The organism is Streptomyces sp. NPDC050619 (genome assembly GCF_040654815.1).
Classification (GTDB): domain Bacteria; phylum Actinomycetota; class Actinomycetes; order Streptomycetales; family Streptomycetaceae; genus Streptomyces.
In genome coordinates this window covers 110,814-159,859 of record NZ_JBFAIR010000027.1, presented here as the reverse complement: position 1 = coordinate 159,859, position 49,046 = coordinate 110,814, and the positions used below count along the sequence as shown (strand labels likewise).

General features: G+C 71.4%; 45 protein-coding genes and 5 pseudogenes (1 of these 50 only partly in view). 23 read left to right on the top strand and 27 right to left on the bottom strand.

Annotation, left to right across the window (positions count from 1 at the left end; all coding sequences use genetic code 11):
* Positions 1 to 209: 209 nt before the first annotated feature.
* From AB0I77_RS36080 to AB0I77_RS36055, 6 genes and pseudogenes are all read right to left on the bottom strand, one after another.
* On the bottom strand, positions 210 to 1,469 hold the full coding sequence (locus tag AB0I77_RS36080; RefSeq protein ID WP_363287001.1) for a GNAT family N-acetyltransferase: 1,260 nt from the start codon (positions 1,467 to 1,469) through the stop codon (positions 210 to 212).
* Positions 1,470 to 1,643: 174 nt separating this feature from the next.
* Positions 1,644 to 1,832: pseudogene (locus tag AB0I77_RS36075) on the bottom strand (SAM-dependent methyltransferase); the annotation flags it as partial.
* Positions 1,833 to 1,845: 13 nt separating this feature from the next.
* Entirely contained in the window at positions 1,846 to 3,357 is a 1,512-nt protein-coding gene (gene tnpB / locus AB0I77_RS36070; protein ID WP_363287000.1) for an IS607 family element RNA-guided endonuclease TnpB, read from the bottom strand.
* Entirely contained in the window at positions 3,354 to 3,932 is a 579-nt protein-coding gene (locus AB0I77_RS36065; RefSeq protein ID WP_363286999.1) for an IS607 family transposase, read from the bottom strand. Before AB0I77_RS36065 ends, tnpB begins: the two co-directional genes overlap by 4 nt.
* 61 nt (positions 3,933 to 3,993) lie before the next feature.
* Positions 3,994 to 4,464: pseudogene (locus tag AB0I77_RS36060) on the bottom strand (class I SAM-dependent methyltransferase); the annotation flags it as partial.
* Positions 4,465 to 4,535: 71 nt separating this feature from the next.
* Positions 4,536 to 4,766, bottom strand: a pseudogene (locus AB0I77_RS36055) (hypothetical protein); the annotation flags it as partial.
* Between the two features lie 5 nt (positions 4,767 to 4,771).
* On the opposite strand from AB0I77_RS36055, the pseudogene AB0I77_RS36050 reads away from it, so the two are divergent.
* A pseudogene (locus tag AB0I77_RS36050) lies at positions 4,772 to 5,410 on the top strand (DUF5753 domain-containing protein); the annotation flags it as partial.
* Positions 5,411 to 5,561: 151 nt separating this feature from the next.
* Complete coding sequence (locus AB0I77_RS36045) at positions 5,562 to 6,050, top strand: hypothetical protein (protein WP_363286998.1); 489 nt, start codon at positions 5,562 to 5,564, stop codon at positions 6,048 to 6,050.
* Positions 6,051 to 6,168: 118 nt separating this feature from the next.
* Here the strand turns inward: AB0I77_RS36045 and AB0I77_RS36040 are convergent, their stop codons facing one another.
* From AB0I77_RS36040 to AB0I77_RS36030, 3 genes are all read right to left on the bottom strand, one after another.
* Positions 6,169 to 7,677, bottom strand: a complete 1,509-nt coding sequence (locus tag AB0I77_RS36040; protein ID WP_363286997.1) for a cellulase family glycosylhydrolase — start codon at positions 7,675 to 7,677, stop codon at positions 6,169 to 6,171.
* 130 nt (positions 7,678 to 7,807) lie between these two features.
* A complete protein-coding gene (locus AB0I77_RS36035) occupies positions 7,808 to 8,674 on the bottom strand; it encodes an ABC transporter permease (RefSeq protein ID WP_363286996.1) in 867 nt (288 codons plus the stop codon).
* Positions 8,671 to 9,660, bottom strand: a complete 990-nt coding sequence (locus AB0I77_RS36030) for an ATP-binding cassette domain-containing protein (protein WP_363286995.1) — start codon at positions 9,658 to 9,660, stop codon at positions 8,671 to 8,673. Before AB0I77_RS36030 ends, AB0I77_RS36035 begins: the two co-directional genes overlap by 4 nt.
* A gap of 92 nt (positions 9,661 to 9,752) precedes the next feature.
* Between AB0I77_RS36030 and AB0I77_RS36025 the strand changes: the two genes are divergently transcribed.
* Positions 9,753 to 10,568 carry a TetR/AcrR family transcriptional regulator gene (locus AB0I77_RS36025; RefSeq protein ID WP_363286994.1) on the top strand — a complete coding sequence of 272 codons (816 nt, stop codon included), beginning with the start codon at positions 9,753 to 9,755 and terminating at the stop codon, positions 10,566 to 10,568.
* Here AB0I77_RS36025 and AB0I77_RS36020 read toward each other — a convergent pair.
* Both AB0I77_RS36020 and AB0I77_RS36015 read right to left on the bottom strand, forming a co-directional pair.
* Positions 10,551 to 11,531 carry a WD40 repeat domain-containing protein gene (locus AB0I77_RS36020; RefSeq protein ID WP_363286993.1) on the bottom strand — a complete coding sequence of 327 codons (981 nt, stop codon included), beginning with the start codon at positions 11,529 to 11,531 and terminating at the stop codon, positions 10,551 to 10,553. The two genes, AB0I77_RS36025 and AB0I77_RS36020, sit on opposite strands and share 18 nt — an antisense overlap.
* 77 nt (positions 11,532 to 11,608) lie before the next feature.
* Positions 11,609 to 12,358, bottom strand: a complete 750-nt coding sequence (locus AB0I77_RS36015; RefSeq protein WP_363286992.1) for an aminoglycoside adenylyltransferase family protein — start codon at positions 12,356 to 12,358, stop codon at positions 11,609 to 11,611.
* An 88-nt stretch (positions 12,359 to 12,446) separates the two neighbouring features.
* Between AB0I77_RS36015 and AB0I77_RS36010 the strand changes: the two genes are divergently transcribed.
* Both AB0I77_RS36010 and AB0I77_RS36005 read left to right on the top strand, forming a co-directional pair.
* Entirely contained in the window at positions 12,447 to 13,031 is a 585-nt protein-coding gene (locus tag AB0I77_RS36010; protein ID WP_363286991.1) for a Uma2 family endonuclease, read from the top strand.
* Positions 13,032 to 13,079: 48 nt separating this feature from the next.
* Positions 13,080 to 14,072, top strand: a complete 993-nt coding sequence (locus AB0I77_RS36005; protein ID WP_363286990.1) for an aldo/keto reductase — start codon at positions 13,080 to 13,082, stop codon at positions 14,070 to 14,072.
* Between the two features lie 173 nt (positions 14,073 to 14,245).
* Here the strand turns inward: AB0I77_RS36005 and thpR are convergent, their stop codons facing one another.
* Positions 14,246 to 14,818: an RNA 2',3'-cyclic phosphodiesterase gene (gene thpR / locus AB0I77_RS36000; protein WP_363286989.1), complete on the bottom strand. Its 573-nt coding sequence runs from the start codon at positions 14,816 to 14,818 to the stop codon at positions 14,246 to 14,248.
* 26 nt (positions 14,819 to 14,844) lie between these two features.
* Here thpR and AB0I77_RS35995 point away from each other — a divergent pair, with 26 nt between their 5' ends.
* Positions 14,845 to 15,369 carry a GNAT family N-acetyltransferase gene (locus AB0I77_RS35995; protein ID WP_363286988.1) on the top strand — a complete coding sequence of 175 codons (525 nt, stop codon included), beginning with the start codon at positions 14,845 to 14,847 and terminating at the stop codon, positions 15,367 to 15,369.
* A gap of 33 nt (positions 15,370 to 15,402) precedes the next feature.
* On the opposite strand, the gene AB0I77_RS35990 is transcribed toward AB0I77_RS35995, so the two are convergent.
* Both AB0I77_RS35990 and AB0I77_RS35985 read right to left on the bottom strand, forming a co-directional pair.
* The gene (locus tag AB0I77_RS35990) at positions 15,403 to 16,797 is read right to left on the bottom strand and encodes an MFS transporter (protein ID WP_363286987.1); all 1,395 of its coding nucleotides are present in this window, start codon (positions 16,795 to 16,797) and stop codon (positions 15,403 to 15,405) included.
* Positions 16,798 to 16,823: 26 nt separating this feature from the next.
* Entirely contained in the window at positions 16,824 to 17,261 is a 438-nt protein-coding gene (locus AB0I77_RS35985; protein WP_363286986.1) for a MarR family transcriptional regulator, read from the bottom strand.
* 150 nt (positions 17,262 to 17,411) lie between these two features.
* On the opposite strand from AB0I77_RS35985, the gene AB0I77_RS35980 reads away from it, so the two are divergent.
* The 3 genes from AB0I77_RS35980 to AB0I77_RS35970 all read left to right on the top strand — a co-directional run bounded on the left by AB0I77_RS35980 (position 17,412) and on the right by AB0I77_RS35970 (position 20,441).
* The gene (locus tag AB0I77_RS35980; protein ID WP_189949620.1) at positions 17,412 to 17,594 is read left to right on the top strand and encodes a ribbon-helix-helix protein, CopG family; all 183 of its coding nucleotides are present in this window, start codon (positions 17,412 to 17,414) and stop codon (positions 17,592 to 17,594) included.
* A 58-nt stretch (positions 17,595 to 17,652) separates the two neighbouring features.
* Positions 17,653 to 17,934 (top strand): DUF2530 domain-containing protein, encoded by a 282-nt coding sequence (locus AB0I77_RS35975; RefSeq protein WP_363286985.1) that lies wholly within the window; start codon positions 17,653 to 17,655, stop codon positions 17,932 to 17,934.
* A 113-nt stretch (positions 17,935 to 18,047) separates the two neighbouring features.
* On the top strand, positions 18,048 to 20,441 hold the full coding sequence (locus AB0I77_RS35970) for a cation-translocating P-type ATPase (RefSeq protein WP_363286984.1): 2,394 nt from the start codon (positions 18,048 to 18,050) through the stop codon (positions 20,439 to 20,441).
* A 32-nt stretch (positions 20,442 to 20,473) separates the two neighbouring features.
* Here the strand turns inward: AB0I77_RS35970 and AB0I77_RS35965 are convergent, their stop codons facing one another.
* The 4 genes from AB0I77_RS35965 to AB0I77_RS35950 all read right to left on the bottom strand — a co-directional run bounded on the left by AB0I77_RS35965 (position 20,474) and on the right by AB0I77_RS35950 (position 28,224).
* Positions 20,474 to 21,370, bottom strand: a complete 897-nt coding sequence (locus AB0I77_RS35965; RefSeq protein WP_363286983.1) for a hypothetical protein — start codon at positions 21,368 to 21,370, stop codon at positions 20,474 to 20,476.
* Between the two features lie 188 nt (positions 21,371 to 21,558).
* Entirely contained in the window at positions 21,559 to 22,428 is an 870-nt protein-coding gene (locus AB0I77_RS35960; protein ID WP_363286982.1) for a calcium-binding protein, read from the bottom strand.
* A gap of 111 nt (positions 22,429 to 22,539) precedes the next feature.
* A complete protein-coding gene (locus AB0I77_RS35955) occupies positions 22,540 to 25,692 on the bottom strand; it encodes a molecular chaperone Hsp90 (protein WP_363286981.1) in 3,153 nt (1,050 codons plus the stop codon).
* Between the two features lie 1,605 nt (positions 25,693 to 27,297).
* Positions 27,298 to 28,224, bottom strand: coding sequence for a DUF3027 domain-containing protein (locus AB0I77_RS35950; protein WP_363286980.1), 927 nt, complete (start codon positions 28,222 to 28,224; stop codon positions 27,298 to 27,300).
* A 266-nt stretch (positions 28,225 to 28,490) separates the two neighbouring features.
* Here AB0I77_RS35950 and AB0I77_RS35945 point away from each other — a divergent pair, with 266 nt between their 5' ends.
* From AB0I77_RS35945 to AB0I77_RS35930, 4 genes are all read left to right on the top strand, one after another.
* Complete coding sequence (locus tag AB0I77_RS35945; RefSeq protein ID WP_363286979.1) at positions 28,491 to 29,963, top strand: MFS transporter; 1,473 nt, start codon at positions 28,491 to 28,493, stop codon at positions 29,961 to 29,963.
* A 362-nt stretch (positions 29,964 to 30,325) separates the two neighbouring features.
* Positions 30,326 to 30,820 carry a hypothetical protein gene (locus tag AB0I77_RS35940; protein ID WP_363286978.1) on the top strand — a complete coding sequence of 165 codons (495 nt, stop codon included), beginning with the start codon at positions 30,326 to 30,328 and terminating at the stop codon, positions 30,818 to 30,820.
* A gap of 19 nt (positions 30,821 to 30,839) precedes the next feature.
* A complete protein-coding gene (locus tag AB0I77_RS35935) occupies positions 30,840 to 31,547 on the top strand; it encodes a futalosine hydrolase (RefSeq protein WP_363286977.1) in 708 nt (235 codons plus the stop codon).
* Positions 31,537 to 32,382: a 1,4-dihydroxy-6-naphthoate synthase gene (locus tag AB0I77_RS35930; RefSeq protein ID WP_363286976.1), complete on the top strand. Its 846-nt coding sequence runs from the start codon at positions 31,537 to 31,539 to the stop codon at positions 32,380 to 32,382. The genes AB0I77_RS35935 and AB0I77_RS35930 overlap by 11 nt, the downstream gene beginning before the upstream one ends.
* Before the next feature lie 18 nt (positions 32,383 to 32,400).
* Here the strand turns inward: AB0I77_RS35930 and AB0I77_RS35925 are convergent, their stop codons facing one another.
* Positions 32,401 to 32,784 carry a cold-shock protein gene (locus AB0I77_RS35925; protein WP_363286975.1) on the bottom strand — a complete coding sequence of 128 codons (384 nt, stop codon included), beginning with the start codon at positions 32,782 to 32,784 and terminating at the stop codon, positions 32,401 to 32,403.
* Positions 32,785 to 32,947: 163 nt separating this feature from the next.
* Between AB0I77_RS35925 and AB0I77_RS35920 the strand changes: the two genes are divergently transcribed.
* Positions 32,948 to 33,196 (top strand): hypothetical protein, encoded by a 249-nt coding sequence (locus AB0I77_RS35920; RefSeq protein WP_363286974.1) that lies wholly within the window; start codon positions 32,948 to 32,950, stop codon positions 33,194 to 33,196.
* On the opposite strand, the gene AB0I77_RS35915 is transcribed toward AB0I77_RS35920, so the two are convergent.
* Together AB0I77_RS35915 and AB0I77_RS35910 are read right to left on the bottom strand one after the other, a co-directional pair.
* Entirely contained in the window at positions 33,175 to 33,819 is a 645-nt protein-coding gene (locus AB0I77_RS35915) for a haloacid dehalogenase-like hydrolase (protein ID WP_363286973.1), read from the bottom strand. The genes AB0I77_RS35920 and AB0I77_RS35915 overlap by 22 nt on opposite strands.
* 71 nt (positions 33,820 to 33,890) lie before the next feature.
* Positions 33,891 to 34,967, bottom strand: coding sequence for a hypothetical protein (locus tag AB0I77_RS35910; protein WP_363286972.1), 1,077 nt, complete (start codon positions 34,965 to 34,967; stop codon positions 33,891 to 33,893).
* A gap of 187 nt (positions 34,968 to 35,154) precedes the next feature.
* Here AB0I77_RS35910 and AB0I77_RS35905 point away from each other — a divergent pair, with 187 nt between their 5' ends.
* The 3 genes from AB0I77_RS35905 (at position 35,155) to AB0I77_RS35895 (ending at position 38,363) form a co-directional block, all read left to right on the top strand.
* Positions 35,155 to 37,683 (top strand): helicase-associated domain-containing protein, encoded by a 2,529-nt coding sequence (locus AB0I77_RS35905; RefSeq protein ID WP_363286971.1) that lies wholly within the window; start codon positions 35,155 to 35,157, stop codon positions 37,681 to 37,683.
* Positions 37,684 to 37,864: 181 nt separating this feature from the next.
* Positions 37,865 to 37,993, top strand: a complete 129-nt coding sequence (locus tag AB0I77_RS35900; RefSeq protein ID WP_363286970.1) for a hypothetical protein — start codon at positions 37,865 to 37,867, stop codon at positions 37,991 to 37,993.
* Between the two features lie 145 nt (positions 37,994 to 38,138).
* The gene (locus AB0I77_RS35895; protein ID WP_363286969.1) at positions 38,139 to 38,363 is read left to right on the top strand and encodes a hypothetical protein; all 225 of its coding nucleotides are present in this window, start codon (positions 38,139 to 38,141) and stop codon (positions 38,361 to 38,363) included.
* On the opposite strand, the gene istB is transcribed toward AB0I77_RS35895, so the two are convergent.
* Positions 38,341 to 39,618, bottom strand: coding sequence for an IS21-like element helper ATPase IstB (istB, locus tag AB0I77_RS35890; protein ID WP_363286968.1), 1,278 nt, complete (start codon positions 39,616 to 39,618; stop codon positions 38,341 to 38,343). The genes AB0I77_RS35895 and istB overlap by 23 nt on opposite strands.
* A gap of 157 nt (positions 39,619 to 39,775) precedes the next feature.
* Between istB and AB0I77_RS35885 the strand changes: the two genes are divergently transcribed.
* Positions 39,776 to 41,419 carry a DNA repair helicase XPB gene (locus AB0I77_RS35885; protein ID WP_363286967.1) on the top strand — a complete coding sequence of 548 codons (1,644 nt, stop codon included), beginning with the start codon at positions 39,776 to 39,778 and terminating at the stop codon, positions 41,417 to 41,419.
* 51 nt (positions 41,420 to 41,470) lie between these two features.
* Here the strand turns inward: AB0I77_RS35885 and AB0I77_RS35880 are convergent, their stop codons facing one another.
* Positions 41,471 to 41,611, bottom strand: coding sequence for a hypothetical protein (locus tag AB0I77_RS35880; protein ID WP_363286966.1), 141 nt, complete (start codon positions 41,609 to 41,611; stop codon positions 41,471 to 41,473).
* 363 nt (positions 41,612 to 41,974) lie between these two features.
* On the opposite strand from AB0I77_RS35880, the gene AB0I77_RS35875 reads away from it, so the two are divergent.
* The gene (locus tag AB0I77_RS35875; RefSeq protein WP_363286965.1) at positions 41,975 to 44,047 is read left to right on the top strand and encodes a UvrD-helicase domain-containing protein; all 2,073 of its coding nucleotides are present in this window, start codon (positions 41,975 to 41,977) and stop codon (positions 44,045 to 44,047) included.
* Here the strand turns inward: AB0I77_RS35875 and AB0I77_RS35870 are convergent.
* A complete protein-coding gene (locus tag AB0I77_RS35870; RefSeq protein WP_363286964.1) occupies positions 44,044 to 44,745 on the bottom strand; it encodes a copper homeostasis protein CutC in 702 nt (233 codons plus the stop codon). The two genes, AB0I77_RS35875 and AB0I77_RS35870, sit on opposite strands and share 4 nt — an antisense overlap.
* Positions 44,746 to 44,848: 103 nt before the next feature.
* On the bottom strand, positions 44,849 to 45,517 hold the full coding sequence (locus AB0I77_RS35865) for a maleylpyruvate isomerase family mycothiol-dependent enzyme (protein WP_363286963.1): 669 nt from the start codon (positions 45,515 to 45,517) through the stop codon (positions 44,849 to 44,851).
* A 62-nt stretch (positions 45,518 to 45,579) separates the two neighbouring features.
* Here AB0I77_RS35865 and AB0I77_RS35860 point away from each other — a divergent pair, with 62 nt between their 5' ends.
* Positions 45,580 to 46,245, top strand: a complete 666-nt coding sequence (locus AB0I77_RS35860; RefSeq protein WP_363286962.1) for a hypothetical protein — start codon at positions 45,580 to 45,582, stop codon at positions 46,243 to 46,245.
* Positions 46,246 to 46,331: 86 nt separating this feature from the next.
* Positions 46,332 to 46,814: pseudogene (locus AB0I77_RS35855) on the top strand (GNAT family N-acetyltransferase); the annotation flags it as partial.
* Here AB0I77_RS35855 and AB0I77_RS35850 read toward each other — a convergent pair.
* Both AB0I77_RS35850 and AB0I77_RS35845 read right to left on the bottom strand, forming a co-directional pair.
* The gene (locus AB0I77_RS35850) at positions 46,796 to 47,074 is read right to left on the bottom strand and encodes a DUF4031 domain-containing protein (protein WP_363286961.1); all 279 of its coding nucleotides are present in this window, start codon (positions 47,072 to 47,074) and stop codon (positions 46,796 to 46,798) included. The pseudogene AB0I77_RS35855 and the gene AB0I77_RS35850 overlap by 19 nt on opposite strands.
* On the bottom strand, positions 47,071 to 47,454 hold the full coding sequence (locus AB0I77_RS35845; RefSeq protein WP_363286960.1) for a hypothetical protein: 384 nt from the start codon (positions 47,452 to 47,454) through the stop codon (positions 47,071 to 47,073). Before AB0I77_RS35845 ends, AB0I77_RS35850 begins: the two co-directional genes overlap by 4 nt.
* A gap of 55 nt (positions 47,455 to 47,509) precedes the next feature.
* Between AB0I77_RS35845 and AB0I77_RS35840 the strand changes: the two genes are divergently transcribed.
* Together AB0I77_RS35840 and murQ are read left to right on the top strand one after the other, a co-directional pair.
* Positions 47,510 to 48,397, top strand: coding sequence for a MurR/RpiR family transcriptional regulator (locus AB0I77_RS35840; RefSeq protein ID WP_363286959.1), 888 nt, complete (start codon positions 47,510 to 47,512; stop codon positions 48,395 to 48,397).
* Between the two features lie 54 nt (positions 48,398 to 48,451).
* Positions 48,452 to 49,046, top strand: the 5' portion of a protein-coding gene (murQ, locus tag AB0I77_RS35835) for an N-acetylmuramic acid 6-phosphate etherase (RefSeq protein WP_363286957.1). 341 nt of this gene lie beyond the right edge of the window; 595 of the gene's 936 nt are visible here — the first part of the coding sequence; it begins with the start codon at positions 48,452 to 48,454; its stop codon lies beyond the right edge, outside the window.

Here is a 49,046-nt window from a genome sequence, read left to right as displayed (position 1 = left end):
CGGCGGCGGCGGCGGCGGCGGCGGCGGCGGCGGCGGCGGCGGCGGCGGCGGCGGCGAAACGCTCGTTGAACTTCAGGGTCTCGGCGAGGCAGTCCTCGTCTGTGATCGTCACGCTGCCGACAGTCGCAGCCGTCCGCGACAACGTACTGTCACCCTTTCCTGGTGAGCTGTGTCACAGGTGAAGGCGAATTCTTCGGCAAAGCGCCCGGTCAGAACCAGTGCAGGCAGTGCGGAGGGCGCTCGGCGCGGAAGAGGGCGTCAGCGAGGGTGGCCGCGCCCGGGTGGTGGGCCCGGATGTGTCCGGCACGCACGAGCGTGCTCGGGGCGGTGCCGCCGAGGTAGACCGAGCCCAGGTCGCTCACGTCCAGGGACAGGTCGGGCTCCCGGTCCGTCGGGACGCAGTCGGCCTTGCCGTCCCGGACGGTCAGCAGGTAGCGGCCGTGCTCGCCGAGGAACGGATCGTCGACGTCGAGGACGAGCTCGCCGTCCATGAACCAGCCGCGCGCGGTCAGCGCACTCGGGATGTCCAGCAGCCGCACCCAGAGCCAGTCCATGTCGTCGCCCACCTGGCCGGCGCGGAAGTCCGCGAACTGCCAGCGCAGCGGGTGCTCGGGCGGGAAGTGCTTGAACACGACCTCACTGACCAGGTCGTGTCCGAGCACGAACCGGGCCAGGGCCGTGAAGACGGCGTCGTCGGTGGCGATGGTCTCATCGACCGTCAAGGTGTTGGACTCGCCCAACGAATAGCTGGCGTACCCGTCCGGGACGCCGTCGGTGTCACGGTGGACGGCGACGTAGCGCGGCGCCGGCGAGATCGGAGGCTGCCCCGCGCGCAAGGCCCACCAGCGGTGCGGCCGGGACAGCGCGCCGGGCTGTGCGCGGCGGTAGCGGTCGTAGACCTCTTCCAGGATCTCGCCGCACTCGGCACGCCGCAGCACCTCGACCGAGCCGGTGTCAGAGCCAGTATCCGAGCCAGTATCCGAGACGGTCGCCGGGGCGGCGCCCGCTGCTCGCGCCCGGGGGAGGGCGAGGGCGGCCCGGTGGCGCGGCACGGTCAGCCGCCGCGTGTAGGTCGCCGGTCCGTAGCCGAACCTGCGGTAGATCACGGCCTCGGAGGCCAGCAGCACGGAGAGGAACTCCCCGCGGGCCCGCAGCTCGGCGAGCTGATGCCGCATCATCGCGCTGAGCACGCCCTGGCGCCGGTGCGAGGGCAGGACACCGACGGCGGTCACCCCGCTGGCCGGGACGAGGATCTCACCGGGCAGGGTGAGCTCGAAGGAGTGCGCGGCGGCGGTGCCGACGGACCGCCCGTCCGCCGTCCTGGCGAGCAGGCAGCGGTCCGTTTCGAGCGCCGACCACCAAAGCCCACCGCCGCCCTCGGTCGGGGTTTCCGGGAAGCGCCCGAACGCGGCATGGACTGTGTCGACGAAGACGTCGAAGTCCTGCTCGGTCGTGGGACGGATCTCCATCACTGCCGCTGCCTCCCCGGGCTACCGGCACCACGACTCGGGGTGCCCCGCCACAGTGCAGCGTTGCCGCGTGGCGAGGTCAAGCGGATTACGGCCGGGCCCGGGGCCGGTCACCGCACAGGCCGGTCTCGCGGACTGAGCCCATGGACGCCGTCCTCGACGCGCTGCGCTCAGTCAGCCGGCACCCGCAACGTCCGCGCGGACGATCAGCGTGCCGATGTGACCGGGCATCGGAGCATCGAGCACGCGCGCTTCGGCCGAGGCGAAGCCGGCCCGGATCAGCAGGCGTTCCCAGACGGCGGGGCGGTAGCTGTAGCGGTAGGTGTACATGGCCTTGCCCGCGAAGCCGCCCTTGTACATGCCGTTGCTTTGATCATCAAGTGATCTCAGCAATCCCGGCCTTTCTGCCGGAATGGTCCGTAACGGTGTCACCAGAGCGCGAGTTGCGCCTGGTGGCCTGTTGACGGTCTCCCGTTTCCTTCCCGGCCCAGCGGCTGGGGATTGTGCCACCTGCCCGCCCCGCCTGGGCCTTGCGGCGCGGGCGGGTGGTGCGGGTCTTGCGGTCGGCTCCACGGGGCTTCGACTCCGCCTTTACGACGGGGTCCAGGTCTCCGGCCACTCCGGTACCTGTCGTGCGGGCCGCGAGGGCCACCAGGTTATGTCCCGCGTTCGCGTCCCGGTCAAGGACGAGGCCGCAGTTGTCGCACTCAAAGACACGCACGCTGAGGGGCAGTTTGGCTTTCACCACACCGCAGCGCGAGCAGGTCTTCGAGGAGGGGAACCAGCGGTCGGCGACGACGAGGCGTGTGCCGTGCCGACGTGTTTTGTAGGTGAGCTGGCGTCGGATCTCGCCGAACGCGGCATCCGCGATCCGGCGGGACAGGCGCTGGTTGCGGCCCATTCCGGCGACGTTGAGGTCTTCGACGACGACCGTGCCGTACTCGGAGGCGAGGCGCGTCGTGATCTTGTGGAGGGTGTCCTCGCGGAGGTTCGCGACCCGGTGATGGATCTTGTTCCGCGCCTGGTTGGCCTTCTCCCAGCGGCGGGAGGGCTGCTGACCGGTGCACCGGTCGGGGCCGCGGCGGCGGGAGACGACCCGGCTGGCGCCGCGCAGCTGTTTCTGGGCGCGGTCGAGGTGGCGTGGGCTGGGTTCCTCGCCAAGGACACCGTCGCTGTCCGCGAGGACCGCGAGGGTCTTGATGCCGAGGTCGATACCGACCGCCGCATCCGGGCGGGCCACTTTCACCAGCTGGTGCTTCTGCTCGACCTGGAGGGACACGAACCAGCGGCCCCGGTTAAGGCATGCGGTCGCGGACAGGATCCGCATGTTCCCCGCGTCGATGAGGGCTCGCAGGTCAGCTCGGTTCTCGTGGAGGCGGACGGTGCCGATCCTGGGCAGGGTGATGTGCCTGCCGTCAGGTTCGATGCGGATCGTGCCGGTGGTGAACCGGCAGGTCAGGCGCGCTTTCCGTTTCGGCCTGAAGCGGGGAATGCCCATCCTTGGGCCCTTGCGCTTGCCGCTCTTGGACTTCGCGTAGTTGTCGAACGCCGCCGACGCGCCTGCCAGTCCGGTGTTGTACGCCTCCTTGGAGTTCTCCTCCCACCAGCCGGCGAAACGCGCGTTGGTGCGCTTGTCCTCGTTGAACGCCTTCCGCAGCGAGGGCAACGACCACGACCGCCACTCGGTGAGCTGTTCCTCGGGGATGCCGTACGACTGCTCGGCCTTCCGCTGCCACCACACGGCGGTGATGTACGCGATCGCCCAGTTGTACGCGGCCCGCGCGGCACCCGCGTGCGAGTGCAGGCGGCGGCTGGTCGTGGCGTTCGGGTCCAGCGCGACCTTGTGCGCGAGGACGGTGAAGCCCGGCCGCGGCTTGAACTTCTTCATCCGGCCGCCTCCGGGCCAGTGGCGACGGCAACGGCCCGGGCGGCGCGATTCTGCGCGGATCGACGGCCGTACAGACGGGCGCACATCGAGGTCAGGACCTCGGTGATGTCCCGTACGAGGTCATCGGCGGTCTCTGCCGGGCCGAGGACAACCAGACGCCGTCCCGTGGCAGAGAGAGCGGCTTCCAGGTGCTCGACGCCGAACCGGGCGAGGCGGTCTCGGTGCTCGACCACGATCGTCCCCACCCCCGGATCGGCGAGCAGCCGGTGCAGCTTGCGGCGGCGCCCGTTCAAGCCGGAGCCGACCTCCGTCACCACGTCAGCAACCGCAAGCCCCCGGTCCGTTGCACCCCGCACGGTACGGGCAACCTGCCGTTCCAGGTCCGCTTTCTGGACACCGGACGAGACACGGCAGTACGCCACGACCCGCCCGGCGGCCTGCGGGGCGGACTGGGTCACCAGCCACGTACCGGACGGCGTCTGGACGACCGGGACCGGCACACGGCCCTCTTTCGCCCAAGTCCATGCGGTCTGGTAGTGCACGCCGTTGCGTGCTGCCCACTCGGAAAGCTTCACAACGTCAGGTTATTCACTGAGAATATTGGATATCCACTGAAAGAAATGGGAACTGTTGTTCACCCTGCGGGCCGTACGCGCCGGGGATGGCGGGCGGCTGGGAGAACACGAACACACCGCCCGGGTTGAGCCGCGCCCGCACGAGCGGGAAGAGGCGGCCCGGGTCGGAGAACCAGGCGGCACCGAAGACCGAGCAGACGGCGTCGTACGTCTCGCCGGAGGCTGCCAGCCACTCCAGAACCTCCGCGCAAGCGAAGACCGCGCCGGTGTCGGCCCACCGCTCGCTGGTCTTCTTCACCATGACCGGGGAGAGGTCGACCCCGTGCGCGGTGATGCCGCGCTGGGCGAGGGCACGGCCGGTGCCGCAGCCGATCTCCAGCACGGAGGCCGGGTTACCGAGCAGTTCTGGGCCGGGGCCGTGCCCGGCGTACTGCGTCCAGCAGAACATCGGCTCGGCGTCGTCCTTGAAGGCGGAGGCGGCGAAGGTGTCCCACAGTTCGGTCTCGGCGGCGATGTCATGTTGTGCGGGCAAGGCGGTTCCTCGTTGCAGGGGGCTGACGTCTGCCCTCCGAAGGATCGAGGGCAGGCGCCAGGGTTGGGCGGTCAGTGGCTGTCGGGGACCTTGTTGTCGCACGGCGAGCAGTCGGTGCCGTCGAGGGCCCACAGCTCCTCGTCGATGTCGAACCCGATGGACTTCAGGAAGTCCGCAGTGCACAGGCACAGGCCGTCGCGGCGACGCTCGATGAACGGGGCGTGGTGTTTGTATCGGCCCTCGTTGTAGGCGTCGCAGAGGGCCCACCACACGGGTGTGTCGAGGATGAGCTGATGAACACCGCACGTACCCCGAACTCGCCGCCCGCCTCACCGGATTCGAGTCTCAGATCAGGTCATGGCGCCGTGCCCTGGCAAACGGTTTCAAGCCCCTCCACGAAAGTCTCAGCAGGGAGATCGAGCGCTCCTCGGAGATATGGGTACGGGAAGAGGCAGTGGTCGCCGGTCTGATGCAGACACCGGAGTACGCACGCCACGTCATCCGGCGCTATTCGGAACTGCTGGGTCCGGCCCGCGACATCGAGGACGCCGTGCGCGCCCGGGTGCAGCGCCAGGAGTGGTTGTCCAAGCCCGGCCGCAAGCTCCACGTGCTGATGTGGGAGGCCGCCCTACATTCGCTGATCTGCCCGCCCTCGGTACTCGCCGCGCAACTCGACCGGCTGACCGGCATGATCGGGATGGACACGTTCGAGTTGGGCATCATCCCCTTCACTTCCCCCGTGAAGATCGTGCCCGCCAACGGCTTCTGGGTCCTCGATGACCGCCTGGTCGTCGCGGAGGACTGGCACGCGGAACTCTGGCTGGACGACGCCGACAATGTCGCCTTGTACGGGAAGGTCTGGAGGACGCTCCGGGAGTCCGCGGCGTACGGCGCCGACGCCCACAACGTGATCAGCGCCGCGCAGCGTGCACTGAAATCGCGCTGAGCGCCGGCCGACGCGTCTACTCCTCGCCCTGGCCACCCTCAATGGTCGAACAGGATGGTCTCAATCACCTTGGGAGCACCCCGGATGACGTGCCCACCGCAGGCTGGAAAACCAGGTGCGGGCGCCGGGCACGCCGCCTACCGTCCCGGGCATGCGCGTCGTTTTCACCAAGGGCCCGGGGACGAGTTACGACATCGCCGTGCACCGCGAGACCGGTGCCGCGCTCGCCCCGCGCAACGGGCCCGGCGGGCATCCTTATCTCCCGCACGACCTGGTGCACTTCCTCGTCGAGGTGGAAGCGGGCATCAACCTCGGGGTCTACGGGCGGCTGGCCGCCGGTGACAACGGACTGTTCTGGCCCGCCGATCCCACGGAGCGTGCCAAGGCCGCCCGGCGCCGCAAGTCGAAACGAGTGCCGTCGTCCCCCGAGGCGGGGGCCGACATGGCCAGGTCGGAGGAGCTGGCGGGCATCGCCGTACCCGTGTGGGAGGTGCGGCACGGCCATGCGCAGGAGCTGCCGGCGTATGTGACGGCGAGGGAGATCCCCCCGGTGGTCGACCGGATCGTTTCCCGGTTCGACGACTACGCCGACCGCTGGCACACGCTGCCGGTCGGAGGTTCACTGACCTTGACGTGGTGACGCCGGCTCAGTCCGCCAGGGCCTGTCCGGCGCCACTAGGTGCGGCGCGCGCCTGAGCCGAACCCGCATACATGGGGCGCCCGGCGAGAGCACCGAGCGCCCCGTCCTCACGCGGCCGTCAGGTCGCCGTACAGCTCACACTCGGCACACCCCCGCCCCCAGGCGCACCCCCGAACCCGAAGCTCGCCGAACCGCCCGCCGCGACCGACCCGTTGTGGCTGGCGTTCGACGCGGTGACCGTCGACCCGGACTGCGTGTACGACGCGTTCCACATGCTGGTGACCTTCTGTGATCCGGGCCAGGTCCAGCTCACCTTCCAGGACTTGAGTGCCGTCGTGCCCGAATTGGTCACCTTCACCTCGGCGTTGAAGCCGCCGCCCCAGTCGCTGCTGACGGTGTACGCGGCGGTGCAGGCGGCCGTGCTGCCCCCTGGACCGCCAGGTCCGGGACCGCCCCCGCCGGCCGGAAACCCGGGTGCCTTGATGCTCGCCAGGTACCCGTCCTTCACCGTGTCCACAGTCGACCAGTCGTCCTTCAGAATGCCGCCCGTGTCACCGGAGTTCGGGTTCCAGGACCAGAAGGTCCAGTGGAAGGAATCGGCACCGTACGTCGACGTCGGCCGCAGGTACGCCACCAGTGCGGCCAGCCACTTCTGGTCCACCGTCGACTGGAGCGTCGTACCGAACTCGCCGACCCACACCGGCGCGATGTTCTGCTTGAAGATGTAGCCCCAGTACTTGTCCCAGATCCCGGGCATGTTGTCGGGGAACGAGGGATCGCTGAACCAGCTCTGCTGGGCCACGCTCGTGGCGTAGTCGTGGGCGGAGTACACGACCCGGTTGGGGACATCCAAGCGCACGGGGTGGTCGGCGACGCCCATCAGGTTGCCGCCCCACCAGCCCGAGACGCCGTTGTACGTCTGCACGCCCTCCACGAAGATCAGCAGGTCTGGGTTGACAGAGAGCACCGCGTTCCCGGCCCGCTGGGCCGCCAGGCGCCAGTCTCTCGCCGTGTCGCCGCAGCCCCAGCAGGCGGGGTCGTGGGGCTCGTTGTGCAGGTCTATGCCGATCACCGTGGGGTTGCCGGCGTAACGCGTCGCCAGCGCCTTCAGGTTCGCGATCCATGTCGACTCCGGCACCGCCGCCGTGTACCAGAGCGCCGACTGGCCGGCCGCGTCCGGGCGGTGCCGGTCGAGGATGACCTTGAGGCCGTCCTGACCGGCGTACGCCACGATCTTGTCGAGGACCTGCAAGGACGTCAGCCCTTGCAGGTCGGCGTTCTTGCCGTCGGCGAAGTTGATGCTGTCCGGCATGGTGCCGGGTTTGAGGATGTCGTCGCTGAAGGGCATGCGGAGGGTGTTGTAGCCCAGCGACTTCATCTGGTCGATCATGCTCTTGTAGTCGCGGGACCACAGGCCGTGGACGACGTGGTTGCCCGTCTCGAAGCCGAACCAGTTGATCCCGGCGACACGGACCGGCTGCCCGGCCGCGTCCAGGATCTGACGGCCGCTGGTGTGCCAGTAGCCGGCGCCCGGCTCCGCCGCCTGGGCCGTCTGCGCACCGGCCCCCAGCGGTAACAGGAGCGCGGCGGCCATCGCGCACAGCGCTCTTCGCAAGCTGCGGAACATCTCGCTGCTTCCTCTCGGGGAGGCGCGGGCCCGGAACCGATGGGAGCGCTCCCACCGCACCACGCACCCCCCATGGAAGCCATCACCCATGAACACGTCAAGGCAACGGACACACCTCAGGTTCCGAACGTCACCGGCTCAGTTTCTGGAACCTCCGTACCGCCAGCGGTACGAAGATCACCGTCAACACCACGGGCCACACCCCGGCCATCAACAGCGCATGCCGCTCCACCCACGAGTCGCCGCTGCCCACCGGGCTGCCGAACAGCTCGCGGGTCGCCGCAGCCGTCGACGAGATCGGGTTCCAGGCCGCGACGGCACCCAGCCAGTCCGGCATCAGCTGCGGCGCGACGAAGATGCTGGAGATCATGGTCAGCGGGAAGGCGACCGCGAACAGGCCGCCCGCCGCCTCCGGGTTGGGCACGAACAGGCCGAGCCACACCCCGAGCCAGATCAGCGCGAACCGCAGCCACAGCAGCAGCCCGAAGGCGGCCAGGAAGCCGAAGCCGCCGTCGGGCCGCCAGCCCATGGCGAACGCGGTGAGCATCAGGATCGTCAACTCGGCGCAGGCCACGATGAGATCGGTGAGTCCGCGCCCGGCGACGACGGCGGACGGCGCCATCGGCATGGAGCGGAACCGGTCGATGACGCCCTTCGTGGAGTCGTACACGACGAGCGTCGCGGTGTTGATGAACCCGAAGGCCATCGTCATCACGAACATGCCGGGCATGAGGAAGTCCTTGTAGTCCCCGCCGCCGGGCACCTTCATGGCACTGCCGAAGACGTACCCGTACAGCAACACGGACAGGATCGGGAACCCGAGCTGCCAGGCGATGTTGATGGGCTGTCGCTGGTAGTGGGTGAGCCCGCGCCGGACGACGTTCCAGCAGTCGGCGAGCAGCCAGTACGCGCGGCCGTGCTCGGTAGGGCCGTGCTCGGTAGGGCCGTGCTCGGTAGGGCCGTGCTCGGTAGGGCCGGTCAGGTCGACGGTGCTCATACGGCGGTCTCCCTCTGGTTCTCCGTCGCCTTCTCCGTCGACTCGGTGCGGTGTCCGGTCAGGCGCAGGAACACGTCGTCGAGGCTCGGTCTGCGCAGGCCTATGTCCTCGACCCGGACACCCTCGTCCTGAAGGGTGCGCGCCACCTCGGTGAGCGCCGCCACCCGGTCGGTCACCGGCGCGTGCACCCTCAACTCGCTCTCGTCCGAGACGGGTTCGGCGTCCGTGACCCGGGCGACGACCTTCACCGCCCGCGCGATGTCGGCCCGCTCGGCGACGACGACCTCGATCCGGTCGCCGCCCACCGTGTTCTTCAGCCCGTCCGGGGTGTCGTCGGCGATGGCCCGCCCCTGGTCGATCACCGTGATGCGCGAGGCGAGCTTGTCGGCTTCCTCCAGATACTGGGTGGTCAGCAACACGGTCGTGCCTCCGGCCACCAAACTCCTTACGGATTCCCAGACTTCGCCCCGCCCGCGCGGGTCGAGCCCGGTCGTCGGCTCGTCCAGGAAGAGGACGGCCGGGGCGAGGATCATCGACGCGGCGAGGTCGAGGCGGCGTCGCATGCCGCCGCTGTACTGGCCTACTCCCTTGTCGGCGGCGTCGGTCAGGTCGAACTGGTCGAGGAGTTCGACCGCCCGCCGCTTGGCCCGCTTGCCGCCCAGGTGGAACAGGCGGCCGAACATCTCCAGGTTCTGCCGGCCGGTGAGCACCTCGTCCACGGCCGCGTACTGCCCGGTGAGTCCGATCCGGGCGCGCACCTCGCGCGACTGCCGCTCCACGTCGAGGCCGGCCACCGTGGCACGGCCGCCGTCCAGTCGTACCAGCGTGGACAGGATGCGTACGGCGGTGGTCTTGCCGGCGCCGTTCGGCCCGAGGAGGCCGTGCACGGCGCCCTCGCGGACGGCCAGGTCGAAGCCGTCGAGCGCGCGTTTCTCGCCGTAGCGCTTCTCCAGGGCCTCCGCTCGCACCGCGTATCCGTTGCTCATGGGTCCCCCTTCCATCTCGCTAACTGGGTACACCGTACCCGATTGCGCGTACGACGTACTCGGTTTTTCTGGAACGGACCTAAACTGCACCCATGACAAGCGGCACGGGCGGTACGAGCGGTACGGAGACCAGCGGGAGCGGCGATATCGGCCGCACCCTCGAACTGCTGTGGGACACCGGTCGGCGCCCCAGCCGCGGCCCCAAACCCGGCCTGACCCTGGAGGGGATCGTGGAGACCGCCGTCCGGATCGCGGACCGGGACGGGCTCGACGCCGTCTCCATGCGCCGGGTCGCCACCGAACTCGGCACCGGCGCCATGTCGCTGTACCGCTACGTCCCCGGCAAGGCAGAACTGCTCGACCTGATGCTGGACCGCGTCCAGCGGCCCTCGGACGACCCGGCCGAACTCGGCGACGGCGGCTGGCGCTCCGCGCTGGAGGCCATGGCCCGCGCGAAAATCGGCCTCTACCAGCGCCACCCCTGGCTGTTCCAGGTCAACCTGTCCCGCCCGGTCCTCGGTCCGAGCGCCGTGGACGGCATGGAGAAGGTGCTCTCCCGCATCCGGCCGATGGGCCTTTCCGACCCCGAGCTGGTCTCGGCGATCATCATGATCGAGGGGTACATCGTCGGCGCCGCGCGCACGCTGGTCCACCAGGAGGAGGCGGAGCGGAAGACCGGTCTCACGGACGCGCAGTTCTGGGAGGCGCAGCGGCCCACGCTGGAGAAGATCATGATCTCCGGGCGCTATCCGGTCATGGCCTCGCTCTCCGAGGACACCTTCGGCCCGGACTTCGACCACTTCGAGTTCGGCTTGCAGCGGATCCTGGACGGGCTGGAGGTGTTCGTCACGCGGCGGGCCGCGACCGGCGAGCAGGCCGCAGCCGAGGGTTCAGGAGCGGCGGGATAGCCGCCGGAGGCCGAACAGGACCACGCATACGGCGGCCACGGCGAGGGCGCCGACCTTGAGGTTGCTGTCGAAGTCGCCGCTTCCCTCGTCGGCCTCGGCGGAACTTCCGCTGCCGGAAGGGGGCTTGGAACCGGTGTTCCCGGGTGCGTCCTCCGGCTCCACGGGACTGTCGGACCCCTCGGCGCCGAACATGAGCGTCGTACCGTCGTCGGTGTAGGTGACGGACTCGCCCTGCCCCAGGAACGGGACACCGACCCGCTCCAGCCGCTTGATCTTCCCGCCGTTCCAGTCGTAGGCGACCGCCCCGAAGTAGCTGCGCACGACAAGTTGTTCACCGTCGGGGGACAGGGCGGCGTCGGTGGCCTCCAGATCGGCGACGGGGGCGATGGGTTTGAAGACGTTGGTCCCGGAGGCGGAGAGCTCGGCCGGCCCCTCGTACAGATGCCCGCCCTTCTCGTTCTTGTCGATGATGTAGGCGCGCCCGCTCTTCCGGTCCACGACGAGCGACTCGGCGTCGCGGGGCCCGTCGGAGTACTTCACGACGTACTGCGTGGCCCGGATCGTCTGGTCCTTGAGCTGCTTGGGTTCGGGCAGCTGGTATATCCACACGTAGGGCCATCTGCCGCCGAAGTTGTCCCCGATGTCGCCGACGTAGATCTGGTTGTCCGGCCCGATGGAGATGGCCTCGACATCGCGCGGGGTGCCGACGCCGGTGAGGGTGAGCTTGGCGACGGTCTTGCCGGTGGCGCCGTCGACTGCGTAGAGGTACGGGCCGTCGTCGCTGTCGTTGTGCGTCCAGTAGATGCCGGGGTGCTGGCGCGAGGCGGCGAGGCCGCTGGACTCGGTGATCCGGGGGTCCGTGATGGTGAACCCCTCGTCTCCGTCCGCGGCGGAAGCGGTGGTCGGCACGGCGAGCACGCCGACGAGGAAGCCCGCGGCAAGGAAAGCAAGGGAGCGACGCATGGCGTCAAGCGTGCCATCCCGGTGATTGTTTCGCGGGGGATGTGGTCGTAGCAGGCTGGGATCTCAGCGAGCGAGCCCTACGCGGACCGGGCTCGGATGACCTCCACCAGATGCTCGGCGCAGGGCCGGACGCGGGAGTGCGGGTCGTCGTCCCCGTGCTCCTCGCGCTCCCCCAGGTAGACGGCCCGAGCGTGTTCCAGCACGGGCCGGTGCCGCGCCGGCAGCCGCTCGATCGCCCAGTCGGCGGCCGCGTCCTTGGACCGGATGGTCCCGGTGGCGAGGGTCGTCCACACGCGGGCGAGGGTGAGCAGGACGTTGCGGGTGTCCGAGTCCAGCTCGCGCATCAGCTGCGGCACGCCTTCGACGATCGCGCGGGCGAGGTCGTCGGGCGGGACGGGGTCGAGCACGTGGCGGGGCGGCGGGCCGTACAGGGCCGCGTCACCGTGCAGCACCATGGTGAGGAGCGGCGCGAGATCGGGGCTGGGCTCGGGGCCGGGAGTGACGCCCCTCTCGAAGTCGGCCCGCAGCCATTCTCCGTACAGGAAGTCGCAGGTGGGCGGGTATCGCCAGGGGCGCACGTCGGCCTGTACGACGACGATGAGCTCGACGGGCCGTGCGTCGCCCCCTGACACCTTGAGCAACTCGCGAACGAGCGCACCGCGTTCGCCGAAGGTCGTGTGGCGATGTACGACGACCAGAACGTCGATGTCGCTGTGGGGGCGCAGGCCGCCCAGGACGGCGGAGCCGTGGAGGTAGATGCCGAGGACGTTGTCGCCGAGGACACGTTGGACCAGCGGCACGAGGTGCTGGGCAGCTGGGTCTTGCATATGTCTTCCTCTCCGTGTCCTGGTCACCGTGCGTATCGTTGAACTACGCGGCTGCACTCGTGCGGGGCAGCCGGGGAGGAGCGCCATGATGACCGTCCTTGAAGACAGGATCGAGATGGCCGAGGAAGACGGCGAGCTGACTCTGGACGAGTTGTTCGAGTCGCTTGAGCGGACCACCCCCGAGGGATACAAGGTCGAGATCGTCGAGGGGGCCATCTTCATGTCGCCGCAGCGCGACACTCACTGGGAGATCATCGCCGATATCTTCGAGCAACTGCGCACCAAGTATCCGCGCAAGCGCGTGAAGTCGGACGTCCGCGTCGACTATCCAGGTCACCTCAACGGCTTCGCCTCCGATGTGACACTCGTGGCCGAGGGGGCCGCGAAGACACCTGGAGGGCTCTGGCGCTTCCAGGACGTCGAGTTCGTCGCCGAGGTCATCTCGAAGGGCACCTCCCAGAACGACTACGGCACCAAGAGGCTCGCCTACGCCGCCGCCGAAGTCCCCGTCTACCTCATCGCCGACCCTTACCAGGGCAAGTGCCACCTCTACACCCAGCCCAAGAAGGGCGAGTACCTCAGTGAGCTGTCCGTCGCCTTCGGGACGGACGTCGACATGACCACCACCCCCCTCGGCCTCACCCTCAAAACCGACGAGTTCCCCCGCGACTGACGATCCCCCCTTGCCTGGAGCGCACTCCAAGCCGTTGGCTTGTGGACCATGGAGTACACGCAACTCGGACGTACAGGTCTCAAGGTCAGCAGGCTGGTGCTCGGCACCATGAACTTCGGTCCGCTGACCGACGAAGCGGACAGCCACGCCATCATGGACGCGGCGCTGGACGCGGGCATCAACTTCTTCGACACGGCGAACGTGTACGGCTGGGGCGACAACAAGGGCCGTACCGAAAGCATCATCGGGAGCTGGTTCGCCAAGGGCGGCGAGCGGCGCGACAAGGTCGTGCTCGCCACCAAGGTGTACGGGAACATGGCCGGCGACGGCCCCGCCTGGCCCAACCACGACAAGCTCTCCGCGCTCAACATCCGGCGGGCGGTGGACGCCTCGCTGAAGCGGCTTCAGACCGACCACATCGACGTCTACCAGTTCCATCACGTCGACCGGGACACTCCCTTCGATGAGATCTGGCAGGCCATCGACGTCCTGGTGCAGCAGGGCAAGATCCTGTACGCCGGTTCCTCGAACTTCCCCGGCTACAAGATCGCCCAGGCCAACGAGATCGCCGCCCGGCGCGGCGGCACCATCGGGCTCGTCAGCGAGCAGTGCCTGTACAACCTCGCCGAGCGGCGCGCCGAGATGGAGGTCATCCCGGCCGCGCAGGAGTACGGGCTCGGGGTCATCCCCTGGTCGCCGCTCCATGGCGGCCTGCTCGGCGGCGTGATCAAGAAGGAGGTGGAGGGCGGGCGACGTGCCTCCGGCCGGGCCGCCGACACGCTCGCCGACCCCGCCGGGCGCGCGCGGATCCAGTCGTACGAGGATCTGCTCGACAAGCACGGCCTCGAACCCGGCGAGGCCGCTCTGGCCTGGCTGCTCACCCGCCCCGGCGTGACTGGACCGATCGTCGGCCCGCGCACCGCCGAGCAGCTCGACTCCGCCGTGCGCGCGGTCGAGCTGGAGCTGAGCGAGGAGCTGCTGACCGGCCTGGACGAGATCTTCCCCGGGCCGGGGCCGTCTCCGGAGGCCTTCGCCTGGTAGCCGCCGGCCGGACAGCCGTCAGCCGTCGCGCGGACAGACCTCGGGTCGGCCGGTGACCGGCGGCGGTCGGGCGTTACCTGCCGACCGCCGCCGCCACCGCCACCACGAAGAACATCAGCACGAGCGCACCGGCCATGATCCGGTTCCGGGTTTTCGGGTCCACGCCTTCGAGCCTAACCGGCGCCGCCAAGCGCCCAGCGGGCGACCGTCTCGTAGCGGGGCTGTTCCCCCGGTACCCCTGACTTCGGCAGGTTGCTGCACACCAGGGCCAGCTCGTCCACCGTCCAGGTGCGGCTCCTGAAGGGCTCCATCGCCTTCAGGAACGGCTGGACGTGGACGTCCTCCCGGCTGCGGGCCACCGTCAGGTGGGCCTTGTAGCGGCGGTGCTCCCCCATCGGCAGGCCCACCTTGCGCGCCGCCGCCTCCGCACGGTCGGCCAGCAGGCGCAGGGTCGTGATGTCACCCTCCGCACCCGCCCACAGCGCGCGGCCCCTGCCGAACTGGCCGCCGCCGCGTACCGCCAGCGGGAAGCGGGGCGTGCGGTGGGCGGCCCGCTCCAGGCGGGCCGACAGTTCCGGTACGAGGTCGTCGTCGACCTCGCCGTAGAACGCGAGGGTGTAGTGCCAGCCGGGGCGGCCGGTCCAGCGCAGGCTGTCCGCGCTGGGGAGTTTCTTCAACTCCGCTACGAGTGCGGCAAGTTCACTGACCACGTCCTCGGGCGGCAGCACGGCGGCGAAGAGTCTCATCCCACCAGCCTGGCACCATGTGGCCCATGGAGACGATCAGGATCAGGGAAGGCGGGCCCGACGACATCCCCGCGATACTCGGCATGCTCGACAGCAGTGTGGAGTGGCTGGTCTCGCAGGGGCGCCCCGGGCAGTGGGGGACGAAGCCCCTGTCAAAGAACCCGAAGACGGTGGAGTCGGTTGCCCGGTACATGGATGAGGGCGACGTGTTCATCGCCGAGGTCGATGGCGTACCGGCCGCCACTCTCACCCTCACAGAGTCGGCCGGCGCCTACCTGTCCCACCTCCCGCAGCCCGGCGAGCCCGAGCGGTACATCCACTGGCTCGCGTCCGACCGCCGCTTCAAGGGGCACGGCGTGGGCAGCGCCCTCCTCGCACACGCGGTCGACGAGACCCGGCGCGCGGGCGTCTCCCTGCTTCGCGTGGACTGCTACGCCGGCGACGACGGCAAGCTTGTGCGCTACTACGAGAGCAACGGCTTCATCCCTACGGAGACCTTCACGGTCGGGGAGAACGACTGGCCGGGACAGGTGCTGGCCCGGAGGGTGTGACCTCCGGGCCCAGTCCGGTCCCCCAGTACGCGGTCAGGCCGCCGCGGCCAGCTCCTCCGGCTCCGGCTCCCGCTCCCCCTCCCGCGGCACGAACCGCACCCGCGGATGCCCGCCGTTCCAGCCCACCGACAGCCGCAGGCCGCCGAGGCGGGCCAGGATCAGGCCGATCGTGATCGCGGCGACGGCCGCGACGGCACCGCCGGCGGCGAGGCCGACCCGGGCGCCGTACGTGTCCGTGATCCAGCCGACGATGGGCGCGCCGACGGGCGAGCCGCCGAGGAATATCATCATGTAGAGCGCCATGACGCGGCCTCGCATGGCCGGGTCGGTGGTCATCTGGATGCTGGTGTTGGTGGTGACGTTGACCGTCATGCCGAACAGGCCGAGCGGGATCATGAGCAGGGCGAACAGCCACAGCGACGGTGTCAGGGCGGCCAGTATCTCCAGCGCGCCGAAGACCACCGCGGCCGCGATCAGCACTCGCAGCTTGGCGGTGCCGCGCCGGGCGGCGAGCAGTGCGCCGGACAGGGAGCCGACGGCCATCAGCGTGTTGAACATGCTGTAGGCGCCCGCACCCGCGTGGAACACGCCGTGCGCGAAGGCCGAGAGGTAGACGGGGAAGTTGAAGGCGAACGTGCCGATGAAGCCGACGAGGACGATCGGCCAGATCAGTTCGGGGCGGCCGGTGACATAGCGCACGCCTTCGCGCAGCTGCCCCTTGCCGCGTGGGGCGCGCTCGACGGCGTACAGGTCGCGGCTGCGCATCAGCAGCAGGCCGGTGAGGGGCGCGACGAAGGACAGGCCGTTGACGAGGAACGCCCAGCCCGTGCCCACGCCGGTGATCATCAGGCCGGCGACGGCGGGGCCGACCAGGCGGGCGGACTGGAAGTTCGCCGAGTTGAGGCTGACGGCGTTCTGTAGCTGACCGGGGGCGACCAGCTCGGAGACGAAGGACTGCCGGGCCGGGTTGTCGACGACGGTCGCGAGGCCCATGGCGAAGGCGGCGACGTAGACGTGCCAGACCTGGACGTGGCCGGAGAGGGTCAGGACGGCCAGGGCGATCGCGGTGACGGCCATCGAGGACTGTGTGACGAGCAGGGTGGGGCGCTTGCGCAGGCGGTCGACCAGGACACCGCCGTAGAGGCCGAAGAGGAGCATCGGCAGGAACTGGAGGGCCGTCGTGAAGCCGACGGCGGTCGAGGAGCCGGTGAGGCTGAGGACCAGCCAGTCCTGGGCGATGCGCTGCATCCAGGTGCCGATGTTGGAGACGACCTGGCCCATGAAGAACAGGCGGTAGTTCCTGACCTTCAGCGAGCTGAACATCGACGACTTGCAGGCGCCTTCGGCAGGCGCGTCGGGTGGGGTTTCGGAAGGGTTCTCGGGGGTGGCAGGTGCGGGGGCGGAATCTGCTCCGGGTCCCGAACTCAAAAGGGCTCGCCTCCTCGTGAACGCTGCTACAGGTGTGCGAGCTTCTCCAGCACGGGGGCGGCGGCGCGCAGTTTGGCCCACTCGTCCTCGTCCAGGCCGTCGACCAAGGTGGCCAGGAAGGCGTTCCGCTTGCGGCGGCTCTCTTCGAGCATGGCTTCGGCCTGCTCGGTCTTCGTGACGACCTTCTGGCGCCGGTCTTCGGGGTGCGGCTCCAGCCGGACCAGTCCCTTGGCTTCGAGCAGCGCCACGATGCGGGTCATCGAGGGCGGCTGGACATGCTCCTTGCGGGCGAGTTCGCCCGGGGTGGCCTTGCCGAAGACGGACAGGGTGCCGAGCACCGACATCTCGGTCGGGCTCAGCGACTCGTCGACCCGCTGGTGCTTGAGTCGACGGGACAGCCGCATTACGGCGGAGCGAAGGGAGTTCACGGCGGCAGCGTCGTCGCCATGGGTAAGGTCCGGCATCTCCTTAGGATAACTCATTACTCTGGCTAAACAAGCTGGGGGAACGGCGAATTCCCGTGAGGTCGGCCAGGGACACCCGATCCTCACCCGTACGAGTGAGTCGACGGCGGAAAGTGAACGCCATCCGGAGCATGCCGCGACCCTCGTGTCATGGGGACCAGCGTGCTCAGCCTGCGGATAGACGGGGAGCTGCTCGAGCGGCTCCGGCACCATGCGGCCAAAAGGGGGATGAGCGTCCAGGACTATGTGGTCCGGACCCTCGTCCGGGACGACTTCGACGAACGGTTCCAGACCGCCGTCGAGGAGACGGAGAAGTTCTACGGGGTCACGTGAGCGGGGCCTCCCGAGGCCATCTCCGCGCGTAGACGAGATCGTCTCGTAAGCTGGCCCCATGGCGAAGTGGACACCGACACGCGAGGCGCCGGAGCCCCTGGAGGGCCCCGTCGTCGCCACCGTCACGGGTGGCACCATCCTCTGGTTCGTCCTCTTCCTGGTCCAGCTCCCCTTCTACGGCTGGTTCGACGACCACGGGCACACCTGGTGGCTGTGGACCTGCCTGGCCGGCGGCGGCCTCGGCTTCATCGGCATCTGGTACGTCCGCAAGCGCGACGCGGCGCTGAAGAAGGCGGCGCAGACTGCCGACGAGGACGCCCCCGCCCGTGCTGCCGAATGACCAACGCCCCCTAGTACCACGGCATCACTGACCCTCGTCCCGTCTCATCCCCAGGTCGGATCTTCCGCGCACTCGGCGGGTGAAGCCGTAAATCGGCACGTACCGTCGGATGCATGACGCACATCGACGCGGGCGCCGAACTCGACCCGGCGCACCCGACGACGGTCCCGGCCGCGGTGACCGGCCTCACCGCGGCCGAGGTCGCCGAGCGGGTGGCGCGGGGGCAGGTCAACGACGTCCCGGTGCGCAGCAGCCGGTCCACGGCCGAGATCGTCCGGGCGAACGTCTTCACCCGGTTCAACGCGATCATCGGCGTGCTCTGGGTGATCATGCTGTCCGTCGCGCCGATCCAGGACAGCCTGTTCGGCTTCGTGATCCTCGCCAACACCGGCATCGGGATCATCCAGGAGTGGCGGGCGAAGAAGACCCTTGACTCGCTGGCCGTGATCGGGGAGGCGCGGCCCACCGTACGGCGGGACGGGGCCGCCGCCGAGGTCAGCACCTCCGAGATCGTGCTGGACGACCTGATAGAGATCGGGCCCGGCGACAAGGCCGTCGTCGACGGGGTGTGCGTCGAGGCCGACGGGCTGGAGATCGACGAGTCGCTGCTCACCGGCGAGGCCGATCCGGTGGTCAAGCGGCCGGGGGACCAGGTCATGTCCGGGAGCTTCGTCGTCGCGGGCGGCGGCGCCTTCCAGGCGACCAAGGTCGGGCGCGAGGCCTACGCCGTGCAGCTGGCCGAGGAGGCCTCCCGCTTCACGCTCGTCCACTCCGAGCTGCGCACCGGCATCTCCACGATCCTCAAGTACGTGACGTGGATGATGGTCCCGACCGCGATCGGCCTGATCATCAGCCAGCTGTTCGTGAAGGACAACGACCTCAAGGACTCCATCGCCCGCACGGTCGGCGGCATCGTGCCCATGGTCCCCGAGGGGCTGGTGCTCCTCACCTCGGTCGCCTTCGCGATCGGCGTCATCCGGCTCGGCCGCAAACAGTGCCTGGTGCAGGAGCTCCCCGCGATCGAGGGCCTCGCCCGCGTCGACACGGTCTGCCTCGACAAGACCGGCACGCTCACCGAGGGCGGCATGGACGTTACCGAGCTGCGGGCGCTCAACGGCAGCGACGAGGCGTACGTCCGTGGCGTCCTCGGCGCCCTCGGCGAGTCCGACCCGCGGCCCAACGCCTCCCTCCAGGCCATCATCGACGCCTACCCGGACGCCAGGGACTGGCGCTGCACCGAGTCCCTCCCCTTCTCCTCGGCCCGCAAGTACAGCGGCGCCTCCTTCAGCGAGGGCAACGGAGACACCAGTACGTGGCTGCTCGGCGCCCCGGACGTCCTCCTCGCCGACGACGACCCCGCCCTCGCCGAGACCGAACGGATGAACGAGCAGGGGCTGCGGGTACTGCTGCTGGCCCGGGCCGCCGGCGACCTCGGCGACCCCGAGGTCGGCCAGAACGCCAAGCCCACCGCCCTCGTCGTACTGGAGCAGCGGCTGCGGCCGGACGCGGGCGACACCCTGCGCTACTTCGCCGAGCAGGACGTGCGCGCCAAGGTCATCTCCGGGGACAACGCGGTGTCGGTGGGCGCCGTGGCCTCGAAGCTCGGACTCGAGGGATCCACGGTCGACGCACGCCGGCTGCCCGCCGACCGGGACAGCATGGGGCAGGCCCTGGACGAGGGCACGGTGTTCGGCCGGGTCACCCCGCAGCAGAAGCGGGACATGGTGGGCGCGCTCCAGTCGCGCGGGCACACGGTCGCGATGACCGGCGACGGCGTGAACGACGTCCTGGCCCTGAAGGACGCCGACATCGGCGTGGCCATGGGCTCGGGCTCGGAGGCCACCCGGGCGGTCGCGCAGATCGTGCTGCTCAACAACAGCTTCGCGACACTGCCCTCGGTGGTCGCGGAGGGCCGTCGGGTCATCGGCAACATCACCCGGGTCGCGACCCTCTTCCTGGTGAAGACGGTCTACTCGGTGCTGCTGGCCATCTTCGTGGTGTGCTGGCAGGTCGAATACCCCTTCCTGCCCCGCCACCTGACCCTGCTCTCCACGCTGACCATCGGCGTCCCGGCCTTCTTCCTGGCCCTCGCCCCCAACAAGGAACGCGCCCGGCCCCACTTCGTCCGGCGGGTCATGCGGTACTCGGTCCCCGGCGGGATCATCGCCGCGGTGGCGACGTTCACGACGTATCTCATCGCCCGCAACCACTACACGGGCAGCGGCGCCCTGGACGCGGAGACCAGCGTCGCCACGCTGACGCTCTTCCTGATCTCCATGTGGGTGCTGGCGATCATCGCCCGCCCCTACACCTGGTGGCGGATCGGGCTGGTGGCGGCGATGGGCGCCGGGTTCCTGCTGGTGCTGGTGGTGCCGTGGCTCCAGGAGTTCTTCGCGCTGAAGCTGGTGGGGATGACGATGCCGTGGATCGCGGTCGGCATCTCGGCGGTGGCGGCGGTCACCCTGGAACTGGCGTGGAAGTGGGTCGACCGCCGCTTTCCGGCTTAGCCGTACAGCAGGGGGTTATTTACAGCAGGGGGTTACTTCACGTCGACGTAGTCGCCGGCGGCCGAGACGGCCGGGGTCGTCGTGGTGCCGGCGAAGCTGAAGCGCCAGTAGCCGTCGTAGGTGGCCGTGGCGGTGGCCTTCACGTTGCCGTACGAGTCGGAGTTCACCGTCTTGATGGTGGTGTACGTGCTCGTGCCGGCCTTGCGGAACTGAAGCTTGACGGGCTGGACGGTGTAGCCGTGGTACTCGTTGTCCTCCCAGTTGGCGCGGGACAGCTTGCCCGTGGAGGTCACCGTCTTGCCCTTGTAGACCGGCTCGGGACCGGCGTTGACCGTCAGCTTGGAGTAGCGCTGCACCTTGGTGGTGCCGAGGCTGCCCTGGTCGGTTTCGCCCTGGTTGCTGTAGGTGATGGCCAGCGCGCCGGCCGACCAGGTGCCGGCGTCGGCGTTGACCAGGTCGCCCTCGGCCGGGCGGATGTCGATGTCGCCCTTGCAGTTGGCGGTGGTCGACGAGGTCGCGGTGCAGGTCGCCGCTTCGTCGCCCAGGGCCGCGTTGCTCGGGGAGTCGAACGTGCCCTTGTAGATGTACGGGCCGGTGGCGAAGTCGTCGGAGGTGATGTCGACGTCCGCGCCGTGGGTCATCGTGTAGGTGACCGTGGTGGCGACCATGTTGGTCGTGCCGACCTTGATCGCACTGGCGATCTTGAGGTTCGAGAAGGTGACGTCCGGGCCGTCCGTCGTGTCGGCGGCGGTGCTGAACGCGGTGATGCCGGAGCCGGCGGAGTGCGAGGCGGCGAAGGCCTTCGTGGCGTCCGTACGGTAGTCCGCACGGGAGGGTGCCGAGCTGCCGGCGGCCTGCGCGGCCGGCACGGCAAGGGCGGTAAGGGCCAGGGCGCCGGTGACGGCGGCCACGGTGGCACGTATGCGCATGTGCGTTTCCCCAAGTGATCGTGGAGTCGGGGTGACTCACGTGATCAGATCCGTGCCGGATGGGGCGGGTTGTACGGGCCGATGCGGATTTTGTCCGGGCATACGCAACCTTGGTGCCCGTATTACGAAGTGCACCGCCGGACCCGGAGTTTTCCGGAACCGACGGTGCACGGCGTTACTGCGAGCTGTTACTGCACGTCGACGTAGTCACCGGCGGCGGTGGCCGTACCGGTGGTCGCGGTGCCCGCGAAGGTGAAGCGGTAGTAGCCGTCGACAGAGGCCGTCGTCGTGGTCTTCAGGGCGCCCGTCGTGCTCGACGTGATGCCCTTCACGTTCGTGTAGGTCGTCGTGCCCGCCTTGCGGAACTGAAGCACCGCCTTCTGGGTGGAGTAGCCCTTGTAGGTGCCGGTCTCCCAGTTGGCGCGGCTCAGCTTGCCGGTGACCGTGATGGTCTTGCCCTTCGCCACCGGCTCCGGCGCGGCGTTGACAGTCACCTTCGCGGCGCGCTTGACCTTGTGGGTCGTGTGGAAGTCGTTCCAGTAGACGCTGGCGTCACCCGCGAGGACGCCGGCGGTCACGTGCCAGGTGCCGGCCAGCGCGTTCATGTACAGGTCGCCTTCGAAGCCCGGCGTGGCGGTCATGGTCAGCTTGCAGGTGGACGTGGTGGCGCTGGACGCGGTGCAGGTGGCCGCGTCCTCGTTCGCCAGCAGCAGTCCGTCGATGTTCTCGAGGTCGGGACCGTGCCACAGGTCGATGTACGCGTCCTCGATACCGGCGGAGTGGCTGGCGGTCAGCGACACCGTGAAGGTCTTGACGGTCGTGGTGCCCATGACGAGGTCCTTGCCGGCGTTGACCGTCACCTTGGACACGACGGGCAGTTCCTCGGCGGCGGCCGACGCGCCGAACGCGGACTTGGCCGAGGACGCGCCGAAAGCCTCGGCGGCGCTCGGCTTGTCGATGCTCGCGGCGCCCTGGGCGCCGGCCTGGGCGGCCGGCACGAGGAGGGCGGAGAGGGCCAGGGCGCCGGTGACGGCGGCCACGGTGGCTCGAATGCGCATCTATTCCCCAGTTTTAAATGATCAAGGAGTCTCTTGACTCATGTGATCAGATTCGCGAGCCAGGGGAATGGTTGTGCGACTGGTGAGAATTTCGTGAGAGAAATTTCAAGATCAGTCGAACCAGCGGTCCCGCGCCAACTCCTCCGTCCGCGACGGGTCTTCCAGCAGCGCCGCGACCTCGAAGCGGCGCGGCCACTGCCGGGCCGCCCAGGCGAGACCGGCGGCGACGCCCTCCAGGGTGGCGGCGTGCAGGACGCCGTCCGTGGTGAGGCGCCAGTCCAGGGCGACCCCGTCGACGACGAGTTCCTCGTGCTCGACGTACGTCGCGGGCGTCCGCGCCCCGAGCAGCACCCGCACCGACTCCGGTACGTCGTGCTCGGTGCCCTCGGAGTCGATCTCGCCGGTGACGGACTCGCTCAGCCGCCGCACCTGGAACAGCTCGGCCAGTTCGGCGGCGCGCGCGGGCCGTACCGGCAGCAGCGGGATGCCGTCGGTGAACGGCAGCAGGTCCGGCGAGTCGACGACCACCGCGCCGGCCGCGTCCACCACCTCGACCCGTCCGTCGACGACGGCCCGCAGCTCGTCCGGCAGGGTCACCTGCTCGGGGTCCAGGTCGGCCAAGGCGCCGTAGAGGGCGTGCAGTTGGACGCCGGTGACCTGCCGGTCCGGGTCGGCGAGCCGGTCGAGGAGCTCGGCGGCGCCGCCGGGTTCGTCGAGCAGCGCGGCCACGGACGTCCGTACGCCGAGCGCCCGCAGCACCTGCTCGTCGTCGAACCCGGTCGCGTCGGCCTCGTCGTAGAGCCCGCGCAGCAGCGGGTCGCCGCCGGCAGCCAGCAGGCCGGCCGGGCGGCGGCCGTCGAGCACCGGGTTTCCGCGCAGCCACCAGGCGGTGTACGGCCGTACGAGCTCGTGCGTGCCGTCCGGCAGCAGGATGCGCAGGGGCTGGACGAGCGCGTCGCGCAAGGGGGGCTGGGACAGCAGAGCGAGCGCCTGTGCCCACTTGTCGTCGTCGACGAGGTCCAGATCGCGTACGGCGATCAGCTCGGGGGCGACGGGCGGTACGGGGGTGTCCGGGAAGCGGTCGAGGATGTCCTCGCACCACACGTCCACGGCGTCGAGCAGTCCGGCGTCGTCCGGCCTGGCGAAGTCTCCTTCGCGGGGCTCCAGTTCGTCCGGGTCGAGGACGACGTCGGTGGCCCGGACGAGGGCGAAGTTGGCGAGCACACCGCAGGCGGCCAGCGGCTGTTCGCCCCATTTGTCCGCCAACTCGGTGTCCACGCAGGCGAGTTCGTCCTCCCGCATGACCTGGGCGAACGGGCTGCCGGGCAGGACGAGTTCACCGGCGGGGGACAGTTCCCCCTCCTCGTCCGGCAGGGCGAGGGCGCCGAGCCAGGGCTCGTCGCCGGGTTCCAGGCGCGCGTCCCGGACGAGGGCGAGGACGGTGTCGGCCAGTTCCTCGGCGTCGGGTGTGTCCTCTTCCCAGGCCATCCCGCCCTCGTCGTCGAGGGAGGCGGCGACGGCGGCGCGGACCTGCGGGGTGGTGAGCACCGCGCGCGGGGTCGCGGGCAGGGCGCCGAGCTTCTCCAGGAGGGGGTGGGCGGCGTCCGGGTGGGCGACCTTGAGGCCGAGCCGGGCGAGGATCTCCGGGTCGACCGGGGCGCTGTCCGGGGCGGGGAGCAGCACCTGCCGGGGCCCGATGGTCGTCCGCCCGTCGGCGAGCGGGACCGGCAGTCCGGAGAGCCGGTCCGGGTCCACCCCGGCCAGGCTGTCGTACAGCCGCCGCCACCAGTCGGGCTCCTTCTCCAGCCCGGCCAGCCGGTCCACGGCGTCGGTCAGCGGGACCCGGGCCACGCCCAACGTCCGCAGCTCCACGCGCCGTTCGAGCCCGGCGGGCAGGAGGGTGGGCAGCACCTCGGCGAGGACGCGCACGGTGTCGGCGCCCGCGCTCTCGACGATCTCCGCGTCGCGGGGCCGGAGGGCTTCGGGCAGCTCCGAGTCGAGGTCCTTGTCCCGCCCGGAGTCCCGCCCGGAGGGTGCCACGGCGGGCGGCAGGAAGGAGGTGCGCGGAAGGCGCTCCAGGATGGCCTGCCGCAGCGCGCCGTCCAGCTCGCCCTTGCCCAGCGCGCCGGGCACGAGACCGATGATGCCGGCGGTCACCGGCCGCCAGTCGCCGAGGAGCGCGGCGTACGCGTCCGCCGCGCGCTGGACGAGGAAGTCGGTCAGCGGGCCGGGGGCGGCGTGCCGGCGGGTGGTGTCCAGCGGGAAGGACGCGATGAGCAGGGCGGGGACGCCGAGGGGCTCGTCGCTGGGGGTGGGTGCGTGCACGAAGGGGCTGGTCCGGGGCCGGGCCGGGGTGCCCTCGGCGTCGACGGGCACGGCCCAGGTGACCGACCAGTGGGGCCGCAGCCGCTCCTCGACGGGCCGGTCGGCGAGCAGGTCGGGCGTGAGGGGGCCGCTCGCGGACACCGCGCGCCAGTAGGTCGTACCGTCCCGCGAGTCCTCTACGACGGTGAAGACGCCGTCGGTGCGGCGGCGCAGGGTCCGGGGAGTGTCGTCGCCGACGGTCTCGATCACGACCTCCTCCAGCCCGGGCAGGGCGAGGAGCAGGGCGTCGTCGACGGCGGCCAGGAGGCGTTCGGCGAGGTCGGCGGCGGCCGGGTCGCGCAGGGGCAGGATGACGGCCGTGTCGTACGGGTCGGGGGCGGTGCCCTCGGCGGCGAACGGCAGCCGGAGCAGGGGCACGTGCCCGTCCCGCCGGCGGATCTCGTCACCGAGCCCCGGGCTGTGCCGGGCCACGTCGGCGGCCAGCTCGCGGGCCTCGGCGAGGGACCAGCGGACCCCGCCGTGCCGGCCGACTACGGCGGGCGAGTCGGTGACGGAGAGGACGGCGGCGAACCCGACGCCGAAGCGGCCGACCGCGCTGTCGTGGGTGTCGCGCTTGGCGGAGGCGCGGAGGGTCGACAGGGACTCCACTCCCGCCGCGTCGAGAGGTGCGCCGGTGTTGGCGGCGACGAGGACGTCCTCGCGGAGGGTGAGCCGCAGACGGCCGGGTACGCCCGCCCTGGCGGCGGCATCGGCGGCGTTCTGCGCGAGCTCGACGACGAGCCGATCCCGATACCCCCCGAGGACAAGATCCTCCTCGGCGTTCGCGTCCTCGCGGAAGCGGGCGGGACTGGTGGCCCAGGCGTCGAGTACCCCGCGCCTGAGCCGGGCGGTCCCGAAGGGGTCCGCGCCCTCGGCCGCGGGCCGCACGAACTTGCTCACGTTTCCTTCTCCTCATCGACGTGAGGACGAAGGTACCGCCTGGGAAGCGCGGGTGCGCCGCCGCCCGCCCTGGGGCTGGGGGCGGGGGGCGGGGGCGGGGGCGGGGGCGGGGCTTCGGGTGGGGGGAGGGGCTGGGGGTGGGGCTGGGGGTGGGGCTGGGGGTGGGGCTGGGGGTGGGGCTGGGTCACCGCGGAACGGGTCGGCCGCCTGAGCGGAGTTCATCGGCACCGTGGGGCCGCCCGCTTCTTGGCCAGTGTCGTGCTTCCACGACCCGAGTAAAGGGCGCTCCGCTGACGCTCCGCGTCGGCTACGCCGATGGCCCTGCGGGCCACCCTTGACTCGGCTCGCTCCAGCACGGGGAAGAAGCGAGCGGGCGGCCTGGGGAAAGCGGGGGCCGGGGTGGGCGGCCCCTCGGGTTGGTCGAGGGGGCGGGCCGGGGTGAGGGGGCGCGCTCGCGCCTCGTCGGCACGCCGGGTCGGTTTGGCGGCGAGCGGTGGGTGGGGGGTGCGGGGCGCGTCGGCGGGATGGGGGCACGCCGGGTGGGCTTAGCGGCGAGCTGTGAGTGGGGAGTCACGAGGGCGCGACGGCGGGATGGGGGCACGCCGGGTGGGCTTAGCGGCGAGTGGTGAGTGGGGGGTGCGAGGGCGCGACGGCGGGGCGTGGGCACCGGGGCGGCTCAGGGCCTGTCCGGTGGCTCACGGCCGCCCACCGGGCTCAGCTCGATGCCTGGGCGCCGGTCAGCTCCGCGACACGGACAGCGGCCTCCTCCGGCAGAAGGGCGGCTCGCCCGTGGCCCAGACGGCCCCCACGGACATGCGGCCGACGCACCACCCGCTGTCAGCCCCCGTCGCAGCGAAGGATGGCACCACACCCGCCGAGCGCCCACCCCGCCCCCTTCGCATCACGAGGTGCCGAAGAGGGCGGCCCCAGGCAGTGATTGGCAGATCTGTTCCACCTCCGCGAGCGCAAGACGTAGGTCACGTGCATTGTGGGTGGAACAGATCTGCCAATCACGGGCGAGCGCCCGGCCGGCCGGGCTGCCCCCCGCGCGCACCGCCCCCGGCCCGCAAGGCACCGAACCGGGCCGGCGTGCCACCAACCGGCCGGTGTACCTCCGGCCAAGCCGGTGTACCTCCGGCCAAGGACGGGCCCGATCGCCGCCGAGCCGACGCGGCGTGCCGGCGAGGCGCGAGCGCGCCCCCTCGCCCCGGCCCGCCCCTCGACCAACCCGAGGGGCCGCCCACCCGGGCCCCGCTTTCCCCAGGCCGCCCGCTCGCTTCTTCCCCGTGCTGGAGCGAGCCGAGTCAAGGGTGGCCCGCAGGGCCATCGGCGTAGCCGACGCGGAGCGTCAGCGGAGCGCCCTTTACTCGGGTCGTGGAAGCACGACACTGGCCAAGAAGCGGGCGGCCCCAACGGTCACTTGCCAACGCCGGACGCGAAGGAGAGACGGAGTTACCTGGGATCGGAGACCGGTCGGCCGTTGGTCAAGTCCTCACCCCCGACGCGGAGTCGGGCCGGGGCCGCGCCGCTGGCTCGACCGAGCCCTCACCGCCCCCACCGACCCCACCGCCCTCTCAGCCGACCAGGTCTTCGCGGACGCGAGTCCTACGAGTGCCCCAACTCCGCCGCATCCTCATCGGAAACATCCGGCACAGACCCCGAATCCCGCGCCGGCCGCAGCGGAAACGGATCCACTCGCGTCTCGTCGATCACCGGCGGAGCCGGCCGTGGTGGAGCCGGCATGACCGCCGCCTCGGAGTGACCCCCGCAGCCGTACGCCAGCGAAACGACCTGCCCGTCGGCCGGTGAGAACTCGTTCGCGCAGACCCCGAAGGCCTGCCCCAGCGATCCTCCGACCGGCACCAGGAAGCCGCAGCTCACGCAGGACGCGGGGGCCGCCTGGGCCATCGGGGTCTTCGCGCCGTGCGAGTCCTCCCAGCGGTCGGCCGCGACGTGCAGGCCGTAGCGGGACAGGACCCGGGCCCGGCGCATGCCGAGTTCCTCGGCGACCGCGGCGATCGAACCGCGGGCGGGGGCGGCGGGCAGCTTCGCCGGGGCGCCCTCGGTGACCTCGGCGTCCTCCGCCTCGACCAGCTCGGCCATCTCCTCCGAGACGGGCGCGCTCGGCAGCGGCTCGTCCTCGCCGGTGTAGCCGGGCTCCAGGCGCAGGTCCTCGGCGTCCGTCGGGAGCAGGTCCCCCGGGCCCATGTCGCCCGGCCGCAGGCGCTCGCTCCACGGGACCCACTCGGGGGCCAGCAGCGCGTCCGGTCCCGGCAGCAGGACCACCTCGTCCAGGGTCACGAGCTTCGCGCGGGAGGCCCGGGCGACCGTCACGGCCCAGCGCCAGCCGCGATACCCCAGTTCCTTGCACTCGAAGAAGTGCGTGACGACGCGGTCACCCTCGGACACCAGCCCCGCGTGCTCGCCGACGACGCCTGGCGCGGCGGCCTCCTCGGCGGCGGAGCGGGCCAGGTCGACGGCCTCGGCGCACAGGCGGTCGGGGGTGCGGCTTCGGGTGGTCGCTGCGCTCACAGGTATCGCTTCTCTCCTACGCCGTCTCTCGGGTGCGTCTGCCGAGGCGGCGGGGCGGACGGAGCGGACCGGGGGACCGCGTCGACGTCCGCGCCCGCTCGCGCTCGGGCGCACCTGTGCCATCCATTCTGCGGGATGGTTGAGATACGCACGCTACCTGTTCGTCGGCGCTCGGCCTACACCGACGGGTCTGTTCGCCGTCAGAAGTACGTGGCATACGCGCGGGAACCGCACTACAGACGGCTTTCTCGGGGCACTATGACGGGGTGGCAGCCGCGAAGACTCCCGAAGATGCCACCGGGGTCGGTGGGTCCAAAGGAATGTCCAAAGGGATCAAAGGGGTCAAGGGCGGCAAAGGCAGCGGTCGTCGCCCCGGAACAGGCGGAACGGGCCGGACCGGCGGCCCCCTCCGCTCGATCGGACGTGCCCTGCACCTGCCCGTGACCGGTCCGGCCCGCGGCATCCGCAAGGCGACCCATGCGCACGGCGCCGGCGAGTCCGGCCTCGGCAAGCTGATCGAGCTGCACGGGGTGAACGGCGCCGGGGACGTGATGATCACGGTCGCCCTCGCCTCCACCGTCTTCTTCTCGGTCCCCACGGACGAGGCCCGGGGCCGGGTCGCGCTCTACCTCGCGATCACCATGGCGCCCTTCACGGTCCTCGCCCCGGTGATCGGTCCGCTCCTGGACCGGCTGCCGCACGGCCGCCGGGCGGCGATGGCGGGCGCGATGCTGGCGCGGGCCCTGCTCGCCCTGATCATCTCCGGGGCGGTCGCCAGCGGCAGCCTGGAGCTGTATCCGGCGGCGCTGCTCGTCCTGGTCGCCTCGAAGGCGTACGGGGTCATCAGAAGCGCGGTCGTGCCCCGATTGCTCCCACCCCGCTTCTCCCTCGTCAAGGCGAACTCCCGGGTCACCCTCGGCGGTCTCCTCGCGACCGGCATCGCGGCGCCGATCGCGGCGGGGTTGCAGGCGATCGGCCCGCGCTGGCCGCTCTACGGCGCCTTCGTGATCTTCGTCGCGGGGACGTTCCTGTCCTTCACGCTGCCGCCGAAGGTCGACTCGGCCAAGGGCGAGGACACCGCGCTGCTGGCCGCCGACGAGGAGCATCTGCACGGGCCGCACCTCAAACCCGTCAAGCGCCCCGGGCTGCGGACGGTCGGCTTCGCCGTCACCCACGCCCTCGGCGCCAACGCCTCCCTGCGCTGCCTGTCCGGCTTCCTGACCTTCTTCCTCGCCTTCCTGCTGCGGGAGCATCCGCTCACCGGCGAGAGCGCGGCGGCGTCGCTGGGCCTCGTGATCGTCGCGGCGGGCACGGGCAACGCGATCGGTACGGCGGTCGGGGCCTGGCTGCGTTCGAGAACGCCGGAGCTCATCATCGTGACGGTGGTGGCGTGCGCGCTGGGCGCGGCGATCACGGCCGCGATCTTCTTCGGCGCGTTGCTCGTCGCGTGCCTCGCGGCGATCGCGGGGTTCGCGCAGGCCCTCGCCAAGCTGTCCCTGGACGCGCTGATCCAGCGGGACGTGCCGGAGCAGGTGCGTCCGTCGGCGTTCGCGCGCTCGGAGACGATGCTTCAGATGGCCTGGGTCTTCGGCGGCGCGGTCGGCATCGTGCTGCCCCTCAACGGCACGCTGGGCCTGTCGGTGGCCGCCGCGATCGTCGCCACCGGCTGGCTGTCCACCGTCCGCGGCCTGATCACCTCGTCCCGCCACGGAGGCCCCGCCCGACAGAGGGTGGCGTAGAGCCTGCCCGGCCCCACCCGGCCGAAGGCGGCGGGCAGCCTGCCCGGCACCGCCCGGCCGAAGGCGGCGACGGCCTGTCCGCCCCGCCCGGGCGAGGGCGGCGTAGAGCCTGTCCGAGCCCCACCCGGCCAAGCGCGACGCACCGCCTCCCCCGCCCCACCCCACCCCGCCAAGCGCGACACACCGCCTCCCCCGCCCCACCCCGCCGAAGGCGACGCACCGCCTGTCCAAGCCCGCCCCGCCGAAGGCGACCTAAAGCCCGCCCCACCCCCACCCAGCCGAAGGTGGCGTAAGCCCGCCCGGCACGCCCGCCGCGCACCCCGCGTAGCGGGACGGCGGGCGGTGCCCGATAGCCTTCGGCCATGACCACCATGCGATCCGTTGTGCGACGCCGCCGGGCCGTCGCCGCCGCCGGTGCCGTTTCCGCCGGACTGCTCGTCCTGACGGCCTGCGACAAGCCGACGCCGCGCGCCACCGTGACGGTCGGCAGCAGCTCGGTGAGCGCCGAGGCCGAGTGCTACAAGGACGGCGACGACCTCGGCCGCGAGGAAGCCACCAAGTGCGCCCAGAAGACGTCGTCGGACAAGATCGACGTGCCGCAGAGCGAGACGCTGCGCATCGGTGTCGACCCGGAGATCGCGGACACCGGCTGGGCCCTGTGGATCAACGGCCAGCAGGTCACCAGCGTGTACAAGAAGACGTACTACTCCTTCCAGGGCGTCGACCTCTTCGCCGACCAGCAGGGCCAGGCCGCCCCGAAGACGCTGAACATCAGCATCGTCGAGCAGAACAAGGCCGCCCAGAGCGACGAGTTCAAGGGCGTGTGGAACTTCAAGCTGGAGAACGAGGACGCCTGATCCGCGTCCTCGCCCCGCCATGCGCATCCTCGTAGCCACCGCGGTTCCCGCCGAACGGGACGCGGTGGCACGCGCGTTGCCGGGCCCGGTGCGGGAGGCCCCGCTGCCCGGGGCGACCCTCCACCGGGCGCCCGACGGCCACGACCTCCTCGCCGCCGGCGTCGGCCCCGCCCGCGCCGCCGCCTCCACGGCCGCCGCCCTCACCGCCGCCGCCCTCGAAGGCGCCCCCTACGACCTCGTCGTCTCCGCCGGTATCGGTGGCGGTTTCCAGCCGGACGCTCCGCTCGGCTCCCTCGTCGTCGCCGACGAGATCACCGCGGCCGACCTGGGCGCCGAGACGGCAGACGGGTTCCTGCCAGTGACCGAGCTGGGCTTCGGGACCGTCACCCACCGCCCGCCCGAATCACTCGTACGAGTTGTCGTGTCGGCGACCGGAGCGCGGGCCGGTGCCGTACTCACCGTGTCGACCGTGACCGGAACGGCCGCCCGGGCCGCCGCACTGCGCGCCCGCCACCCCCGCGCCCTCGCCGAGGCCATGGAGGGCTTCGGCGTCGCCGAGGCCGCCGCCGCGCACGGGGTGCCCGTCCTGGAGCTGCGCGCGGTCTCCAACCCGGTCGGCCCGCGCGACCGCGCCGCCTGGCGCATCGGCGACGCGCTCACAGCCCTGACGGCCGGCTTCGGGAAGATCACAGCCGCCCTGGAGAGTTGGAACCCACATGACCGGTGACCAGTTGCAGATCGCCTACTCCCCCTGCCCGAACGACACCTTCGTCTTCGACGCCCTCGCCCACGGCCGCATCCCGGGCGCCCCCGCGTTCGACGTGACCTTCGCGGACATCGACCTCACCAACGGCATGGCCGAGCGCGGCGAGTTCGACGTGCTGAAGGTGTCGTACGCCGTGCTGCCGTACGTCCTCGACGAGTACGCGCTGCTGCCCTGCGGGGGCGCGCTGGGCCGGGGCTGCGGGCCGCTCGTCCTCACCCGTGGGCCGGGAGACCTCACCGGTCGTACGGTCGCCGTACCCAGCGAGAGGTCGACGGCGTATCTGCTCTTCCGCCTGTGGGCGGCGGACACGCTGCCGGGCCGGGTCGGCGAGATCGTGGTCATGCCGTTCCACGAGATCATGCCCGCCGTGCGGGACGGGAAGGTCGACGCGGGACTCGTCATCCACGAGGCGCGCTTCACCTACCGCAACTACGGGCTGCACAAGCTCGCGGACATGGGCGAGCACTGGGAGAACACGACCGGGCTGCCGATCCCGCTCGGCGCGATCATCGCCAAGCGGTCGCTGGGCGCCGAGGCCCTGACGCTGCTCGCCGACTCCATCCGGACATCCGTACGCGCGGCCTGGGACGACCCCGAGATCTCCCGCCCGTACGTCATGGCGCACGCCCAGGAAATGGACCCGGCCGTCGCCGACCAGCACATCGGGCTGTACGTCAACGAATTCACCGCCGACCTCGGCGAGGACGGCTATGCGGCGGTCCGGGGGCTGCTCACACGTGCGGCGGCCGAGGGGCTGGTGCCGCCCCTCGGCCCGCGTGCACTGGAATTTCCGTAAGTCGCGGTTACGTCGCGGTTATACGTCCAGCTGGTCGGCGACCGCGCGCAGCAGGCCCGCGATCTTCTTGCCGGAGGTCTTCTCGGGGTAGCGGCCCTTCTCGAGCATCGGCGTGATGTTCTCCAGGAGGGTCGTCAGGTCCTGGACGATGGAGGCCAGTTCGTCCGGCTTCTTGCGGGTCGCGGCCGCGACCGAGGGGGTCGGATCCAGAATCGTCACGGACAGGGCCTGGTCACCGCGCTGCCCGGCGACGACCCCGAACTCGACTCGCTGTCCCGGCTTGAGTGTCTCGACTCCGGCGGGGAGGACCGAGGAATGAACGAAGACGTCACCGCCGTCGTCGCGGGAGAGAAAGCCGAAGCCCTTCTCGCTGTTGAACCACTTGACCTTGCCGGTAGGCACGTCTGTCCTCGTCCTCGTACTCGTCGGAAAACTGCTTCTGGAAACGGCTCTTGATAGCACTTGGGCGGGTCGTGGGACCCGCCGGTTCCAAGGCTAATGGTCTTCAGGCCGGTGACAAGACGTCACCCGGTTGTTCCTTCGCGCTGGGAACTACCCTGGTCCGGTGCCTGACAAAACCCAAACGAATTCCGCCGCGGCCGGTGACCGACTGATCCGTGCCGGTGCCATCGTGTTCTTCATCGGTGCGGCGGCCACACTCGTCACCGTGGCCCCGTTCCTCCTCGGTACGACGCCTTTTCCGACGTACATGTTCGGATTGAGCATGCTCATGGGCGTCGGCTTCCTGCTGGCCGGCGCGGGAGTGTTCCAGTCGATCGCGGCGGGACGGCGTCAGGCGCGGGCCGGAAGGTAGGCCGAAAACCATTCCGGGAACAGCGTCAGGTCCTTGAGGACCACGTCGGCTCCGGCGGCGGTCAGTTCTTCCGCGTCGCACGGGCCGGTGGGCACCGCGACCGAGAGGGCGGCGGCGGTACGGGCGCCGCGGACGTCTCCGACGTGGTCGCCGACGTAGACGCTCGCCCCGTGCTCGCGCAGCGCCTCCGCCTTCCGCTCCGCCCACAGGTCGCCGACGACCGCGTCGGGCGCTATGCCCAGGTACTCCAGGTGCAGCTTGGCGTTGGGCTCGTGCTTGGCGGTGACGACGATCGCCCGCCCGCCGGCCGCGCGCACCGCCGCGATCGCCGCACGGGCGCCGGGCATCGCGGGCGTCGGGACGATGGCGATCGTGGGGTACATCGACCGGTAGAGGTCGGCCATCGGTTCGACCTGCTCGGCCGGGAACCAGTTGATCAGTTCCTGGGCGAGCGGCGGGCCCAGCCGCGTGACCGCCAGGTCGGCGTCGATGTACGTCCCCGTCCGCTCGGCCAGCGCCCGGTAGCAGGCGTGGATGCCGGGCCGGGAGTCGATGAGGGTCATGTCGAGATCGAAGCCGACGGTCGGGGCGGGGAGGGGCGCGCAGAAGGTCGTGGAGGCCATATGGGCCATTGTGCCCAGCCGCTGTGACGGGCAGGCACCGAGCCGGTGTGACCTACAGCTGCTTCTCTCGCCTACCGCTGCCGCTGTGACCGCCACACCAGATACAGCGCCGACGCCACGGCCGCGCCCCGCACCACCCAGGGCCAGGTCTCGGAGATCGCGTCGTTCATCTGGCCCTCGGCGAGGGGGGCGCCGCCCCAGCGGCCCTCGGTGCGGCCCCACAGCCAGACCACGCCGGCCGTGACCGCGAGGCCGGGCAGGACCATCACCGCCCACTTGGTCTCCGCGTCGGTCAGCCGCCGCGAGGCGTAGGCGATGACCCAGCCCAGCAGGAGGGCGAACCAGTTGCCGAGGACGGCGCCCGCGACGAGGAGCGCGGCGGCGAGCAGCAGGAGGGGGTTGGTCCAGCGGCCCCCCGGGCTGACGGGGAGGAGACGGCGGCGGGTGGGCGCGGGGGCGTCCGCCACGGCGGCCTTCCCGGCCCGCCACCGACGCTTCCTGGTCTTCCCGGCCTGTTCGACGGCCGGTGCGGGTGCGGGCGGCGGCTCGGCGGCCTCCCGCTCCGCGGCGGCGGCAGCCGCCAGCTCCTCCTTCGACGGCGGCGGCCTGAGCAGTTCCGGGATCTCCACGCCGCCGACGAACCCGGGCACGCTGTCCCCGACCCCGAAGGGGCTGCTGTCCACCCGCCACCAGTCGGGCTGGTTCGCGCTGTCCCCGAGCTCGTCCAAGCCCGCGCGGTGCGGCGAGGAGGGCGCGTCGGCGGAGTCCGCGGGGCTCGTGGCGGCCTGGGCCGGGCGCGGCCGGGGCACGACCCGCCGCAGGCCCTTGGGCCGCGCCTCGCGCTCCTCCGTCTGCCCGTCCCGCTGTACGGGCACAGCGGCGGCCGGTGGCTGAGGGGCCTGCGGGACACCCCCGGTGGCGCTGCCTCCCGCCGCTGCGACGACCTCGTCGGGGCTGCCGAGCCGGGCGATGATGCGGCGGACGGCGGCGGGGCTGTCGACGGTGGTCTTGGCGCGCCGCCGGTCGATCTCGTTGCGCAGCTCCGAGACCAGACGCATGCGGGCGGCCGACGGCAGCTGCCGCTGCTGCGCCACGTCGCCGACGCGGCTCAGATACTCGTAGACGACCTGGTCGCTCTCGATACCCACGAAGTCCCCTCCGGGGCCGGTGCCTTGGATACGTTTGTGGATACGTGCCTTGGATTCTCCGTGGGACGACGTTAGCGCAGGGCAGGTGGCGCGGTCGCGGGGCAGGTGGTGCCGAAGCCGCCGTGATTGCGCGCTCCGTTCGCCTGGCGTGCACCCGCCGGGCGGGCCACCCGCTACCGTTGAGCGGATGAGCAGCGATGAGAAGCCGGCCACGCCGCGGTCCCTCGCGGAGGCGCTCCGCGCGCGGGACGACGGTTCCCTGGCGGCGCTCCTGCGCGCCCGCCCGGACCTCATCACCCCCGTGCCCACCGATCTCACCCAGCTCGCCACCCGCGCCGGCACCCGCGCCTCGGTCGTGCGCGCCCTGGAGCGGCTGGACCGGTTCGCGCTCCAGACGGCGGAGGCGCTGGCCGTGGCGGCGGACCCGGCGCCGTACGCGGAGCTGCTCGCTCTGCTGGCCGGCGACGCGGGCGACCCGGCGGTCGAGGCGGCGCTGCCCCGGGCCCTGGGCACCCTGCGCGAGCAGGCCCTCGTCTGGGGCGGCGACGACCGGCTGCGGCTCGTCCGCACGGCCCGTGAGCTGCTCGTGCCCTCGCCGCAGCATCCGTCCCCGACCGGTCTGGGCCCGACCGTGCGGGAGGCGACGGCGGGCATGTCGCCGGTGCGTATCCAGGAGATCGTGACGGCGGCCGGGCTGCCCTCGACCCATGACTCGGTGTCGGCGGTCACCTCGCTCTGCGCCCTCTTCACGGACCGGCGGCGCATGGCGGCGCTGCTCGCCGAGGCGCCGGCGGAGTCGCGGGAGGTCCTGTCCCGTCTGGTCTGGGGCCCGCCCTACGGCCAGGTCACCGCCGAGCCCGCGGCGCATCTGCGCTGGCTCCTCGACCGCGGGCTGCTGCTGCCGACGGCGCCCGGGACGGTCGTACTGCCGCGGGAAGCGGCCCTGCACCTGCGCGAGGGCCGCGCGCACCGCACCGTCGAGCCGCTCCCGCCCGTCGTCGAGGCCGCCGCCACGCACCGTGCGCAGGTGGTGGACGGGACGGCGGCCGGGCAGGCGTACACCGCGCTCGCGACGATCGAGGAGCTGCTGAAGGACTGGGACGAGGGCGGGCCGACCGTGATGCGGGCGGGCGGTCTCAGCGTCCGCGACCTCAAGCGCACCGCCGTCGCCCTCGACGTCTCCGAGCCGATCGCCGCCTTCTGGGTCGAACTCGCCTACGCGGCCGGCCTGATCGCCTCCGACGGCGAGGCCGACGAGCGGTACGCGGCGACCCCGGCCTACGACGAGTGGCTGGAGCAGCCCGCGGCGCAGCGCTGGACGCGGCTGGCGGAGGCCTGGCTGGCGGCGACCCGGACGCCCGGGCTGGTCGGCGGGCGGGACGTCAAGGAACGTACGTTGTCGGCGCTGGGCCCGGGTCTCGACCGCTCGGCCGCGCCCGAGGTACGGCACCGGGTGCTGACCCTGCTGGCCGGGCTGCCGGAGGGGACCTCCCCGTCCGCCGAGTCGGTGCTCGCCCGGCTGCGCTGGGAGCGCCCCCTGCGGGGCCCGCAACAGGACGACGACCTGCGCGCCCGGCTCGCCCGGTGGACCCTGTCCGAAGTGGAGATGCTGGGGGTGACCGGCCGGGGCGCGTTGTCGGGGCACGGCAGGGCGCTGCTGGGCGCGCCAGCGCCGCGCAGGACCCCCGAGGAACCGGAGGGCCCGGGCGACAAGCTGCCCGTCCACCACCACGCCGTCCCGGTGGAGCCCCTCTCCCCCACGGAACAGGCCACCGCCTCCGCGGCAGCCGCCCGCCTCCTCGCCCCGCTCCTGCCCGAGCCCCTGGACCACGTCCTGCTCCAGGCCGACCTGACGGCGGTGGCGCCCGGGCCCCTGCGGCGCCCGCTGGCCGACATGCTCGGGGTGCTCGCGGACGTGGAGTCGAAGGGTGGCGCGACCGTCTACCGCTTCACGCCCGGCTCGGTGCGCCGCGCGCTCGACTCCGGCCGGGCCGCCTCCGACCTGCACGCCTTCCTCGCCGAGCACTCCCGTACGCCGATCCCGCAGCCCCTCGCCTACCTGATCGACGACGTGGCCCGCAGGCACGGCCATCTGCGCGTCGGCGCCGCCTCCGCCTATGTCCGCTGCGACGACGACGCCCTGCTCAACGAGATCATGGCCGACAAGCGCGCCGCGGGCCTGCGCCTGCGCCGCCTGGCACCGACCGTGCTGGCCACCCCGGCCGACCCGGCCGCGCTCCTGGAAGGGCTGCGGGCGATGGGCCTCGCGCCGGCCGCCGAGTCCGCCGAGGGCGACGTACTGATCACCCGTGCCCACGCCCACCGCAGCCCGCCGCGCACGGCCCCGGCGCCGGTTCCGGACGGCCCGCCGGTGCCGGACACCACGCTCCTGACGGCCGCGATCCGCGCGATCCGGGCGGGCGACCTCGCCTCGACCACCCCCCGCAAGGCCACCACCGCCCCGGCGTCGGGCGGCGAACTCCCCCGCACCAGCTCCGCCGAGACCCTCGCCACCATGCAGGCCGCCGTCCTCACCGGCGAGGCCCTGTGGATCGGCTACGTCAACGCCGAGGGCTCCGCCAGCCAGCGTGTCATCGCCCCCATCCGCGTCGAGGGCGGCTTCGTGACGGCGTACGACCACACGGCGGACGAGGTACGGACGTATCCGCTGCACCGGGTCACGGGTGTGGCGGAGCTGGCGGACGGCCAGAGCTGAGGGCTCACTCCTGCGGGTGTAGGTCCGGATTCATGCACGCCACGCCGGAGACTTCCCACCCATGAGGGAGCTTCTCCCGCGTTCCGCATTCCGGCGCGAACCGCCGGGCAGCCACCGGGTGTCCTGATCAAGCCCGAGCGCCCGGCTGGGAGTTCGGGCGCACCAGCAAGGGAGTTCCTCCATGCGTGCTGTCCGTCGTGTCGCCGCCGTCCTGACCGCCACCGCCGTGATGGTCGGTGCCTTCGCCACCCAGGCCGCCGCCGTCGGCATCGACATCGCCGGGTTGGTCATCGAAACCCCGCAGATCTGACGCGCCCGCGTTCATCGGGCTCATAGGGCTCATAGGGCTCATAGGGCTCACAGGGCTCATCGCGCTCGTCCATCGGGCTGGTCCGGCGTTCTTCCGGGCCGGCCCGCCCACCCCCCGTCCGCACGTGAAAGGCCGGCAAGTCCCCATGCGTTCCAAGCGCCCCGCCCCCACCCGCGCCGCCGCCGTCGCCGTCTCCGTCGCCGCACTGTTCTCCGTCGCCGCGCTGCTCGGCGCGCTCGCCCCCGAGGCCTCGGCCGCCCCCGCGCTGCCGCTGCCGCTCCCGGTCGCCGCCCCGGAGTCCCTGATCGGCGAAGGGCTGACCATCGAGGGACCGCTGGTCCAGAACGTCAGTCTGCCCACGCTGAAGTAGTGCGGCGCGTCCGGTAGCTGTCCCCTTCGATCCGCACGATGTCGGCGTGGTGGGCCAGGCGGTCCACCATCGCCGGTGCGGACGGGCCGCCGAAGATCTCGTCCCAGCGGCCGAGCGGGCGGTCACCGGTGACGATCAGCGAGGCCCGCTCATAGCGGTGCGCGACCAGCTGGAAGAAGAGCGCTGAGGTCTCCGCGTCGAAGGGGGTGTAGCCGACCTCGTCGACGACCAGCACCGCGTAGTCGTCGAGCGCGGCCAGTTCGGCGGCGAGCCGGCCGGCGTCCCGTGCCGCGGCCAGCCGGGCGGCCCACTCGGCCGCGGTCGCGAACAGCACCCGGTGGCCGGCCTGGCAGGCGCGCACGCCGAGACCGACGGCCAGATGTGTCTTGCCGGTGCCCGGAGGGCCGATGAACACCACGTTCCGCCGGGCGGCGACGAAGTCCAGCTTGCCGAGCCGGGCCACGGTGTCCCGGTCGAAGGTCCGGGGGTGTCCCTCGTCGTAGTCCTCCAGCAGCTTCCGGGCCGGGAACCCGGCGGCACGGACGCGCTCCTCGGCGCCGGACTCGGCGGCGGGCGGGGGCGCCTGGGCGGGGATCTGGGCGTGGAAGGGGGCGTGGACCGGAGCGGGCTGCGGAGCGGTCGCCGTCGGGGGTTCGGGGTCCGTTCCGTGGCTTCCGTGGCTTCCGAGGTTTCCGTGGCTCCCGTGGCGCTCTTTGTGGGCGGACTCGGCCCGTCCCAGCATCGGCCCCGACATGTACGCGAGGATCGCCGCCGACAGGATGAAGGCCATGTGGATCGTCGTGCCCCACAGCAGGGAGTGGCGCGAGGTGTGCTGGACGTCCACGAACATCTGGAGCAGATGGACGGACGAGATGCTCACGATGGCGGTGGCCAGCTTCACCTTCAGCAGGTTGGGGTTGACGTGCGAGAACCACTCCGGCTGGTCGCGGTGGCCCTGGAGGTCGATGCGGGAGACGAAGGTCTCGTAACCGCCGACGATCACCATGATCAGCAGGTTCGCGATCATGACGACGTCGACCAGCTTGAGCACCGAGAGCATGACGTACGTCTCGGTGGCCCGCCCGGTCACGCAGCGGAGCACTAAGGTCCACAGCTCGTTGAAGAACTTGTAGACGTACACGCCCTGCACGACGACCAGGCCGAAATAGAGTGGAGCCTGGAGCCAACGGGTCGCGAAGAGGGCGTAGCCGAGCGCGGCGGTCGGCGGGGACGGAGGACGAGGGGAAGGCTGCACGATCAGTCATTCTTGGTACGTCACGGCCGTACGGCTCAACCCGTGCCACCCGTAGGACTGAATAGACATCCTGTAGGACAGGACGCGGGCAGGCCGCGACGATCAGGCACACTGGACGTTTGGCCGTGTCCTGTGGCCTACCGAAAGGGTGCAGCGCGTGAATGGTCCCCTCATCGTCCAGTCCGACAAGACCCTGCTCCTGGAAGTCGACCACGAGCAGGCAGGCGAGTGCCGTCGGGCCATCGCGCCGTTCGCGGAGCTGGAGCGGGCGCCGGAACACATCCACACCTACCGCGTGACCCCGCTCGGCCTGTGGAACGCGCGGGCGGCCGGGCACGACGCCGAGCAGGTCGTGGACGCGCTGGTGGAGTTCAGCCGGTACCCGGTGCCGCACGCGCTGCTCGTCGACATCGCCGAGACGATGGACCGGTACGGCCGCCTGACCCTGTCCAAGCACCCGGCGCACGGACTCGTCCTGACGACCACGGACCGGCCGGTGCTGGAGGAGATCCTGCGCTCGAAGCGGGTCGCCCCGCTGGTCGGCAACCGCATCGACCCCGACACCGTCGTCGTGCATCCCTCCGAGCGCGGGCAGATCAAGCAGACGCTGCTGAAGCTGGGCTGGCCGGCCGAGGACCTCGCCGGGTACGTCGACGGCGAGGCGCACGCGATCGAGCTGGCCGAGGAGGGGTGGGCGCTGCGGCCCTACCAGAAGCAGGCGGTGGAGAACTTCTGGCACGGCGGGTCGGGCGTGGTCGTGCTGCCCTGCGGCGCGGGCAAGACACTGGTCGGCGCGGGGGCGATGGCCCAGGCGAAGTCCACGACGCTCATCCTCGTCACCAACACCGTCTCCGCCCGGCAGTGGAAGCACGAGCTGGTGAAGCGGACCTCGCTGACCGAGGAGGAGATCGGCGAGTACAGCGGTACGCGGAAGGAGATCCGTCCGGTCACCATCGCCACGTACCAGGTTCTGACGACGAAGCGGAAGGGTGTCTACGCGCACCTGGAGCTGTTCGACTCCCGGGACTGGGGGCTGATCCTCTACGACGAGGTGCACCTGCTGCCGGCGCCGGTCTTCAAGTTCACGGCGGATCTCCAGGCGCGGCGGCGGCTGGGGCTGACGGCGACGCTGGTGCGGGAGGACGGGCGGGAGTCCGACGTCTTCTCGCTCATCGGGCCCAAGCGGTTCGACGCGCCGTGGAAGGAGATCGAGGCGCAGGGCTATATCGCGCCCGCGGACTGTGTCGAGGTCCGGGTGAACCTCACGGACTCCGAGCGGCTGGCGTACGCCACCGCCGAGACCGAGGAGAAGTACCGCTACTGCGCGACGACCGAGACCAAGCGGAAGGTGACGGAGGCGATCGTCCGCCGTTTCGCCGGGCAGCAGACCCTGGTCATCGGCCAGTACATCGACCAACTCGACGAACTGGGCGAGCACTTGGACGCCCCGGTCATCAAGGGCGAGACCTCCAACGCCCAGCGCGAGAAACTCTTCGAGGCATTCCGGCAGGGCGAGATCAGCGTGCTGGTGGTGTCGAAGGTGGCGAACTTCTCGATCGACCTGCCGGAGGCGACGGTCGCCATCCAGGTGTCGGGCACGTTCGGGTCACGGCAGGAGGAGGCACAGCGCCTCGGACGGGTCCTGCGGCCGAAGGCAGACGGCCACCAGGCTCACTTCTACTCGGTCGTCGCCCGCGACACACTCGACCAGGACTTCGCGGCACACCGCCAGCGGTTCCTCGCCGAGCAGGGGTACGCGTACCGGATCATGGACGCGGACGAGCTGCTGGCGGAGAGCTGACGGCACAGAAGAACTCGGTGACGCTGGGCGGTACTCGGTGATCCTGCGCGGTCACTTGCGGCGGACGCCCGCTTCCTCGCCGTACTCACCGAGGACGAGTACGTCGAAAGCGGCGCCCGCGAACACCTTGATGGCGCGCAGGGCGTCGCTGAAGGGGTGGCGGTGGACTGGGGTGATGGTTGCTGCGCTCATGTATCCATGGTCGCCCGCGGGGCATGCGGACGGCATCGGTCTGCGGGGCGAACCCCCGTGGTCACCGCGTAGTACTTGGGACTGACCGCCCGCCCTCAGGGTGGAGGGGTCTCCCCCGACCCGACCCTTAGGGGTTGGCGGTCCTTCGCTACGGGTTGGCCGTCTTCCGCTCCCGTTCCGCACCGCGGAGGCCAGCCACCGAAAACCCGTTGGCACCGCCACCCCCCGCTCGCCTACAATCTCCGCTCTTGCCCGCCTCCCCACGGAGCGCCGTCGTCCGGACGGAAACCGGTCGGCATCCCTCGCGCCATCCCCGCGCGATCCCCGCGCGATTCACACCGCAGGTCACTCGGAGGCACCCCCTTGTCCACGCCCGTCGACCCCTTGCCCGCGCCCGTCGACGACGACCCGCTCGCCCGCGAACGCGCCCACCTCGCCCGCTCCCGCGCCGCCCTCCGCTCGATGCGCGAGGACGTCGAGTCGCTCGACATCAGCGACGTCACCGCGAACTGGGTCACCGCCGAGGTCCTCTCCGACCAGATCGACAAGCGCATCAAGGCCCTCGCGGACCTCTCCCACACTCCGCTGTTCTTCGGCCGGCTCGACTACCTGCACCGTCCGGGCGCCGAGCAGGCGGAAGGCGCGGAGGGCGAGCGCTTCTACATCGGCCGGCGGCACGTCCACGACCACGACGGCGACCCGATGGTCATCGACTGGCGCGCACCCGTCTCCCAGCCCTTCTACCGGGCCTCCAAGAAGAACCCGCTGGACATCGCGCTGCGCCGCCGCTTCGGCTACACGGGCGGCGACCTCACGGCGTACGAGGACGAGTACCTCTCCGACCCGATGGATCCCTCGGGGGACGCCGTCACCAGCAAACTGCTCCAGCAGGAGATCGAGCGCCCGCGCGTGGGCCCGATGCGCGACATCGTGGCGACCATCCAGCCCGAGCAGGACGAGATCGTACGGTCCGGACTGTCCGGCACGGTCTGCGTCCAGGGAGGTCCCGGCACCGGAAAGACGGCCGTCGGCCTGCACCGCGTCGCCTACCTCCTCTACGCCCATCGCGAGCGGCTCGCCCGCACCGGCACCCTCGTCATCGGACCGAACAGCTCCTTCCTGCACTACATCGAGCAAGTCCTGCCCGCGCTCGGCGAGTTGACGGTCCGGCAGGCCACCGTCGACGACCTGGTCGCGCACGTGGAGGTGCGCGGCACGGACGACGCGGCGGCGGCGATCGTCAAGGGCGACGCGCGGATGGCGGAGGTACTGAGGAGGGCCGTCTACGCGCACGTGACCATGCCGACCGAGCCGGTCGTGGTGGTGCGCGGCTCGCGCCGCTGGCGGGTCCCGGCGTACGAACTCGAAGAGCTCGTACGGGAGTTGCTCGACCGTGACATCCGCTACGGCGCCGCCCGCGAAGCCCTCCCGCAGCGCGTCGCGCACGCCGTGCTGGTGCAGATGGAGCGGTCGGGCGAGGCGCCGGACGACCGGGTGCAGGACGCGGTGGCCCGCAACGCGGCGGTGAAGGCGGCCGTCAAGCAGGTCTGGCCGCCCGTCGACCCGGCGAAACTCGTCCTGCGCCTGCTCACGGACGCGGACTTCCTCGCCGTACACGCGGAGGGGATCCTCACCGAGGACGAGCGGAAGACGATCCTGTGGTCGAAGCCGGTCCGCAGCGTGAAGTCGGCCAAGTGGGCGCCCGCCGACGCGGTGTTGATCGACGAGGCGATCGACATCGTGCAGCGCACGCACTCCCTCGGCCATGTGGTGCTGGACGAGGCCCAGGACCTCTCGCCCATGCAGTACCGGGCCGTCGGCCGCCGCTGCACCACCGGTTCGGCCACCGTCCTCGGCGACCTCGCGCAGGGCACCACCCCGTGGGCGACCCGGAGTTGGGACGAGGCCCTCGCCCACCTCGGCAAGACGGACGGCGTCATCGAGGAACTGACGGCCGGTTTCCGCGTACCGACGGACGTCATCACGTACGCCTCCCGCCTCCTCCCCCACATCGCGCCGGGCCTGACCCCGGTCGCCTCGGTCCGCGAGAACCCGGGGTTCTTCGACGTACGCGCGATCACCGGCGCCGCCGAAGTGGTCGCCGCCTGCGAGGAGTCGCTGGCCAACGAGGGCTCCACCGGCCTGATCGCCGCCGACGCCCGCGTCCCGGCCCTCGCCGAGGCACTCACGGCGGCGGGCATCGGCTACCTGTCTCCCGGCGAGGAGACGACGCTCGAAACCCGCCTGACCCTGGTCCCGGCCTCACTCGCCAAGGGCCTGGAGTACGACTACGTGGTCCTGGACGAGCCCCAGGCGGTGGTCGACGGCGAACCCGACGAGCGCACCGGCCTGCGCCGCCTGTACGTGGCCCTCACCCGAGCGGTCTCGGGCCTGACCGTGACACACGCGGCACCGCTGCCGCCTCAGCTCACCTAGTCCGCCCCGTCCAGCACCCGCCGCCACTCCGCCACCGCCGCCACCGACACCGGCCGCTCCCAGCCCTCCGGCCGGGCGGCTCCGCCGATGTGGAACGCGTCGAGACCGGCGGCCCGGAGTACCGGCACGTGCTCCAGCCGGAGCCCGCCGCCCACCATGATCCGGGGTTCGTACCCGGGCTCCCCGCTCCGCCTGCGCCCCGCCTCGGCGAGCAGGGTGGGGAGACCGTCGTCCACGCCGGACGGCGAGCCGGCCGTGAGGTAGGCGTCGAGCCCGGGCAGGCCGTCCAGCCGCTTGCGCAGTCCGTCCCGGTCGGCGGCGTGGTCGATCGCCCGGTGGAAGGTCCACCGGCACCCGCCCAGCGCGCCGACCACCCGCTCCACCGCGCCCAGGTCGACGCCCCCGTCCGCGTCGAGGAACCCGAGCACGAACTCCTCGGCCCCGGCGGCCCGCAGCTCCCCGGCGACCCGCACCACGCGGTCCACGTCCCCGGCGGCGAACCCGTCCGTCAGCCGCAGCATCACGCGCAGCGAGAGGTCGACGGCGGCCCGGATCCCGGCGAAGGTCGCGACCGGCGGGGTCAGCCCGTCGGCTGCCATGTCGGTGACCACTTCGAGGCGGTCCGCGCCTCCGGCCTGGGCAGCGACCGCGTCCTCGACGCCGAGGGCGATCACCTCCAGGACTGCACGCTTGCTCATGGGACCCCAATTCATCTGGTCGGGCGACTACAGGCACGACAACAGGCACGACTACAGGCACACAGGTCTAGTCCAATTTAGCCTACGCCTGAACCGGCCCCGCTCACCCGAAGATGTTCAGCTCCCGCTCCTCCACCCCCGCCAGCTCGTACGACGCCCCCGCCGTCGGGCGCCCGGCATACAGCCGTACGAGGGTGGCGGCGTCGCCGATGTAGCGCGCCGGAGTCCGCTCACCGTTCCCGGCCCCCAGTCGCAGCGGCTCGTCCAGGTCGTCGAGGTCGGCGTGCAGCGGCACGTGCGCCCACTTCCGGGTGACGTGGGCGAGCAGGCACAGGGCATCCGCCAGCCCCGCTCCCGCATAGGCCCCCGGCTCTGCGAGTGCCTCGCGCACATCCCCGGCGTGCACCCACTCCCCCAGCGCGATAGCGTCCAGCACCCCGCCCGCCTTGGCGATGACCGGTCCCGCCTCGGTCATCCCCCGCTCCAGCTCGTCCACGATCTCCGCGTTCGACCACTGTGCCCGCTCGGCGATGTCCCGGTCGTTCGACTCGGGCGAGAACACCCCGTCCTCGAACCGGCCCTCCACCACCCGCATCAGCGCGGACGAACAGTGCGCGAGCACGTCCCGCACCGTCCAGCCCGGGCACGCGGAGGCCGGCAGGGCGAGGTCCTCGTCGGGCCTGGCCCGGAGCAGCGGTATCAGCGCGTCCCGCTCGGTGATCAGAAGTCGTACGGGCAGCTCGGGGTCCCTTGCTTCGTGTACGTCAGTCATGGCGTCCACGCTAAGGCGCCGGGGAGGCCCGCAGGGGAGGCCGGTCACGGAAGAATGGAGCCATGGCCGATCTCGACGCCCTGCGCACCCGCTTCACCCGCGCCCTGGAAGGAGCCCGAAGCCACGAGGCCGCCGGCCCCGCCCCCGCCGGCCCCGACCCCACCCCGTACGCCGACAACCTCCTGACCCGCTGGCAGGAACCCCAGCGCCGCTATCACACGCTCGCGCACCTCACCGCGGTCCTCGACCACATCGACGTACTCGAACAGCACGCCGCCGACCCGGACGTCGTCCGCCTGGCCGCCTGGTTCCACGACGCGGTCTACCTGCCCGACCGCTCCGAGAACGAGGAGCGCTCGGCCCGCCTCGCCGAACGCGCCCTCCCCGAGGCCGGGGTGCCCGCGGCGAAGACGGCCGAGGTGGCCCGCCTGGTCCGCCTCACCGTCACCCACGACCCGGCCGACGACGACCCCGACGGCCAGGTCCTGTGCGACGCCGACCTCGCGATCCTCGCCGCCCCGCCCTCGGCGTACGCCGCCTACACGGCCGCCGTCCGAGAGGAGTACGGCTTCGTCCCGAACGACGCCTTCCGCATGGGCCGCGCCACCGTCCTGCGCCAACTCCTCGCGCTCCCACGGCTGTTCAGGACGCCGTACGGGGAGAGCAAGTGGGAGGCGACGGCGCGCTACAACCTGAGCTCGGAGCTGGAAATGCTGATGACGTCTTGACCTCGGGCGGAGTAGCGTCACAGGCCCCGAACTCCGGAGTGAGAGTGCCTGAGCCGTCCGATCAAGACCCCCCGATCCGTATCCTCGCCGCCCGCCTCACCCTGGAGGGCGTCACCCCCGAGTCCGCCGCCGACCTGGGCACGGGTGGCGACGGAGGCTTCGACTGGCTGGAGGGCGGGCCCTTCGAGGGCACCCTGGAGGCCGCGGGGTGGATGCTGAAGGCCTACGAGGCCGGGGTGCACCGTCCGGAGTTCGGGCTGTTCGTGCTCGTACGGAAGGAAGACGGCCGCGCGATCGGCGGCATGGGCTTCCACGGGGTGCCGGACGAGGAGGGCAAGGCGGAGATCGGCTACGACCTGGTGGAGAGCGCCCGCGGCAACGGGTACGCGACCGAGGCCCTGCGCGCACTGTCGGCATGGGCGCTGGCCCGGGACGACGTACAGGCTCTGTTCGCGACCATCGAGCGGGACAACGCCCCTTCCCAGGCCGTGATCAGGCGCACCGGATTCACGCAGGTGAGCGATTACGCCGACGAAGAGGGGATCCTCGCCTACGAGCTGCGCGGCTGAGCCCGCCCCTTCCGCCTGCGCAGCCCGGCCCCGTACAGCAGCCGCACCACCTCCCGACTGCTGACCTCCACCGCCCCCGCAGCCACCACATCCGCGTACCGATGCGACGGAATGTCGTAGTGGTCCCGCTCGAAGGCCCGGCGCGGTACGCCCAACCCATCGGCGAACGTGTGCAGTTCGTCGTAGGAGACATCGCTGACCAGGTGGGACCACATGCGGCCGTGGCCCGGCCAGGTCGGCGGGTCGATGTACACCGTCACGAGGCCGGCGTCCCGCCGGCGGTCGACCCCAGCGCCCCCACCGCCGCGACCTTCACCCCCGCCTTGTGGCACACCCAGTGCGGGTCGGGACCCAGTTCCGGCTCGACGTCCAGGGCGTGCGGATCGCCGGAGCCGCACACCGGGCACAGCGGCCAGCGGCCGTAGTGCTCCAGGAGCGCGTCCTGCACGTCCTGCGCGACCAGCCCGACGACGTAGGCCGTACCCTCCGGCCACTGCTCGACCCACCAGCGCCGCTGTACGACGGATTCCTCGACCATGGACACGACATCCGCCGCGGCGACCTCGCCCGCGGCCAGGTCGGCGAGCACGAGGGCGCGTGCCGCGTGCAACGCCTGCTCCAAGGGGCTGATGGGGTCCATGCACCCATTGTGCGCACTCTTGACCCCAACACCGAGCCGAAAATATCTTTCATAGGTGACCCAGGAAGTGAAGGAAATTTTCGGGAACTCCCTCGCCGCCAAGGTACGCACCCTCGCGCCGTCGATGACCCGGTCCATGCAGCGGGTCGCCGAGGCCGTCGCGAAGGACCCGGCCGGCTGCGCGGCCCTCACGGTCACCGGCCTCGCCGAACTCACCGGCACCAGCGAGGCGACCGTCGTCCGCACCGCCCGCCTCCTCGGCTACCCCGGCTACCGCGACCTGCGCCTCGCACTCGCCGGACTCGCCGCCCAGCAGGAGTCCGGCCGCGCCCCCGCCATCACCACCGACATCGCGGTCGACGACCCGATCGCCGACGTCGTCACGAAGCTCGCCCACGACGAACAGCAGACCCTCGCCGACACGGCGGCCGGCCTGGACACCGTGCAGCTCGGCGCGGCCGTGACCGCCCTGGCCGCCGCCCGCCGCACCGACGTCTACGGCGTCGGGGCCAGCGGACTGGTCGCCCAGGACCTCACCCAGAAGCTGCTGCGGATAGGGCTGATAGCCCACGCGCACAGCGATCCGCACCTCGCCGTCACGAACGCCGTGCAGCTGCGGGCCGGGGATGTCGCCCTCGCGATCACCCACTCCGGCTCGACCGGCGACGTCATCGAGCCGCTCCGCGTCGCCTTCGAGCACGGGGCGACGACGGTGGCGATCACCGGCCGGCCCGACGGACCCGTCACGCAGTACGCCGATCACGTGCTGACGACGTCCACCGCCCGGGAGAGTGAACTCCGGCCGGCCGCGATGTCGTCGCGCACCAGTCAGCTGCTGGTGGTGGACTGTCTGTTCATCGGCGTCGCCCAGCGGACGTACGAGACGGCGGCACCGGCCCTGTCGGCGTCGTACGAGGCGCTGGCGCACCGGCACCGCCGGTAGACCGTGGGCCCGGGCATATGGCAGGCCCGACCGTTCCGACCGAAGTGGAAAAGCATGACCTCGACGTCCAACCCCCGTGACCTCCGCGCCGAGTTGGAAACCCTCACCACCGAGGCCTTCCGGCCCGAGCTCGCCGACATCGACCGGCTGCCCACCCTCGACATCGCCCGCCTCATGAACACCGAGGACGTCTCCGTGCCGGACGCGGTCGCACGGCGGCTGCCCGAGATCGCCGCCGCCATCGACGCCGTCGCGGAACGCATGGCGCGCGGCGGCCGGCTGATCTACGCGGGCGCGGGCACCGCCGGACGGCTCGGCGTCCTCGACGCCTCCGAGTGCCCGCCCACCTTCAACACCGACCCGGAGCAGGTCGTGGGGCTCATCGCGGGCGGCCCCGAGGCCATGGTCACCTCGGTCGAGGGCGCCGAGGACTCCGCGCGGCTGGCCCGCGCCGACCTCGACGCACTCGGCCTGATCTCCGCCGACACGGTGGTCGGCATCTCCGCCTCCGGCCGCACCCCGTACGCCATCGGAGCCGTCGAACACGCCCGCACCACAGGCGCGTTGACCATCGGCCTGGCCTGCAACGCGGACAGCGCGCTCGCGACGGCCGCCGAGCACGGCATCGAGATCGTCGTCGGCCCCGAAC

Bases quoted from the DNA above. Each gene is read 5' to 3' on its own strand.
- AB0I77_RS36080 (WP_363287001.1), bottom strand. From the start codon at position 1,469: ATGGAGATCCGTCCCACGACCGAGCAGGACTTCGACGTCTTCGTCGAC.
- tnpB (WP_363287000.1), bottom strand. From the start codon at position 3,357: ATGAAGAAGTTCAAGCCGCGGCCGGGCTTCACCGTCCTCGCGCACAAG.
- AB0I77_RS36045 (WP_363286998.1), top strand. From the start codon at position 5,562: ATGCGCGTCGTTTTCACCAAGGGCCCGGGGACGAGTTACGACATCGCC.
- AB0I77_RS36040 (WP_363286997.1), bottom strand. From the start codon at position 7,677: ATGTTCCGCAGCTTGCGAAGAGCGCTGTGCGCGATGGCCGCCGCGCTC.
- AB0I77_RS36035 (WP_363286996.1), bottom strand. From the start codon at position 8,674: ATGAGCACCGTCGACCTGACCGGCCCTACCGAGCACGGCCCTACCGAG.
- AB0I77_RS36030 (WP_363286995.1), bottom strand. From the start codon at position 9,660: ATGAGCAACGGATACGCGGTGCGAGCGGAGGCCCTGGAGAAGCGCTAC.
- AB0I77_RS36025 (WP_363286994.1), top strand. From the start codon at position 9,753: ATGACAAGCGGCACGGGCGGTACGAGCGGTACGGAGACCAGCGGGAGC.
- AB0I77_RS36020 (WP_363286993.1), bottom strand. From the start codon at position 11,531: ATGCGTCGCTCCCTTGCTTTCCTTGCCGCGGGCTTCCTCGTCGGCGTG.
- AB0I77_RS36015 (WP_363286992.1), bottom strand. From the start codon at position 12,358: ATGCAAGACCCAGCTGCCCAGCACCTCGTGCCGCTGGTCCAACGTGTC.
- AB0I77_RS36010 (WP_363286991.1), top strand. From the start codon at position 12,447: ATGACCGTCCTTGAAGACAGGATCGAGATGGCCGAGGAAGACGGCGAG.
- AB0I77_RS36005 (WP_363286990.1), top strand. From the start codon at position 13,080: ATGGAGTACACGCAACTCGGACGTACAGGTCTCAAGGTCAGCAGGCTG.
- thpR (WP_363286989.1), bottom strand. From the start codon at position 14,818: ATGAGACTCTTCGCCGCCGTGCTGCCGCCCGAGGACGTGGTCAGTGAA.
- AB0I77_RS35995 (WP_363286988.1), top strand. From the start codon at position 14,845: ATGGAGACGATCAGGATCAGGGAAGGCGGGCCCGACGACATCCCCGCG.
- AB0I77_RS35985 (WP_363286986.1), bottom strand. From the start codon at position 17,261: ATGCCGGACCTTACCCATGGCGACGACGCTGCCGCCGTGAACTCCCTT.
- AB0I77_RS35980 (WP_189949620.1), top strand. From the start codon at position 17,412: ATGGGGACCAGCGTGCTCAGCCTGCGGATAGACGGGGAGCTGCTCGAG.
- AB0I77_RS35975 (WP_363286985.1), top strand. From the start codon at position 17,653: ATGGCGAAGTGGACACCGACACGCGAGGCGCCGGAGCCCCTGGAGGGC.
- AB0I77_RS35970 (WP_363286984.1), top strand. From the start codon at position 18,048: ATGACGCACATCGACGCGGGCGCCGAACTCGACCCGGCGCACCCGACG.
- AB0I77_RS35965 (WP_363286983.1), bottom strand. From the start codon at position 21,370: ATGCGCATACGTGCCACCGTGGCCGCCGTCACCGGCGCCCTGGCCCTT.
- AB0I77_RS35960 (WP_363286982.1), bottom strand. From the start codon at position 22,428: ATGCGCATTCGAGCCACCGTGGCCGCCGTCACCGGCGCCCTGGCCCTC.
- AB0I77_RS35940 (WP_363286978.1), top strand. From the start codon at position 30,326: ATGACCACCATGCGATCCGTTGTGCGACGCCGCCGGGCCGTCGCCGCC.
- AB0I77_RS35935 (WP_363286977.1), top strand. From the start codon at position 30,840: ATGCGCATCCTCGTAGCCACCGCGGTTCCCGCCGAACGGGACGCGGTG.
- AB0I77_RS35930 (WP_363286976.1), top strand. From the start codon at position 31,537: ATGACCGGTGACCAGTTGCAGATCGCCTACTCCCCCTGCCCGAACGAC.
- AB0I77_RS35915 (WP_363286973.1), bottom strand. From the start codon at position 33,819: ATGGCCTCCACGACCTTCTGCGCGCCCCTCCCCGCCCCGACCGTCGGC.
- AB0I77_RS35905 (WP_363286971.1), top strand. From the start codon at position 35,155: ATGAGCAGCGATGAGAAGCCGGCCACGCCGCGGTCCCTCGCGGAGGCG.
- AB0I77_RS35900 (WP_363286970.1), top strand. From the start codon at position 37,865: ATGCGTGCTGTCCGTCGTGTCGCCGCCGTCCTGACCGCCACCGCCGTG.
- AB0I77_RS35895 (WP_363286969.1), top strand. From the start codon at position 38,139: ATGCGTTCCAAGCGCCCCGCCCCCACCCGCGCCGCCGCCGTCGCCGTC.
- AB0I77_RS35880 (WP_363286966.1), bottom strand. From the start codon at position 41,611: ATGAGCGCAGCAACCATCACCCCAGTCCACCGCCACCCCTTCAGCGAC.
- AB0I77_RS35870 (WP_363286964.1), bottom strand. From the start codon at position 44,745: ATGAGCAAGCGTGCAGTCCTGGAGGTGATCGCCCTCGGCGTCGAGGAC.
- AB0I77_RS35865 (WP_363286963.1), bottom strand. From the start codon at position 45,517: ATGACTGACGTACACGAAGCAAGGGACCCCGAGCTGCCCGTACGACTT.
- AB0I77_RS35860 (WP_363286962.1), top strand. From the start codon at position 45,580: ATGGCCGATCTCGACGCCCTGCGCACCCGCTTCACCCGCGCCCTGGAA.
- AB0I77_RS35845 (WP_363286960.1), bottom strand. From the start codon at position 47,454: ATGGACCCCATCAGCCCCTTGGAGCAGGCGTTGCACGCGGCACGCGCC.